45 protein-coding genes (1 of these 45 running past the window's edge) are annotated in these 57,671 nt (G+C 68.7%); 16 read left to right on the forward strand and 29 right to left on the reverse strand.

The window, feature by feature from the left end; translation table 11 throughout:
• Both FBZ87_RS00005 and FBZ87_RS00010 read right to left on the reverse strand, forming a co-directional pair.
• Positions 1 to 413, reverse strand: a 413-nt coding sequence (locus tag FBZ87_RS00005; protein ID WP_145608156.1) for an electron transfer flavoprotein subunit beta/FixA family protein, incomplete at its 3' end; no start/stop codon positions are given.
• Between the two features lie 12 nt (positions 414 to 425).
• On the reverse strand, positions 426 to 1,553 hold the full coding sequence (locus tag FBZ87_RS00010) for an acyl-CoA dehydrogenase (RefSeq protein WP_145608157.1): 1,128 nt from the start codon (positions 1,551 to 1,553) through the stop codon (positions 426 to 428).
• Between the two features lie 146 nt (positions 1,554 to 1,699).
• Between FBZ87_RS00010 and FBZ87_RS00015 the strand changes: the two genes are divergently transcribed.
• Entirely contained in the window at positions 1,700 to 2,776 is a 1,077-nt protein-coding gene (locus FBZ87_RS00015; protein ID WP_186454491.1) for an AraC family transcriptional regulator, read from the forward strand.
• Here the strand turns inward: FBZ87_RS00015 and FBZ87_RS00020 are convergent.
• The 9 genes from FBZ87_RS00020 to FBZ87_RS00060 form a co-directional block, all read right to left on the reverse strand.
• Positions 2,715 to 5,258 carry an EAL domain-containing response regulator gene (locus FBZ87_RS00020; RefSeq protein WP_145608160.1) on the reverse strand — a complete coding sequence of 848 codons (2,544 nt, stop codon included), beginning with the start codon at positions 5,256 to 5,258 and terminating at the stop codon, positions 2,715 to 2,717. The genes FBZ87_RS00015 and FBZ87_RS00020 overlap by 62 nt on opposite strands.
• A gap of 2 nt (positions 5,259 to 5,260) precedes the next feature.
• Positions 5,261 to 6,319 carry a chemotaxis-specific protein-glutamate methyltransferase CheB gene (cheB, locus tag FBZ87_RS00025; protein ID WP_145608162.1) on the reverse strand — a complete coding sequence of 353 codons (1,059 nt, stop codon included), beginning with the start codon at positions 6,317 to 6,319 and terminating at the stop codon, positions 5,261 to 5,263.
• 12 nt (positions 6,320 to 6,331) lie between these two features.
• Positions 6,332 to 8,575: a hybrid sensor histidine kinase/response regulator gene (locus tag FBZ87_RS00030; protein ID WP_145608164.1), complete on the reverse strand. Its 2,244-nt coding sequence runs from the start codon at positions 8,573 to 8,575 to the stop codon at positions 6,332 to 6,334.
• Positions 8,576 to 8,585: 10 nt separating this feature from the next.
• Entirely contained in the window at positions 8,586 to 10,202 is a 1,617-nt protein-coding gene (locus tag FBZ87_RS00035) for a methyl-accepting chemotaxis protein (RefSeq protein WP_186454492.1), read from the reverse strand.
• A 70-nt stretch (positions 10,203 to 10,272) separates the two neighbouring features.
• The gene (locus FBZ87_RS00040; protein ID WP_145608168.1) at positions 10,273 to 10,923 is read right to left on the reverse strand and encodes a chemotaxis protein CheW; all 651 of its coding nucleotides are present in this window, start codon (positions 10,921 to 10,923) and stop codon (positions 10,273 to 10,275) included.
• 3 nt (positions 10,924 to 10,926) lie between these two features.
• Complete coding sequence (locus FBZ87_RS00045; protein ID WP_145608170.1) at positions 10,927 to 12,420, reverse strand: CheR family methyltransferase; 1,494 nt, start codon at positions 12,418 to 12,420, stop codon at positions 10,927 to 10,929.
• Complete coding sequence (locus FBZ87_RS00050) at positions 12,417 to 12,986, reverse strand: chemotaxis protein CheW (RefSeq protein ID WP_145608172.1); 570 nt, start codon at positions 12,984 to 12,986, stop codon at positions 12,417 to 12,419. Before FBZ87_RS00050 ends, FBZ87_RS00045 begins: the two co-directional genes overlap by 4 nt.
• On the reverse strand, positions 12,979 to 15,051 hold the full coding sequence (locus tag FBZ87_RS00055; RefSeq protein WP_145608174.1) for a response regulator: 2,073 nt from the start codon (positions 15,049 to 15,051) through the stop codon (positions 12,979 to 12,981). Before FBZ87_RS00055 ends, FBZ87_RS00050 begins: the two co-directional genes overlap by 8 nt.
• A complete protein-coding gene (locus tag FBZ87_RS00060; protein WP_145608176.1) occupies positions 15,051 to 16,805 on the reverse strand; it encodes a response regulator in 1,755 nt (584 codons plus the stop codon). Before FBZ87_RS00060 ends, FBZ87_RS00055 begins: the two co-directional genes overlap by 1 nt.
• A 458-nt stretch (positions 16,806 to 17,263) precedes the next feature.
• Here FBZ87_RS00060 and FBZ87_RS00065 point away from each other — a divergent pair, with 458 nt between their 5' ends.
• Complete coding sequence (locus tag FBZ87_RS00065) at positions 17,264 to 19,327, forward strand: M3 family metallopeptidase (protein ID WP_145608177.1); 2,064 nt, start codon at positions 17,264 to 17,266, stop codon at positions 19,325 to 19,327.
• A gap of 152 nt (positions 19,328 to 19,479) precedes the next feature.
• On the opposite strand, the gene FBZ87_RS00070 is transcribed toward FBZ87_RS00065, so the two are convergent.
• The 6 genes from FBZ87_RS00070 to FBZ87_RS00095 form a co-directional block, all read right to left on the reverse strand.
• Complete coding sequence (locus FBZ87_RS00070; RefSeq protein ID WP_145608178.1) at positions 19,480 to 20,820, reverse strand: GntP family permease; 1,341 nt, start codon at positions 20,818 to 20,820, stop codon at positions 19,480 to 19,482.
• Between the two features lie 124 nt (positions 20,821 to 20,944).
• Positions 20,945 to 21,916, reverse strand: a complete 972-nt coding sequence (egtD, locus tag FBZ87_RS00075) for an L-histidine N(alpha)-methyltransferase (RefSeq protein ID WP_145608180.1) — start codon at positions 21,914 to 21,916, stop codon at positions 20,945 to 20,947.
• Positions 21,913 to 23,253, reverse strand: coding sequence for an ergothioneine biosynthesis protein EgtB (gene egtB / locus FBZ87_RS00080; protein WP_246134160.1), 1,341 nt, complete (start codon positions 23,251 to 23,253; stop codon positions 21,913 to 21,915). Before egtB ends, egtD begins: the two co-directional genes overlap by 4 nt.
• A 234-nt stretch (positions 23,254 to 23,487) precedes the next feature.
• On the reverse strand, positions 23,488 to 23,745 hold the full coding sequence (locus FBZ87_RS00085) for a hypothetical protein (RefSeq protein ID WP_138918527.1): 258 nt from the start codon (positions 23,743 to 23,745) through the stop codon (positions 23,488 to 23,490).
• A gap of 126 nt (positions 23,746 to 23,871) precedes the next feature.
• Positions 23,872 to 24,147 (reverse strand): hypothetical protein, encoded by a 276-nt coding sequence (locus FBZ87_RS00090; RefSeq protein ID WP_088873523.1) that lies wholly within the window; start codon positions 24,145 to 24,147, stop codon positions 23,872 to 23,874.
• A 47-nt stretch (positions 24,148 to 24,194) separates the two neighbouring features.
• Complete coding sequence (locus tag FBZ87_RS00095; RefSeq protein ID WP_004272020.1) at positions 24,195 to 24,350, reverse strand: DUF3309 family protein; 156 nt, start codon at positions 24,348 to 24,350, stop codon at positions 24,195 to 24,197.
• A gap of 320 nt (positions 24,351 to 24,670) precedes the next feature.
• On the opposite strand from FBZ87_RS00095, the gene FBZ87_RS00100 reads away from it, so the two are divergent.
• The 11 genes from FBZ87_RS00100 (at position 24,671) to FBZ87_RS00150 (ending at position 38,370) form a co-directional block, all read left to right on the forward strand.
• A complete protein-coding gene (locus tag FBZ87_RS00100) occupies positions 24,671 to 25,072 on the forward strand; it encodes a hypothetical protein (protein WP_145608182.1) in 402 nt (133 codons plus the stop codon).
• Between the two features lie 52 nt (positions 25,073 to 25,124).
• Entirely contained in the window at positions 25,125 to 25,310 is a 186-nt protein-coding gene (locus FBZ87_RS00105; RefSeq protein WP_040843936.1) for a DUF3008 family protein, read from the forward strand.
• Positions 25,311 to 25,480: 170 nt separating this feature from the next.
• Entirely contained in the window at positions 25,481 to 25,858 is a 378-nt protein-coding gene (locus FBZ87_RS00110) for a hypothetical protein (protein ID WP_145608183.1), read from the forward strand.
• Positions 25,859 to 26,165: 307 nt separating this feature from the next.
• On the forward strand, positions 26,166 to 27,569 hold the full coding sequence (locus FBZ87_RS00115) for a TolC family protein (protein WP_145608185.1): 1,404 nt from the start codon (positions 26,166 to 26,168) through the stop codon (positions 27,567 to 27,569).
• Positions 27,566 to 28,936: a multicopper oxidase family protein gene (locus tag FBZ87_RS00120; protein ID WP_211106793.1), complete on the forward strand. Its 1,371-nt coding sequence runs from the start codon at positions 27,566 to 27,568 to the stop codon at positions 28,934 to 28,936. Before FBZ87_RS00115 ends, FBZ87_RS00120 begins: the two co-directional genes overlap by 4 nt.
• Positions 28,937 to 29,013: 77 nt before the next feature.
• Positions 29,014 to 30,438, forward strand: coding sequence for an MFS transporter (locus FBZ87_RS00125; RefSeq protein ID WP_145608187.1), 1,425 nt, complete (start codon positions 29,014 to 29,016; stop codon positions 30,436 to 30,438).
• A gap of 98 nt (positions 30,439 to 30,536) precedes the next feature.
• Positions 30,537 to 32,246, forward strand: a complete 1,710-nt coding sequence (locus tag FBZ87_RS00130; protein WP_145608188.1) for a flavin monoamine oxidase family protein — start codon at positions 30,537 to 30,539, stop codon at positions 32,244 to 32,246.
• 76 nt (positions 32,247 to 32,322) lie between these two features.
• On the forward strand, positions 32,323 to 34,041 hold the full coding sequence (locus FBZ87_RS00135) for an alpha-keto acid decarboxylase family protein (RefSeq protein ID WP_186454493.1): 1,719 nt from the start codon (positions 32,323 to 32,325) through the stop codon (positions 34,039 to 34,041).
• A gap of 212 nt (positions 34,042 to 34,253) precedes the next feature.
• Positions 34,254 to 35,636 carry a glycoside hydrolase family 53 protein gene (locus FBZ87_RS00140; protein WP_211106794.1) on the forward strand — a complete coding sequence of 461 codons (1,383 nt, stop codon included), beginning with the start codon at positions 34,254 to 34,256 and terminating at the stop codon, positions 35,634 to 35,636.
• On the forward strand, positions 35,636 to 37,996 hold the full coding sequence (locus tag FBZ87_RS00145) for a glycoside hydrolase family 2 TIM barrel-domain containing protein (RefSeq protein ID WP_145608191.1): 2,361 nt from the start codon (positions 35,636 to 35,638) through the stop codon (positions 37,994 to 37,996). The genes FBZ87_RS00140 and FBZ87_RS00145 overlap by 1 nt, the downstream gene beginning before the upstream one ends.
• A gap of 68 nt (positions 37,997 to 38,064) precedes the next feature.
• Positions 38,065 to 38,370, forward strand: coding sequence for an NIPSNAP family protein (locus FBZ87_RS00150; protein WP_145608193.1), 306 nt, complete (start codon positions 38,065 to 38,067; stop codon positions 38,368 to 38,370).
• Positions 38,371 to 38,500: 130 nt separating this feature from the next.
• On the opposite strand, the gene FBZ87_RS00155 is transcribed toward FBZ87_RS00150, so the two are convergent.
• Together FBZ87_RS00155 and FBZ87_RS00160 are read right to left on the reverse strand one after the other, a co-directional pair.
• Positions 38,501 to 41,131: a TonB-dependent receptor gene (locus FBZ87_RS00155; RefSeq protein WP_145608194.1), complete on the reverse strand. Its 2,631-nt coding sequence runs from the start codon at positions 41,129 to 41,131 to the stop codon at positions 38,501 to 38,503.
• A 428-nt stretch (positions 41,132 to 41,559) separates the two neighbouring features.
• Positions 41,560 to 42,510, reverse strand: a complete 951-nt coding sequence (locus FBZ87_RS00160) for an NAD-dependent epimerase/dehydratase family protein (RefSeq protein ID WP_145608196.1) — start codon at positions 42,508 to 42,510, stop codon at positions 41,560 to 41,562.
• Positions 42,511 to 42,876: 366 nt separating this feature from the next.
• Between FBZ87_RS00160 and FBZ87_RS00165 the strand changes: the two genes are divergently transcribed.
• Positions 42,877 to 43,497 carry a TetR/AcrR family transcriptional regulator gene (locus tag FBZ87_RS00165; protein ID WP_145608197.1) on the forward strand — a complete coding sequence of 207 codons (621 nt, stop codon included), beginning with the start codon at positions 42,877 to 42,879 and terminating at the stop codon, positions 43,495 to 43,497.
• Positions 43,498 to 43,504: 7 nt separating this feature from the next.
• Here the strand turns inward: FBZ87_RS00165 and alkB are convergent, their stop codons facing one another.
• The 4 genes from alkB to FBZ87_RS00185 all read right to left on the reverse strand — a co-directional run bounded on the left by alkB (position 43,505) and on the right by FBZ87_RS00185 (position 47,067).
• Positions 43,505 to 44,158 carry a DNA oxidative demethylase AlkB gene (alkB, locus tag FBZ87_RS00170; RefSeq protein WP_425465720.1) on the reverse strand — a complete coding sequence of 218 codons (654 nt, stop codon included), beginning with the start codon at positions 44,156 to 44,158 and terminating at the stop codon, positions 43,505 to 43,507.
• Positions 44,155 to 44,904 carry a DUF72 domain-containing protein gene (locus tag FBZ87_RS00175; RefSeq protein WP_145608199.1) on the reverse strand — a complete coding sequence of 250 codons (750 nt, stop codon included), beginning with the start codon at positions 44,902 to 44,904 and terminating at the stop codon, positions 44,155 to 44,157. Before FBZ87_RS00175 ends, alkB begins: the two co-directional genes overlap by 4 nt.
• 144 nt (positions 44,905 to 45,048) lie before the next feature.
• A complete protein-coding gene (fghA, locus tag FBZ87_RS00180; protein WP_145608200.1) occupies positions 45,049 to 45,891 on the reverse strand; it encodes an S-formylglutathione hydrolase in 843 nt (280 codons plus the stop codon).
• A 66-nt stretch (positions 45,892 to 45,957) separates the two neighbouring features.
• The gene (locus tag FBZ87_RS00185; RefSeq protein ID WP_145608202.1) at positions 45,958 to 47,067 is read right to left on the reverse strand and encodes an S-(hydroxymethyl)glutathione dehydrogenase/class III alcohol dehydrogenase; all 1,110 of its coding nucleotides are present in this window, start codon (positions 47,065 to 47,067) and stop codon (positions 45,958 to 45,960) included.
• A 153-nt stretch (positions 47,068 to 47,220) separates the two neighbouring features.
• Here FBZ87_RS00185 and FBZ87_RS00190 point away from each other — a divergent pair, with 153 nt between their 5' ends.
• Positions 47,221 to 48,168: a LysR family transcriptional regulator gene (locus FBZ87_RS00190; RefSeq protein ID WP_088873539.1), complete on the forward strand. Its 948-nt coding sequence runs from the start codon at positions 47,221 to 47,223 to the stop codon at positions 48,166 to 48,168.
• Here the strand turns inward: FBZ87_RS00190 and FBZ87_RS00195 are convergent.
• The 6 genes from FBZ87_RS00195 to FBZ87_RS00220 all read right to left on the reverse strand — a co-directional run bounded on the left by FBZ87_RS00195 (position 48,158) and on the right by FBZ87_RS00220 (position 57,051).
• A complete protein-coding gene (locus FBZ87_RS00195; protein ID WP_145608203.1) occupies positions 48,158 to 49,234 on the reverse strand; it encodes an ATP-binding protein in 1,077 nt (358 codons plus the stop codon). The genes FBZ87_RS00190 and FBZ87_RS00195 overlap by 11 nt on opposite strands.
• A gap of 1 nt (position 49,235) precedes the next feature.
• Positions 49,236 to 49,925 carry a response regulator gene (locus FBZ87_RS00200; protein WP_145608205.1) on the reverse strand — a complete coding sequence of 230 codons (690 nt, stop codon included), beginning with the start codon at positions 49,923 to 49,925 and terminating at the stop codon, positions 49,236 to 49,238.
• Positions 49,926 to 49,940: 15 nt separating this feature from the next.
• Complete coding sequence (locus FBZ87_RS00205) at positions 49,941 to 51,347, reverse strand: efflux transporter outer membrane subunit (protein ID WP_145608206.1); 1,407 nt, start codon at positions 51,345 to 51,347, stop codon at positions 49,941 to 49,943.
• Entirely contained in the window at positions 51,347 to 54,508 is a 3,162-nt protein-coding gene (locus FBZ87_RS00210; protein ID WP_145608208.1) for an efflux RND transporter permease subunit, read from the reverse strand. Before FBZ87_RS00210 ends, FBZ87_RS00205 begins: the two co-directional genes overlap by 1 nt.
• A 6-nt stretch (positions 54,509 to 54,514) precedes the next feature.
• Positions 54,515 to 55,672: an efflux RND transporter periplasmic adaptor subunit gene (locus FBZ87_RS00215; protein ID WP_246134161.1), complete on the reverse strand. Its 1,158-nt coding sequence runs from the start codon at positions 55,670 to 55,672 to the stop codon at positions 54,515 to 54,517.
• Between the two features lie 200 nt (positions 55,673 to 55,872).
• Positions 55,873 to 57,051: an MFS transporter gene (locus FBZ87_RS00220; protein WP_145608211.1), complete on the reverse strand. Its 1,179-nt coding sequence runs from the start codon at positions 57,049 to 57,051 to the stop codon at positions 55,873 to 55,875.
• Positions 57,052 to 57,281: 230 nt separating this feature from the next.
• Here FBZ87_RS00220 and FBZ87_RS00225 point away from each other — a divergent pair, with 230 nt between their 5' ends.
• Positions 57,282 to 57,671: the 5' portion of an SDR family oxidoreductase gene (locus FBZ87_RS00225; protein ID WP_145608213.1), read on the forward strand. Its footprint extends 336 nt past the window's final position; the window shows 390 of its 726 coding nt (coding positions 1-390); it begins with the start codon at positions 57,282 to 57,284; its stop codon lies off the right edge, out of view.

Here is a 57,671-nt window from a genome sequence, read left to right on the forward strand (position 1 = left end):
GCCCAGCCCAGCAGGGCCGCCAGCATCTGGCCGGTCTGGTTGGCGTCGTCGTCGATGGCCTGCTTGCCCAGGATGACCAGGCCGGGCTGTTCCTTTTCCACCAACGCCTTCAGCGCCTTGGCCACGCCCAGCGGCTGCGTCTCCACATCCGTTTCCACCAGGATGGCGCGGTCGGCCCCCATGGCCAGCGCCGTGCGCAACGCATCTTGCGCCGCCCCCGGCCCGATGCTCACCACCACGATCTCGGTGGCTTTGCCCGCCTCTTTCAGGCGAACCGCCTCCTCAACCGCGATCTCGTCGAACGGGTTCATCGACATCTTGACGTTGGCCGTCTCCACACCCGTGCCGTCCGCCTTCACGCGAACCTTCACGTTGTAGTCAACGACCCGCTTGACCGCGACCAACACTTTCATCGCTCAAGTCCCTCAGAGGTTGCGGGAAATCACCAGCTTCTGGATGTCGCTGGTGCCCTCGTAAATCTGGCAGACGCGCACATCGCGATAGATGCGCTCCACCGGGAAATCATCGACATAGCCATAGCCGCCGAAGGTCTGGATGGCGTCGGAGCAGACACGCTCCGCCATCTCGGACGCGAACAGCTTGGCCATGGAGGCCTCCTTCAGGCAGGGCTGGCCCACCTGGCGCAGGCTGGCGGCATGCAGCACCAGCTGGCGCGCCGCCTCGATGCGGGTGGCCATGTCCGCCAGGCGAAAGGCCACGGCCTGGTGCTCGATGATGGCCACACCCATGCTGGTGCGCTCGCGCGCATAGTCACGGGCAGCATTGAACGCCGCCTGGGCCATGCCCACGGACTGGGCGGCAATGCCGATGCGCCCGCCCTCCAGGTTGGCGAGCGCGATGCGATAGCCCTGGCCGGGCTCACCCAGCATGGCCTCATGCGGCACCCGAACATTGTCGAACACGATCTGCGCGGTATCGCTGCAGCGCTGGCCCAGCTTGTGCTCCAGCCGGGCCACGGTATAGCCGGGGGTGTCGGTCGGCACCAGGAAGGCGGAGATGCCCTTCTTGCCGGCCGCCGGATCGGTGACGGCGAAGACCAGGGCCACGCCGGCGTTTTGGCCGTTGGTGATGAACTGCTTGGCGCCGTTGATGATCCAATGGTCGCCGTCCCGCACGGCGCGGGTCTTGAGCGCGGACGCGTCGGAGCCCGCCTGCGGCTCCGTCAGGCAGAAGGCGCCCAGCATTTGGCCCGACGCCATGGCACGCAGATAGCGTTCCTTCTGCGCCGGGGTGCCGAACTTCAGGATGGGCGCACAGCCGACGGAGTTATGCACACTCATGATGGTGGAGATGGCGCCATCGCCGGCCGCGATCTCCTCGATCGCCAGAACGTAGGACAGGATGTCGGTGCCGGCCCCGCCCCATTCCTCGGGCACCAGCATACCCATCAGGCCCAGCTCGCCCATGGCCTTCAGCTCCTCGGCCGGGAAGGCACTGGTGCGGTCGCGTTCCGCCGCCCCGGGCGCCAGCCGTTCACGGGCGAAGGCGCGCGCCATGTCGCGCACCATGGCCTGTTCCTCGGTGATCAGCATGGGGTGCGTTTCCTCCTCGCTTTTGGCCGGTGCTTTTGGGCCGGCTTGCCAGTTGCGGCCACACTAGACATGATCGATCCAATCCGAAATGACCAACCGGATCAAATCCGGTGATCGTTTTTGTCAATCCGTTAGGATGTCGTCGCGTGGACAGGATCCTCCAGGACAAGAACAGCGTCGCCCCCTATTTCGTGGAGGCGGCGCTGGCCTGCGCCACCGCGCGGGGCCTGGACGCCGCCCCCCTGCGGCGCAAGGCCGGGCTGCATACCGTGCCCGCCGGCGTCCGCGTGCCGGTGACCACCTATGGCACGCTGTTGCGCCTGCTGGCCCAGGTGATGGATGACGAATTCTTCGGCCTGGACGCGCGGCGCATGAAGATCGGCACCTTTTCCGTCATCTGCCTGCTGGCCCTGGGCGGCCGCGACCTGGGGCGGGCCCTCGACCTGGCTTGCCGTGGCTATAACAGCGTGTTCGACGGTATGCGGGTGGGCATCCGCCGCCAGGGCCGCCTGGCCTGCCTGGAAATCCGCGCAACGCCGCCAGGGCAACCACCGGCGCTGTTCGCGCAAGAGACGTTGATGACCTACCTGCACGGCCTAGCCTGCTGGCTGGTGCGGCGGCGCATCCCCATAGCCGCCGCCGACTTCGCCCACCCCGCCCCGCCGCATGCGGAGGAGTACAGGGTGCTCTACAGCTCCACCCTGCGCTTCGGCCAGGACGCCGCCCGCCTATGGTTCGACGCCGCCCTGCTGGCCCTGCCGGTGGCGCAGGACGCGCGCACGGCCGTCACCTTCCTGAACCGCGCGCCGGAGAATTTCCTGGTGCGCTACCGCAACCCGGACAGCTACGCCCGGCGCGTGGCCCAGATGCTGGACCACCAGCCGCCCGCCGCGTGGCCCGACTTCGACGCCGTGGCCCGCAGCCTGCGCTGTTCCCCTGCCACCCTGCGCCGCAGCCTGCGGCAGGAGGGGCGGCCCTTCCAAAGCATCAAGGACGAACTGCGCCGCCGCGCGGCCGAGGCGTCGCTGGCGGCGGGGACGGAACCCATCCCCGAGTTGGCCGCCCGGCTGGGCTTCGCCGAACCCAGCGCCTTCCACCGCGCCTTCCGCAAATGGACGGGCATGGCGCCCGGTACCTTCCGCACGGCGAGCGGCAAACACCTCAAATCAGCTTCGGGGCCGCCAGCATCGCCTCGATCTCCACGGCCGGAACCGGCCGGCTGATGAGATAGCCCTGCATCTCGTCACAGCGCAGCAGGCGCAGCAGCTTGGCCTGGTCCGCCGTCTCCACGCCCTCCGCCACCACCTTCAGGCCCAGGCTGTGGGCCAGCTGGATGATGGTGGAGACGATGGTGGTGTCTTCCGAGCTGGCGTCGATGCTGGAAACGAAGGCCCGGTCGATCTTCAGCGCCGTCAGCGGCAGGCGGGCGATATAGGCCAGCGAGGAATAGCCCGTGCCGAAATCGTCGATATAGACCTGCACGCCCATCTCACGCAGGGCCGCGATCTTGGGAATGCAGGCCTGGATGTCCCGCATCAGCACGCTTTCCGTGATCTCCAGATCCAGGCAGGCGCGCGCCGCCTCGTCCCGGTCCAGGCGGCCCCTCATCCCGTCCACGAAATCATCGCGCGCCAATTGCAGGGCGGAAACGTTGACGGCGATGCGCGGCGGCTTCAGCCCCTGGGCCCGCCAGCATTGGAAGTCCGTCACCGCCTGGCTCATGACCCAGTCGCCCATGTCGTGGATCAGGCCCAGTTCCTCCACCAGCGGGATGAACTCCGCCGGGCCCACGATGCCGCAGCCGGGCTCATTCCAGCGGATCAGCGCCTCGAGGCCGGTGACGCGGCCGTCGCGCAGGTCGATCTTGGGTTGGTAATGCAGCACATATTGACCATTCTCCAGCGCGGTGCGCAGCTGGGTTTCGCGGCGCAAAGCCTGGGCCAGGCGCTTGTTCATGCCCGTGGCGTAGAACAGCAGGCGCTCGCGCGTGTCCTTGGCCTTCTTGAGCGCGATCTCCGCATGGGCGAACAGCGATTCCCCATCCTCGGCATCGTCCGGGAACAGCGCCGCGCCCACCCGGGCGGACAGGCGCAGCTGCTCGCCGCCCGCCTGGATCAGGGTGTCGAAGCAGGGAAGGATCCTTTCCCGCACCAGGTGTGCCACGTCGCCCGCGCCCTTCACCTCCGGCACCAGCATGCCGAAGCAGTCGGCGCCGACGCGCCCCAGCGTATCGGTGAGGGGGGCCGCGGCGGACAGGCGGCGGGCCACCTCGCGCAGCACCTCATCCCCGATGTCCAGGCCCAGGCTGTCGTTGATGCTGCGGAATCGCTCGACATCGACCAGGATCAAAGCCATCAGCCGCCGCTTGGCCTGTGCCCGCGCCACATGCTGGGCCAGGCGGTCGGCGAACAGGCTGCGGTTCGCCAGGCCGGTCAGCCCGTCGTACAGCGCCAGGTAATCCAGGCGCAGGGCCTTGTGCAAATGGTCCAGCGCGAAGGAGATATTGCCCGCCATCTCGCGCAGCAGGGCCACCTCCTGCGCGTCGAAGCGATCGGTCTCCATGGCCGACAGGGCCATGATGCCCACGGCGGTCCGGTCCATCACCAGGGGCAGCACCAGGGTAGTCATCCCCTCGACACACTCCACCGCCGCCACCGGCACTTGGTCCCTCAGGGCGGAGGCAACAATGGTGTCCAGCGGGTGCTCCGCCCTTCCCGGCGCCGAATCCACCGGCATCGGCGACAGCGCCGCCAGGCTCACGCCATCGGCCGCCACGGGAACCACCCGTCCCTCCTCCACCAGGCCGATCCACGCCTGGTGGAACTGGCCCTGTCCGGTGGCGATGCGGCAGGCGTCGGCGAACAGCTGGTGCTGATCGTGCACGCGCACGATCAGGCCGTTGATACCGCTGAGCACCGCCTGGGCGCGGGTCAGGCGGGCGATACGCTCCTCCAGCCGCAGGCGGTCGGTCACGTCGCGGGCGATGCCCACCAGGCCGGTACCCTGGCCCTTTTCATCCACCACCGGCGCCACGGTGGCCGACACCCAGCGGTCGCCCAGCCGCCCCACCAGATCCACCACCGGCCTGCCGGTCTGCAGCACCATGCGCTCCTGCGCCTCGATAGTCTCCGCCAGGGCCGGATCCAGGAAATCACCCACCCGCTTGCCCAGGCAGGCCACCGGGCTTTCCAGGCCCAGGTCGCGGGCGGCGGCGCGGTTGACGCGCTGGAAGCGGTGGGATCGATCCTTAAAAAAGATGGAGTCCGGCACGCTGTCCATCAGGTGGTGCAGCAGCCGCTGCTCCTCCAACAGGGCGCGATGCAGCTGGCAATACGCAACGGCCTTGTTCACCACCCGGCGCAGTTCTTTCGGATCCCAGGGCTTGGTGATGTAGCCGAAGATCTGGCCCTTGTTCACCGCCGCCACCACGGCGTCCAGGTCGGAATATCCGGTGAACAGGATGCGCGGCGCATCCGACAGGCGGCTGGCGATGCCCAGGAATTCATGGCCGCTCAGGCCCGGCATACGCTGATCGGAAATGATGGCCGACAGGTCGGACTCATGTTCCAGCAGCTTCAGCGCCGCCTTGGGCGAGGTCTGCAGCAGGACGCGAAAGTCATCCTCGAGCAGGTCTTCCATGGCCGCCAGCACCTGGGGCTCATCATCGACCACTAGGATGGTCTTCGCGTCCTTGCCCTGGGGCATGGCTAATGTCCCTCCGCCTTCCGCACCAGCGTGAGCAGCCGGGCGGCGATCTCATCCGGCTTCAGCACGGCGGTGGCGCCCCCGAGGGCGATGGCCGCCCCGGGCATGCCATGGACGATGCTGCTTTCCTTGTCCTGCGCGAAGGTGACCGCGCCCGCGTCGCGCATCTCGCGCAGTTCCATGGCGCCGTCCACGCCCATGCCGGACAGCAGCACGCCCACGGCGCGGGCCCCGTGCACCCGCGTGACGGAGCGGAAAAAGTGCGACACCGCCGGCCGGGCGCTGTTCTCCGGCGCGCCATGGTCCAGCTTGATGGTCCCGTCGAGCCCCAAGCCCATATGGGCGTTGTCGGGCGCCAGGTAGAAATGCCCAGGGCGCGGCACGTCGCCCGCCTTGGCCACCTGCACCGGCAGGGCGGACCCGCTGGCCAGCCAGTCGGCGAAACCACCCACGAACCCGGGGGAGATGTGCTGCACCGCGAGCAGCGGGACGGGAAAATCCGCCGGCAGGCCGGCCAGGATGGCCTGCAGGGCCACGGGGCCGCCGGTGGATGCGCCGATGGCGACGACGGCCGGCCGCGTGCCGCTTGGCAGGGTGGCCTCCGGCATGGGGCGGGCCACGGGTTCGCGCGGCAGCTTGGACGGGTTGGCCCAGCGTCGCACCACCTTGACCTCGGCCATCAGGCGCACCGTCTGCGCCAGTTCCGCCGCCTCGATGGCCTGGCGGGGGTGGCCCACGCCCACCGGGCGGTGGACGAAGGCCACGGCGCCGGCGTCCAGGGCGCGGAAGGTCGCCGCCACATGGTCGCTCATGGTGCTGCTGACCACCACGATGGGGCAGGGCGTCTCTTCCATGATGCGGCGGGTGGCGGCCAGGCCGCCCAGGCGCGGCATGTGGATGTCCATCGTCACCACGTCGGGGCGATGGCGGGCCACCGCCTCCACCGCCTGCAGGCCGTCGACAGCGATGGCCACCACCTCGATGTCGGGTTCCCCCGACAGGATGGAGACCAGATATTCACGTAGCGTGGGTGAGTCTTCGGCGACAACGACCCGAATCATTAGAGGCTTTCCTTAGACCAAATGACTGACGATTTGCAGCAGATTGCCCTGGTCGAAACTGTCCTTGACCAGATAGGCGTTGGCACCGGCATCAATTCCCCGTTCCTTATCCTCGCGTGAGCCCAGCGAGGTGATCAGCACCACGGGCAGCTCGGCCAGCTTCGGCGCGCCGCGCACCTTGGTGGTCAGCTCGAAGCCGCCCATGCGCGGCATCTCCACATCCGACACCAGCAGATCGAACTCCTCCCCGCCAGTCAGGGCGGCCCAGGCGTCCACCCCGTCCACCGCGGTGCGCACCTGATAGCCCGCCGCCTCCAGCAGGTTCTTGAACAGCGTACGTGCAGTGATGCTGTCTTCTGCAATCAATATGGACTTTTTTCGCGAGACGACCACCGTCGGTCGCGCGGTCGCGGGCGCCTGCGCCGCCCCCGCCAGCAGATCGGGGATGTTCAGGATCAGCGCCACCTCGCCCGTGGCCAATACGCTGGCGCCGGTGACGTAGGGTGCCCGGGCCAGCTGCGGTCCCAGGCTTTTCATCAGCACTTCCTGTTCATCGCGCACGCGGTCGACGATGAACGCCGTGGCTTGGCCGCCCCGGCTCAGCACCGCCACGGTGTAGTGGCTGGGCGGCGGCTGGTTGCCGCGGGATGGCGCCAGGCCCAGTACGTCGGCCAGCCGGACCAGACCCAGGGTGCGGCCATCCAGCACCACGGTCTCCCGGTTCTCCACCGTGGCGATGGCGCCCAGGGCCACGCGTGCCACCCGTTCCACCCCACCGGTGGGCAGGATGAAGCAGGCGCCCTCGACCTCCACCAGCACCCCACGGAAGCTGGCCAGCGTCACCGGCAGGCGGATGCGGAAGACGGTGCCCAGGCCCACGGTGGATTCCACCGCCAGGCCGCCACCGAGCCTCTCCACCTTCTCCTGCACGATGGGCAGGCCCAGGCCCCGGCCGGACACGTCGGTCAGCAGGCCGCTGGTCGACAGGCCGGACCGGAAGGCCAGCGCCCGGGCCGCGTCGTCGTCCAGGGCCGCCGCGGCCGCCGCCGACATCAGGCCCTGTTCCGCGGCGGCATGGCGCAGGCGCGTCACGTCGAAGCCGCCGCCATCGTCGGCGATGGCGATTTCCGCCCGCCCCGCCTCGGTCTGGGCGACGGTGATGGCCAGCGTACCGCGCGGGGCCTTGCCCTTGGCCTCGCGCGCATCCGGCGGTTCGATGCCGTGGGCGATGGCGTTGCGCACCAGGTGCAGCAGCGCGTCCTTCATCTCTTCCTGGATGCGCCGGTCGATCTCCAGGTCCCCGCCCCGAATGATCAGCTCCACCTCCTTCCCCTCGGCCCGGGCGAGGTCGCGCACCAGGGGGGCCATGGGGTCCAGCAGGGCGGACACCGGCACCATCAACACCTGCTTGGCCTCGTCCAGCAGGCTGTCCAGCATCTTGCCCAGGATGCGCAGATCCTGGCGGCCGGCATTGGCCAGCTGGGCGATGCGGCCGGACAGCCAGCGCAGGGTGTCGCCCTGCTGCTTCAGCAGGCGGGCGGCGGGGCTGTCCTCAGCCTCCTCCAGCCGGCGGCGGGCGCGCTCGTGCGAGCGCACGCGCTCAGCCACCTCCGACGCCAGCCCGCCCAGGTCGGCCACCTGGCGGCCGGCCGCCAGGCGGGCGGACACCAGCTCCTCGGCATGGCGCAGCAGCGTGTCGACCTTGGAGGTGGCGATACGCAGGGTAGGCCGGCTGCCGACGCGCGGCGCGTCCGGCGCGGGGGTATCGGCCGGCGGCGCCTCTTCCGCCGGGGGCCGGGGCGGCGGCTCCGTCCGGGCGGCGGGCTCGGCCGGCGCGGCGGCCTTGGCCACCGGCTCCCGCCCCTCGGCATAGGCCTCCAGGGCCGAGACCAGGGCGTCCTGGTCGGGCCCGGCCACCACGCTGCCATCCAGCAGGCCGCGCACCCGGGCGTAGCCCTGGTGCAGTAGATCCATGCCGCCGGGGGTCAACGCCAGCCTGCCCCCCTTCAGGGCGGCGAAGACGCTTTCCATGGCATGGCACACGGCCACCACCGCGCCCAGGTTCACCGCACGGGCGGCACCCTTCAGGGTGTGCACCTCGCGGAAGGTGGTCTCCACCAGCTCCTGCGCGCGCTCACGCGGGGGCGACTGCTCCAGGGCCAACAGTCCGGCGGCGATGGCGGAGAGGTGCTCCTCCGCCTCCACCTCAAACATGGCCAGCAGCCTTTTCAGGAGCTGATCGTCCGACTGGCTCATGGGCCGGTCCTCAGGCCTGGTACTGGCCGGTGACGGTCTTCAGCTTGTGCCCCAGCTCGTTCAGGTTCTGGGCGGCGGTCTCGGCCTGCTTGGTGGCGTTCATGTTCTGCATGCTGGCCTGCTTGATGTTCTCCATGGCCAGCGCCACCTGGTCGATGCCCACCTGCTGCTGCTGGTTGGACGCGGCGATCTGGGTGGCTGCCTGGGTCGCCACGGCGATGCTCTGGGCCAGGCGGTCGATGGCCTCGCCCGCCGCCACCGACTGCTTCACACCGGCGTCCACCGCCTTGCTGCCCTGTTCGGCGGCCAGCACGGCCGTGGCCGTCGCCTTCTGGATGTCACCCAGGATGGAGCGCACCTGGGTGGTGGCCTGCTTGGACTGTTCGGCCAGGCTGCGCACCTCCTGCGCCACCACGACGAAGCCCTTGCCCTGCTCGCCGGCCCGCGCCGCCTCGATGGCGGCGTTGACGGCCAACAGATTGGACTGCTCGGCCAGGTCGTTCACCGTGGCCACGATCTCGCCGATGGCCTGGCTCTGCTCGCTCAGCTGCATGACCGCCTCGGCGATGGCCATGATCTGCTCGCGCACCCTGGTGATGCCCTCGATGGACTGTTCCACCGCCTGCTTTCCGTTCTGGGAGATCTGGGCCGTGTTCTGCGCAGTCTGCGAGACATACAGCGCCTTCTCGCTGGACACCTGGGAGGTCTTCTTCACCTCCTCCATCGTGGCGCTGGTCTGGGCCAGGGCTGTCGCCGTCTCGGCGGCGCTGGCCGCCACCTGGGCGGTGATGGTGACGATCTGGCTGGACGCCGTGCCCAGCACGTTGGTGCCGTCGCGCAGGTCGCGCATCAGCTGGCGCAGGGTGCCGGCCATCGCGTGGAAGGTCCGGCCCAGGCTGCCCACCTCGTCCGCCCGGTCGCTGACTTCGATCGCGCCCGCCACCGTCAGGTCGCCGGCGCCGATGCGCTCAGCCGTGGTGGTGATGGTGCGCAGGGGGGTCGCGATGTTGCGGCCCAGGAACAGGCCGGCCACCACGACGAAGACAGCCGCCACCAGGGTGCCGACGCCGATGACCAGCACCGTGCTTTCAGCGCTGGCCGCCGCCGCCGCCTCCCGCGCGCGCAGCAGCTCGCCCTCGCCCGCCTGCATGGTGGCGACGATGCGGCGGATGTCGTCCATCGACTGCTTGCCCCGGTCGCTCAGCACCACGGCCTTCGCCGGCTCAAATCCCTGCAGGCGGCGCAGGTCGATGGTTTCCTTCAGTTCCGCTGCTTTGTCCTTGAGGGGGACACGCAGGCGTTCCAGGTTCTGTTGCTGTACAGGGTTGTCCAGGGTCAGGGTCGCCACCGTCTGCAGCGCCTGCTCCATGGCGTTCAGGCCCTGCCGGTAGGGTTCCAGGTAGCGATCCTCACCCGTGATGAGATAGCCGCGCTGGCCCGTCTCCATATCCTGCACCGCGGTCAGCAGGCCCAGCAGCCGCGCCTGGACCTCATAGGAATGGGAGCGCAGCGTGGTGGTTTCCGTCAGCTGGCGGATGTTGCCGTACGAGGTGGCAGCCACCACGAGAAGAATGAACAGGACGCTGCACAAGCAGATCCAGATTTTCATTCCGACAGAGTACTTCATGACCGGCGCTCCCGAGGGGCTGTGCGTGGACGGTGGACTGTTTCGAGGATGGATGGACGATGGCGGCGGCTCAGCCCGACCAGGCGGCGGACCTGCCCTCGACGGTGAGCTCCGGATCGGCCAGCAGGCGCTGGGCATCCAGCAGGGCGAGATGGGGCGGCAGGACGCCGACGAGATAATGGCGCTGGCGCCCGGTGACGACACTGGGCGGCGCCTGCACCCTGGCGCGGGGGATGCGGGAGACACCGGCGATGGATGTCACCAGCAGGCCAAGAGCGCCCCCGCTTTGGCCGGGCGTCTGCGCCTGGCCCAGGACGACAACGCGGCGCAGTTCCGAAGACGGAACCGCGCCCAGATCCAGCAGGCGGCCCAGGTGGACCAACGGCAGCACCTGGCCGCGCACGGTGGTCACGCCGGCGATGAAGGACGGCGCCTTGGGCACGGTCGTCAGCCCGTTGAGGGCCAGCACCTCCGCCACCGCCGCCGTCTCGAAGCCATAACGCTCCTGCCCCACCGTGAATTCCATGTATTCCAGGACGTCGCCGTCATCCTCCAGCACGGGGGGCCTGGCCAGTTCCAGCCCGCGCCGATGCAGGATGCGGCGCGTCGTCTCCTCATCCGGGACCCAGCCGCGCTCCAGCGCCGCTGCCCAGCCGGCCAGACGGCGGTGAATGTCCTCCCAGTCGATGCCCCGCCCTTCGGCGGCCCGGTCCAGGACCATGCCTTAGAACTCCCCTCCCGTGGCCTGGCCCAGCGCCGCATGGGCGTGGGCGGCCACGTCCATCAGCCGCCCTACCGTCATGCCTTCCAGATCCGGCAGGATCTCCTCCGGCCGATGGCCTTCCAGCAGGCCCATGATGTTGCGGTAGTGCTTGCGCGCGTCCCGCACGCGGCCCTGGCTGCGGGCCAGGTTGGCCATGGCCAGGTGCGTGGCGATGGATTGCGGCGCCAGGAAGAGCGCGCGCTGCAGCGACGCGGCCGCGGCGGCGGCATCGCCCCGTTCCTGCTGGATCATGGCCAGCAGATGGTGCGCCTCGGCGCTGACTCGGTTGTGGTCCAGCACCCCCTGGCACCAGTGCGCCGCCTCCGCCAGATGGCCCTGGTTGGCGTAGCTGCGCGCCAGCAGCAGCATGGCGGCGTCATCCGCCGGCGCGAAGGCCAGCCGCGCCTCCAGCTGTTCCACCGCCTCGCCATAGCGCCCCTGGTCATAGAGGGAGCGGCAATGGTCGAGGCTGGGCACAGGGGGCTTGACGGCGGCGATGGGCGGGGCCGTCACCGGCAAGGCGGGCGGTTCCGGCACCGGGGATAGCGGCAGGATGGGGAAATGCTGGGTGACGGGCGCGAGGGGTGCCGCATGCGCCGGCAGCGGCAGCTTGCGGTATACGGTGGCGCCCTCGAAGGGCACGAAGGTCAGGGGGGCGAACATGGGCGGGGCGCCATCGACGGAACTGGGCAGCAGCCAGCCGTTATCGACCAGCGACCGCGCCAGCCGCCGCACCACCCGGTTCGCCTGCGCGCCGTTGAAGTACATCAGCACGTTTCGGCACAGGATGACGTCCATGGCGTTGGTGTTGCTTTCCAGCGCCGGATAGGGATCGTCCACCAGGTTATGATAGGAGAAGGTGACCATGCGGGCGATGTCGGGGCTGATGCGATAGCGCCCACCCGGCAGGGGGGTGAAATAGCGGGTCCGCATGGCCGGGTCCACGCCGCGGAAGGACCATTCGCCATAGACGCCCTCCGCCGCCCGCCGCAGGAAGCGGGGGTTCACGTCGGTGGCCAGCAGCGTGACGGTCCAGTCCGCCCGGTCGGGCAGCAGCGTGTCCAGCAGCATCGCCAGGCTGTACGCCTCCTCCCCCGTGCAGCAGGCCGCACTCCAGATGCGCAGGGACAGCAATCCCATCGCCCGCCGCTCGGCGATCAGGTCCGGCAGGATCTGGCGGCCCAGGGCCTCGAAACTTTTGGGTTCGCGGAAGAAATAGGTTTCACCCACGGTCAGCTGGCCGGCCAGGGCCTCCAACTGCACCCGGTCGGGGCCACCCGCCGTCAACCAGTGCTGCACGGCCGCCAGCGTGCTGGGATAGCCCAGCTCCACCGCCGCCCGCTCCAGGCCGCGTTCCATGTCGGTCCAACGGTCGGCCGGGAAGTACAGCCCGATGCTGGCGCTCAACCGGTCTGACATGGCGGCCAGCAGGTTCTCCGGCAAGGTCCGGTTCATTCACCGTCCCCTTGGGCGCCGTCCCCCCGGGCGCCGCCCCCTGGAGTGCGGTTCACGGTCATGCCGTTTTTGGCCGCCAGCGCCTGGGCCAGCTGCTCCTCCTCCGCCGCCGATAGGAAACGGTCCAGATCGTGGATCAGCAACAGGCCATCCGACAGCCGCACCACGCCGACAATGGCGTCGTCCGCCCCGGGGACCACGCCCTGGGCCGACACCCAGTCGATCGGCGCGCCCGCCACCGTGCCCACCACGCTGTCGACCAGCAGGACGACGGTGCGGCGCAGCCCGCGCGCCACGATCATGTGGTCGCTCAGCGACAGGGGGCGGCTGTCCAGGCCGAAGCGGCGGCGCACGTCCATGACCGGCACCACCTGGCCCTGCAGGTTGATGACGCCACGCACCAGGCCCGGCGCGCCCGGCAGGGGCGTCACCGCCACGGCGCGCACCGCCCGTTCCACCATGGCCAGCGGCAGGCCATAGGCCTGGCCGTCGAGGTCGAAGCGCAGAAGGAAGGCGCTGGCGCCTTCCGACGTGGCGGGGCCCGTGGTCAAGCCCCGCTCAACCATGGGCGTCCCCTTCCCCACCCGGCAACCCGACCGTGGCGGCGGTCAGCAGCAGCTTTTCCAGATCGACGGGCTTGCTCAGGAAGACCTCCAGCCCCACGGCGCGGCAGCGTTCCCGCTCTTCCGCCGTGACCCCGGCGGTCAGCACCACCAGGGGCGGCAGCGGCCGATCGGGCGTACGCTGCAGGGCGCGAATCCGCGTCGTGGCCTCCAGCCCGCCCATGACCGGCATGTGCATGTCCATGAACACCAGGTCGTAGGTGCCGGTGTCCACCGCCTGCACGGCGGCAGCGCCATTATCCACGATCTCCACCTCATGCCCAACGCCGCGCAGGATGGTGGATACCAGGATCTGCGTGGACCGGTCATCCTCCACCAGCAGGATGCGGCGACCGCCCCTGGCGCGGCCCGAGGGGACCTCGGCCTCGACCCCGGTGAGCGGCGGCAGCGCCGCCGCCTCTTCCGCCGGCACGGCCAGCGGCAGTTCGAACCAGAAGCGGCTGCCCTGACCCGGCACGCTCTCCACCCCGATGCGCCCGTCCATGTGCTCCACCAAGCGGCGGCAGATGGCAAGACCCAACCCCGTGCCGCCGAAACGGCGGGCCGTGGTCTCGTCCACCTGGCTGAATTCCTCGAACAGGCCGGACAGCCGCTCCGGCGGGATGCCGATGCCGGTATCGGTCACGGACACCCGCAGGCGTGACGGCGCGCCCCCCAGGCCGGCCGGCGGCGGCAGCACTTCCGCCGTGAGGCTGACGCTCCCGGCCGGGGTGAACTTCACGGCGTTGGTCAGCAGGTTCAGCACCACCTGGCGCAGCCGGGTGGGATCGCCCATGATCTTGGCGGGCAGGGCGCTGGTCACCGCGGAGTTGAACGCCAGGCCCTTGCCGCTGGCCGAAGGCCGCACCAGGGCGATGCAGTCATCCACCAGGGTGCGGAAGTCCAGGGGCAGGTTTTCCAGGGTCAGCCGCCCGGCCTCGATCTTGGACAGGTCCAGGATGTCGTCCAGCAGGCCCAGCAGGGTGCGGCCGGCTTCCGCCTGCAAGGTCAGCAGGCGGTGCCACTCGCCCGGGCTGACGCCGCCACGCAGCAGCAATTCGGAGAAGCCGATGACCCCGGTCAGCGGCGTGCGCAGCTCATGGGCCACGGTGGCCAGATAGCGTGACTTGGCCTCGTTGGCCATATCGGCCGCCTTGCGCGCGGCCAGCAGGTCGCGGGCCGTGGCCGCCAGATCCTCCGTCCGCTCCGCCACGCGGCGCTCCAGCGTCGCGTGCGCCTCGCTCAAGGCCTGTTCCGCCTCCTTCGCGGCGGTGATGTCGCGGGCGATGGTGACCAGGCCCTCGGCCGCCCCCTCGCCGTCCTTGAAGGTGGAACGCACGACCGAATACCAGCGACGGCGCGATGGCGCCTCCGCCGATGCCGGGGCGTCCTGCTGGATGTCGGTGACCGTGATTCCAGCTTCCAGGGCAGCCTGGTCCGCCGCCTCGCGCCGCACCGCTCCCTCGGCCCCGATCTCCTGGTCCGTGCGGCCGATCAGGTCGTCGGGGTTGTCCACGCCCAGGGCCTTGGCATGGGCCACGTTGCTGCGCAGGTAGCGCAGGTTCTTGTCCTTGAAGGCGATGGGATCCGGCACGCTGTTCATCAGGTGCGACAGCAGCAGCCGCTCCTCCGCCAGGGCGCGGCGGACGGCGCAATGCTCCGCTGCCTCACGAATCAGGCGGCGCAGCCGGTCGGGCGTCCATGGCTTGGGCAGATAGCCGAAAATCTGGCCGGCGTTGACGGCTGCGCCAAGGGCGTCGATGTCAGTGTAGCCGGTGATCAGCACACGGGTGGCATCCGACAGCTCACGCGCCCAGCGCAGGAACTCATGCCCGGCCATGCCCGGCATACGCTGGTCGGAAATGATGACTAGGGGGGCGATGTCGTCGCCCTCCAGCATGGCCCGGGCCTTCAGCGGCGACGTGCTGGTCAGGACATAGAACTCGTCCTCCAGCGCGTCGGCGACCGCCGTCAGCACCTCCGGCTCATCGTCCACCACCATGACGGTGGGCAGCACCTGGGCGATCATTATGCTTCCCCCGGCATCGCATGCGCCGCGTGCGCAGGACCAGGCGGGGTCGGCGCGTCGGTGGACGCCCCGTCCATGGGGATCTTGATCACCACCTCTGTACCCCGCCCCTCGTCACTATGGAATTCCAGCCGCCCCCGGTGGCGCTGGATGATGCTATAGGAAATGGAAAGGCCAAGGCCAGTCCCTGACCCCACTGGCTTGGTGGTGAAGAACGGCTCGCAGATGCGGTCGCGGATGGCAGCGGGAATGCCGTGGCCGGTATCCCGCACGGACAGGCGGAACATGGCCCCGTCCCGGCCCGTCGCCAGGGTGATGGTGCCCGTCCCCTCGATGGCGTCGATGGCGTTGCCCACCACGTTCATCAGTACCTGGTTCAGCGGCCCCGGCTGGCAGGTGATGCGCTTGGGTCCCTCATACCGCCGCTCAACCGTGATTCGATCCGACAGCTTGTGCTGCAGCAGGGTCAGCACCGACTCCAGGCTGTCCTCAATCTCCACCTCCTTCACCTCCGCCTCGTCCAGGCGGGAGAAGGTGCGCAGCTTCACCACCAGGTTTTCAACCCGGTCGATGCCCAGCCGCATGGCGTCCAGCCGCTGGCGCATCTTGTCCAGATCGCGGGCGCCCTTGTCCGACAGGTGCCCTTGCACCTCCGGCGTGATGGCCTCCAGGCAGCGCAGCACGGTACCCAGGTGGTTGCCGACGAAGGCCAGCGGATTGTTCAGTTCATGCGCGATGCCGGCCACCAGCGCGCCCAGCGAGGCCATCTTCGCCGCTTGCACCAGCTGCGCCTGGGTGCCCTGCAGCTCCTGGTAGGCCTCCGCCAGCTCGGCGTGCGACCGCTCCAGCGCCTCCGTCATGGCGGCGCGTTCCTGGGCGATGCGCCGTTCGTCGCGCGTGCGCTCCAGTTCCAGTTCCTTATCCCGGAATTCGCCGCTGATGCGCAGGTTCTCCTCATGCAGGAACTTGCGGCGCAGCAGGGCACGGATACGGGCCTTCAGGATTTCACTCTCGCCGGCCTTGCCCACGAAGTCGTCGGCCCCCGCCTCCAGACCGCGCATCATGTCCTCCTTGTTGTCGCGGGAGGTCAGGATGATGATCTGGAACAGGCGGTCATGCTGGCGGCGCATCCGGTCCAGATGCTGGCACAGCTCCGTGCCGCTCATCTCGGGCATGACCAGATCAACCACGACGCAGTCGAACTTCTCCTCCGCCATGCGGGCCAGCGCCTCGCGCCCGCTGGAAACGCCGATTACCTCGTGCCCGTCCTCCTGCAACTGGGCGGTGATGAAGAAGAGGTAGGTGGGGCTGTCGTCCACCACCAGAAGGCGGCTCTTGCGGATGTCCACCGGCGCCTGGACCGCCGCCGCCGTGGTCTTGCGCAGCAGGGCGCCCACCCGGCTCAGCAGGATGTCGGTATCGACCGACTTGGGCACATAGGCGTCGGCGCCGCTGTCATAGCCCTGCCGCTCCCGGTCGGCGGCGTGGCTGTCGGTCAGCATCAGGACCGACAGGCCGCGCGTGCGCATGTCCATGCGCACGCGGCGCACGAATTCGTCGCCGTTCATGCGCGGCAGGTGGTAGTCGACCATGGCCAGGTCGGGCATTTCCCGGCCCAATTGCTCTAGCGCGCTTTCGGCGTCGCCACAAACGGTGACGGACCATCCCTGGCGCTCCAGCATCATCTGCAATTGCAGGGCCTGCGTCGGCGAATCCTCGACCAGCAGGACGCGATGCGTGGACCCGCCCGTCATAGGCCGGCCCAGCCCGCGGCCATCCGCGCGGCGCGCCCTCGCTGATCCATCATTTCCGTCTCCAGGCCGGAACCCACCACGCACTGCCTTTTCCGGGACATCCCGCGTCCCATCTTGGTTAAGGGGAAAAGTGCCGGTTTCTCAAACCGTTTTCCACCATTCCCTGATGCAGGGGAAACCGTGGCGCGTGGCCGCCCCCCTGTCGACTGATGCGTCATGGGTACCCCGTGCGGGAGAACAGGGGGCCGGACATCAGGGCTCCCCTGGGATCACTGGGAATCATAGGCGGCGGCATCCGTCCGTGCGCGGGCTCATCCGCATAGATTTCCACCGTGGGCGCAGCACATCGCCCCTGGACCACAGCGCCAGCCCGCCCTCTCATAATTGCGCGGTGGGCATCCCATATGGGACGGTGGACCTGAAACCGGCACGCCCAGATCAAGGACTTGAGCGCACCCATGAGCAACACGCCCACCGACACCGACATCGCCGCCGGCGCCGGCACCGCTGAGAATCCCCTGCTGGCCACCACCGGCCTGCCCGCTTTCGACGCGGTGAAGCCGGAGCACGTGGCCCCCGCGCTGGAGGCCGCCATCGCCCGGCACGAGGCCGTGGTCCAGGCCGTCATCAAGGGAGGCGACCGGGGCTTCGACGCCGTCTGCCGCGCCATGGAACAGGCGGAGGCGGAGCTGTCCGACCTGTGGGCCACGGTCAGCCACCTGCACAGCGTCGCCGACACGCCGGAGCTGCGCACCGCCCACGCCGCGGCGCTGGAGCGGTTGATCGCCTATTCCTCCTCCGTCGCGCAGAATCCCGACCTTTACGCCGCCTACGCCGCCGTGGACCCGTCGGCCCTGGGCCCGACGGAACGGCGCCTGGTGGACCTCAGCCTGCGCAACTTCAAGCTGGGCGGCGTCGCCCTGCCCACGGCCGAGCGTGAGCGCTTCGCCGCCCTGCAGGTGGAGCTGGGCCGCCTGCAGACCGCCTACAGCAGCGCCGTGCTGGACGCGACCGAGGCCTGGGTGGAGCACATCACCGACGAGGCCCTGCTGGCAGGAGCGCCCGAGGCCGACAAGGCCATGCTGGCCAGCCTGGCGGCGGCGCGCAACCTCGACGGCTGGGCCGTCACCCTGCACCAGCCCTCGGTGCGCGCCATCCTGACCTATGCCGACAACCGCGACCTGCGCGCCCGCGTCTACCGCGCCTATGGCACCCGCGCCTCCGATCAGGGCCTGAAGCCGGAAACCTTGGACAACAGCGAGCGCATGGGCGCCATCCTGGCCCTGCGCCGCGAAGCGGCGACCCTCCTGGGCTTCATGGACCCGGTGGACCTGTCGCTGGCCACCAAGATGGCGCGGTCGGGTGCCGAGGTTGTGGATTTCCTGCGCGACCTGGCCCGCCGCGCCCGCCAGCCGGCGCTGGCCGACAAGGCGCAGCTGGAGGCCTTCGCCCGCGACACCCTGGGCATCGACGCGCTGGAGCCCTGGGACAACGGCTATGTGGCGGAGAAGCTGCGCCAGGCGCTGCACAGCATCGATGACCAGAAGATCAAGGCCTACTTCCCCCTGCCCCGCGTGCTGGACGGCCTGCTCGCCCTGCTGCGCGACGTCTTCGGCATCACCCTGACGGAGGAGGAAGGCATCCGCGTCTGGCACAAGGACGTGCGCTACTACACCCTGTCGCGCGACGGCGTGCCCTTCGCAGGGCTGTACATGGACCTGTTCGCCCGCACCGGCAAAAAGGGCGGCGCCTGGATGGCGGTATGCCGCGCCCGCCTGAAGCGCCAGGACGGGACCCAGCTGCCCGTCGCCTATCTCAACTGCAACTTCGCCCCGCCGGCGGGGGGCAAGCCCAGCCTGCTGAGCCACGGCGACGTGCTGACCCTGCTGCATGAGATGGGGCACTGTCTGCACCATGTGCTGAGCGAGGTCGATTACCCCTCCATCAGCGGCGTCACCGGGTTCGAGTGGGACGCGGTGGAGCTGCCCAGCCAGCTGCTGGAGAATTTCGCCTGGGACCGGCAGGTGCTGCGCTCCATGTCCGGCCATGTCGATACCGGCGAGCCCCTGCCCGACGCCCTGTTCGACGCCATGCTGGGGGCCCAGCGCTTCCAGGCGGCCCTGGCCCTGCTGCGCCAGGTGGAGTTCGCGCTGTTCGACCTGCGGATGCACCTGGATGCCGGCATCACCGACGCCCAGGGCATCCAGACCCTGCTGGAGCGGGTGCGGGCGGAGGTGGCGGTGCTGACCCCGCCGGAATGGCACCGCTTCGCCCACGCCTTCACCCACATCTTCGCCGGCGGATATGCCGCCGGCTATTACAGCTACCTGTGGGCGGAGCGGCTGTCCCTGGACGGCTTCGGCAAGTTCCTGGAAGGCGACAGGGCGGCGGCCGGCGAGGCCTTCCGCGCGCAGGTGCTGGCGGTCGGCTCGTCCCGCCCCGCGCTGGACAGCTACATCGCCTTCCGGGGGCGCGAGCCGGAAAACGACGCGCTGCTCAAGCGGTATGGTCTGGCGGCGTAAGCGGTGCCGTCAGACGGCGGGCGCGGCCATCCGGCCGCTTGCCTTCCTCACTTTCCAGTCCGCTACGCTCCCCGGAAAGCTCCGGCGCCCCGGTCGCGGGCCACCAATGGCGCGGGAATATTCCCGCGCCATCGGCTTTCTTGGAGCCAAGGTCAGAACAGGTGGCTGGCAGCCAGCACCAGGATCAGGCCGGTGACGGAGACGATGGTTTCCATCACCGACCAGGTCTTCAGCGTGTCGGCGGTGCTGAGGCCCAGGTAGTTCTTCACCAGCCAGAAGCCCGGGTCGTTGACGTGGGAGAAGAACAGCGAGCCGGCGCCCACGGCCAGCACCAGCCATTCCGGCGCCACGCCGGAGGTGGCCGCGACCGAGGTCAGCGCACCGGACGCGGTGATGGTGGCGACGGTGGCGGAGCCCGTGGCCAGGCGGATCATCACGGCGATGCCCCAGGCCAGCAGGATGGGCGACACCGCCCCCTGCTCAGCGAAGCGCGCCAGCGTGTCGGCCAGCCCGGCCTCCACCAGCACCTGCTTGAAGGCGCCGCCACCGGCGATGCTGAGCAGGATGCTGGCCGCCGGCGCCATGGCCTCATGCCACAGCGCGTCCCAATCGACCGGCTTTCCCCCACCCCACGTCCCAGGGCTGAAGAAGGCGGCCAGGGCCACCAGATTGGCCAGCAGCAGAGCCACCGGCGGGGCACCCAGCAGGGACAGCACGGGCCCATGGCTCAGGCCCGGCACCGCCTTGGCGGCGATCAGCACCACCGGCAGCAGGATGACGGCCAGCGCCGTCCAGGGTGAGGGCAGCGGCCTGTCCGGCATCTCGGCCCGGGCACCGTCCCCACCAGCGACATGGGGCGTGATCAAGCCGGCGAACACCGGCCCGGCCAGCACGGCGATGGGCAGACCCAGCAGCACGCCCAGCACCAGGGTCGGCCCCACGCCGGCGCCCAGCTGGTCCACCGCGATGATGGGCCCGGGATGTGGCGGCACCAGGGCGTGCAAAACCGACAGCCCGGCCAGCGCCGGCAGCATCAGCAGCAGGCGCTGCCGCCCGCCCCGGTCGCCCCCGCCCCGGTCGCCGGTAAGCGGCAGGGCCGCGATGATGGGCAACAGCAGGACGACGCCCGTTTCGAAGAACAGGGGCAAGCCCAGGACCAGGGAGGCCAGCAGGCAGCCCCAGGGCCGCCAGCGCGGCCCCACCGCCCCCACCGTGGCATTGGCCAGGGCGGCAGCGGCGCCGGAGACCTTGAGCATGGCGCCCAGGGTCAGGCCCAGGGCCACCACCAGCCCCGCCCCGCCCATGATGTCGCCGAAGCCCTTCTGAAGGGCGGCCAAGGCCCGATCCGCAGCCATGCCCCGCGCCACCGCCAGGGCCAGCGCCGCGCACAGCAGCGCCAGGAAGGGATGCAGCTTCAGCCGGATGATCAGGACCACGGCCAGGGCGATGCAACCGCCCGCCGCCAGGACCAGCCAAAGGTCGCCGCCTACCACGCGGCCGCCCCGCGAAATCGGGAACCGGTATCAGCCAATGCCATCGCCCATCCTTCCAGGCCATTCACTCCCGGATCGGAGCTTCCTTGGCGGGCGCGCTTTTGTCCACCGGTTCCCTTGGCACTTACAACGGCGCCAGCAGCCAGTGCAGGCTGAACAGGCCGTCCGGATCGACCCACACCTGCGCAGGCTCGAACCCCGCGGCGCGGGCCATGTTCTGGAAGGTGGCAGGCGCCAGCTTGTATGAGTCCTCGATGTGGATGCGTTCGCCGGCGCGGAAATGGAAGAAGCGGCCGGCCACGGCGGCGCGCTGCTCGCGCTGGCTGATGAGGAAGATCTCGATCTTCGACTGGTCCTCATTGAAGTAGGCGTAGTGGCGGAAGCCGGAGAGGTCGAAGGTGCCGCCCAGCTCGCGGTTGATGCGGGCCAGCAGATTGAGGGAGAAGGCGGCGGTGACGCCCGCGCTGTCGTTGTAGGCGGCTTCCACCACCGCGATGTCCTTGGGGATGTCCACGCCCACCAGCATGGCCCCACCCGGCAGCATGTTGGCGCACCGGGCCAGGAAGGCCGTGGCCGCCACCGGCGTCAGGTTGCCGATGGTCGACCCGGGGAAGAAGCCCACGCGGCGCCGGCCCACGGTGGGCAGCGACAGGGTCTGCTGGGTATAGTCGCCGCAGACGGCCATCACCTCGATCTGCGGCATGTCCAGGGCCAGGGCCGCCGCCTCGCGGATCAGCTGGTCGCGGGAGATGTCGATGGACACGTAGGAGGCGGGGCGGTCCAGCGCGTTCAGCAGCAGGCGGCTCTTGCGGCCGTCGCCGGTGCCGAACTCCACCACCTGCGCCTCCGGCCCCGCCAGCGCGGCGATCTCCGGCCCCAGGCGCTGCAGCATAGCCAGCTCCGTGCGTGTGGGATAATACTCCGGCAGTTCGCAGATGCGCTCGAACAGGGCGGCTCCCGCAGCGTCGTACAGATATTTGCAGGGGATGCGGCGGATGGGGTGGGAGAGGCCCGCCAGCACATCATCGCGGAAGCTGGCCGTGGCCGGCTCAAAATCCATGAAGCTCACACGATCGATCACGTCCGTCACGGTCATGGCGTCGTCCTCGCAAGTCGAATGCCGGAAAATTGCCAGCGCGCGGCCGGCGGGAAGAAGTTGCGGTAGGTCTTGCGCACATGGCCGGCCGGGGTGGCGCGCGACCCGCCGCGCAGCACCATTTGGCCGCTCATGAACTTGCCGTTGTATTCGCCGATGGCGCCATCGGGCGGGCGGTAGCCGGGGTAGCCGGTATAGGCGCTGGCCGTCCATTCCCAGACGTCACCATAGAAGCCGGTCGCGGTATGGGCGTGGAAGCTGCCGTCGTCCCCGGGCCGCTGGCCCGGTTCGCCCGCCGCGATCTCCCACTCCGCCTCCGTCGGCAGGCGGGCGCCGGGCCAGCGCGCCTCGGCCCACTTGGCGTAGGCGTCCGCCTCATACTGGCTGACATGGCAGACGGGTTCATTGGGATCGATGGCGCGAACGCCGGACAGGGTCTTCACCTGCCACTCGCCCTCATCCCCCCGCTGCCAGTACAGGGGCGCCTGCCAGCCCTGGGCCTGCACGGTGGCCCAGCCATCGGACAGCCACAGGTCCGGACGGCGATAGCCGCCATCGGCCATGAAGTCCAGATACTCGGCATTGGTGACCACGCGATCCGCGATCTCGAACGCCTCCAGCCAAACCTTATGGCGGGGGCCTTCGTTGTCGAAGATGAAGTCCTCCTGCCCCGTGGCGCCAATGGCGTAGAGGCCCGCGGGCACGCCGCGCCAGACCACATCCCCCGCCGTCAGCGCCGGCGTCGCCGGCGGCGGGAAGACGCCCGCCGGGAAAGGGTGCAGCAGCAGGGCGTGCTTGATGTCGGTGATGATCAGTTCCTGGTGCTGCTGCTCATGCTGCAGGCCCAGTTCCAGCAGGGCGGCGGCGCGGGCATCGACGCCCCCCGCCAGCCAGGCGTCCATGGCGCGGTCGACATGGGCGCGGTAGTCCAGCACCTGCGCCACCGTAGGACGGGATAGCAGCCCGCGCGCGGGGCGCGGCCAGCGCTCGCCCACGCCCTCATAATAGGAGTTGAAGAGGTAGCGGAAACTGGGATCGAAGGGCTGATAGCCCGGCACCAGCGCCGTCAGCAGGAAGGTTTCGAAAAACCAGGTGGTATGGGCCAGATGCCATTTGGTGGGGCTTGCGTCCGGCATGGACTGCAGCGTCTGGTCCTCGGCGGTCAGGCCCCGGGTTCGGGCCAGCGTCTCCTGGCGGACGGCGCGATAGCGCGCCTGGGCATCGGCCGGCCGGTGACGCCCCGCCAGCGACAAAGGGGGCTGCACCGGCGGTGCGGCGTCAGCCGGTACCGGATGGGGGGGTACCGGATGGGCGGGTACCGGAACGGCGAAAGGCACAGGCAATGTCCCCCTGGTAGGAAAGCCCCGATGGAAAGGCCGGCAATCAGCCCCGCGCCGTCGCCGTAGCGGATGACTGAACCATGCCGGCCATGCCCCGTATTGCACGGACTACGCGTAATCGTGTCGAAACGCGCAACGCCCCTTAAGGTTAGGACTCACCAGGGGGATTGCAAGGAAGGCAAGCATGGGGAACGACCCCGGAACACCGGGGCCGTTCCCGAAACACCTGGGTCAGCGGCTGCACAGCCGGGCCAGGATGAAGCCCGCGGCACCAGCCAGCGCGATGGCGGTCAGGGGTCGCGCCGCCACGCGGGTGCTCACTTCCTGCACCGCGACATCGCCCTTGGCCTTGGCCAAGTCGGCCGCGGCATAGGCGCCTTCGCGGAGGGCGTCATAGGCGGTGCGGCCAGCCCGGCTCGCCGCGGCGGCGGTATCCGCCGCGATGTCCGAGGCCTTACCGGTCACATCGTCGATGCTCATGCTAGCCATGGGACTGATCTCCTTATTGTCTCCGGGATGGGATGGCGGGATCGAAGTGATGGGTATGAAACCCGCGCCGGCGGTGATTTGTTCCCGCCGTTCTGCCCGAAGCGGGTTACCTCTACCTGGACGGGGCTACCCCACCTTCCCAGGGCCAGACGGACGCTCAAGCCCGCCCAGGGCCGACAGTGCGTCGCAAACCGCCTTCATCTGTTCGGCGGTTTGTCCGGGGGTGGCGCCGGTCATGCTTTCCTCCGACGCGACCATCAGCAGCTGAAGGTCATGTTCCCAATGCTGCAGCAACTGAATCTTCTGGTCGCGGGTGTATTGGTCGGACACGACGATATCGTGCGGCCGTTCGAAGTGGCTGGAAACGTCGCCTAGAAGGCGACCCAGGTCCTGGCTCGTCATCTTGTCCTCCGTCGTTTGGCGTGGGACAGCGGTGCGAAGGGCGGGCGTCAGGCTCTGCCTGTCAGCACCAGGACCAGCACGACGATCAGCACCAGGCCCAGCAGTCCGCTGGGGCCGTACCCCCAGCCGCTGCTGTAGGGCCAGCTGGGCAGGGCGCCGATCAACAACAGGACCAAAATAACCAATAAGACGGTTCCGATCATGAGGGGCCTCCTGAACAGGGTTCGGTTGTCAATTGCTGACGAACCCAACCACGCCGGCAGTCATTTGTTCCGGCGTAGGCCATCCGGTCCAGCCTAGGACTTTGGTCACGGCAGCGAAGCTTTGCCCGAAGCGTCTTCCTGCGAAAGAGGGTCGGACCATTGGCGGGGAACAAAGGCGGCGGGGCCTGATTTAGACTGCACGAATGCCGGCCCAACCCAAATGACGGCCCAGCCCAAAGGCCAGGCCCCCAGCCCCAAGGGCAGGCCCAGCACCCCGGGCGTCGACGACCCGGGCGTCGATGAGATGAAGGGACATCGTCATGCAGCTGTTATTCTGCGTCGGCTTGGGCGTCGTCTTGGGCCTGGTCTGCGGCAGGATCGTCAACGGCCGGCCGGGATTTTTCACGGTGGAGGCCCTGCTGGGTGCCATCGGCGCCGTCATGGGCGCCTTTTTCTTCGGTGGCCTGGGCGTGCCCGCCAGCGCCCCGGTCTTTCTGCACACGATGCTGTTCGCCACCTTCGGCGCCGTGGCCGCCATGATCACCCTCTACGCCATTCTCATGGCCGTTTATTGGGGCAGCACCTTGTTGCGCGAGTATGAGGACAAGGAGGCGGACGACACCGGCCCGCCCCCGGCGGAGGCCCTGCCCATCGAAACACCCCTGGCCGCGACACCCCTAGCGGCCGGTGCCCGGCAGATGGAAACCACCATCGGCCTTTAACCCCCCTGATAACCCACCTGGCGAATGCCAACCCAGCATATGGAGGACATCCATGCCCGCCAAATCCCAGTCCCAGCAAAAGGCCGCCGGCGCGGCGCTCGCCGCCAAGCGCGGCGACATCAAGAAAAGCGAGCTGAAGGGCGCCTCCCGCTCCATGGAGAAATCCATGAGCGAGAAGGAGCTGCACGACATGGCGTCGACCAAGCGCAAGGGTAAGGCCGAACACGTCCATCACTGAGTGTCGGTCACGACGCGCCGACAAGAATTGGCCAACCACGAACTTGGTAGGCCCACGAACGAGGGGGGGCGGGCGGCGACGCCCAGCCCCCCTCCTCATATCTGTGCGCCGGCCCCGCCACATTGGCTTTGCCCCTTGCTGGCGCCGGCCAGGGCGCTATAGTCGGCGCCATGATCCGGCTGTCCCCGCTTCCCCTGCTGGCGTTGCTCGCCCTCGTGATCCTGGTCACGGGCTGGTCTGCCCCCGCACGGGCGCATGATTGCGGGCAGGCCGTCACGGTGGCCGCATCCTCTGCCCTTGCCGCCGCCCCCGCCGACCACCCCATCGCGACCGCCGCCCACGACTGCCATGAAACGGCTGACTGCTGCTGCGCCGGCGGAATGGCGGGCTGCGCCACGGGGTGCGCCGGCCTGCTGGTGCCGTCCGGCCTGCCGGGTGCGGAGCGGACCGCCGCGCCGCTGGTGCTGGTGCCCGCCGGCGACAGCCGGGGCGCCGGCCTGGCCCTGGCGCCCGCCCTGGGACCGCCCAGACCCAGCCGCATCGCCTGAGGCCGGGCGCCCTTTTGAGGCCCCCGCGCATCCCCGCGACCGGTTCGCCCCCTATTCCGAGCTTTCCCATGCCCCCATTCCTTGCGCGCGTCGCCCTGCTGGCGACCGTGGCGGGCTGCGCCCCCGTGGCACCCCCCGCCTTTCCGCCGCAAACTGGCGCCGCCGACGCCGGCGCCCCCGTGACACCCTGGACCCGACCCGTGCCACCCGCCGCGGCGGCGCCCGTCCCGGATGCGGCCCCCCCGGATGCCGCCCCCATGCCGGCCATGCCTGGCATGGACCATGGTTCCCGCCACGGGAGCACGCCATGACCGTATCGACATGGTTGATGCCACTGATGATGGCCGGCGCGCTGGCCGGCTGCGCCACCGTCCCGCCCGAGGCCGGCTTCCCCGACGTGCAGAAGCAGCTGGAGACCCGCGTGCCCCAGCGCGTCGCCTGGAACCGTGACGCCGCCGCCGACGCGCAGGCCGGCCAGGCAGTGGCCGCCCTGCTGGCCCGGCCGCTGACCGCCGACGGCGCCGTGCAGGTGGCGCTGCTGAACAACCCGGGCCTGCAGGCGACCTATGAGGACCTGGGCGTGGCCCAGGCCGACCTGGTGCAGGCCGGCCTGTTGCGCAACCCCATCCTGTCGCTGGCCACCGAGTTTCCCACCAAGGGGGCGGAGCCGCCGAAACTGGAATTCAGCGTCGTCGCCAACTTCCTGGACCTGCTGTGGCTGCCCGCCCGGCGACAGGTGGCGGCGGACCGGTTCGAGCAGGTGAAGCTGACTGTCAGCGCCGAGGTGGTGGAGTTGGCCGCCGAGACCCGGGCCGCCTATCTGCGCCACCGCGCGGCGCTGGAGGAGGCGCAGACCCTGGCCCAGGCGCTGGACACGGCGCAGGCGGCCTATGACCTGATGGTCCGCCTGAACCAGGCCGGCAACGTCAGTGAGCGTCGCCTGGCCACCGAACAGGCCGCCCTGGAGGAAACCCGGGTGGACAGCATAGAGGCCGCCGCAGATGTCACCGCCACGCGGGAGACGCTGACCCGCCTGATGGGCCTGTGGGGCCCGCAGGCGCAGTGGAGCGTGGCCGGCGACCTGCCGCCCCTGCCCCCTGAGGAACCGGGGCTGGCCACCGTGGAAAGCGCCGTCATCGCCGGCAACCTGAAGCTGGACGCCGCCCGTCGCACCACCGCCGCCAAGGCCTCCGCCCTGGGCTTGGCCGACGCCAGCCGCCTCTGGACCGACGGCGAGCTGGGCGTGGCCGGGGAGCGGGAAACCGACCGATCCCTGGTCATCGGCCCGTCCCTGACCCTGGCCCTGCCCCTGTTCGACCAGGGCCAGCCGGCCGTGGCCAAGGCGGAGGCCGAGTATCGGCAGGAGGCGCGGCGCACCCTGCAACTGGCCGTGGACCTGCGCTCGGAAGCGCGAGAGGCGCGCGACCGCCTGGTGCGCGCCCGCGACCTGGCGGACCATTATTTACACACCGTCCTGCCGCTGCAGGACCGCCTGGTCCGCCTGGGCATGGCCGAATACAACTACATGCTGACCAGCCCGTTCGAGGTCATGGCCGCGCGACAGGCCCGCCTGACGGCCTATCGCCGCTACATCACCGCCGTCCGCGACTATTGGCTGGCCGATGGCGATCTGATTCGCCTGGCGGGCGGACGCCAGACCATTTCCCAACCCACCCCCAACGAAGCGCCCCAGCCGGGAGGCCCGTCATGACCACCTATCTTCCCTGGGGCCGCCGCCAGTTGCTGAAGTCCGCCGCCCTGCTGGGCGGGGCCGGCGCCCTGCTGCGGGGCACGCCGGCTGCGGCGCAAGACCACGCGAACCACATGGCTCCGTCGAAGCCAGCAGCCAACCCCCGCACTATGCCCCGAGCCATGTCCATGGACCGCAAGACGGTGGCGGCGGCGGTCACCCCGCCGCGCCCGCCCAAGCTGGTGCCGGGCACGGAGCGGCCGGCCACCATCACCCTGAACGGCGGCACCCTGCCCTTCGTCCTGAAGGACGGGGTCAAGGAATTCCACCTGACGGCGCATGAATTCGAACAGGAGTTCGCCCCCGGCTTCAAGGTCAAGGTCTGGGGCTACAACGGCAGCAGCCCCGGCCCCACCATCGAGGCGGTGGAGGGCGACCGGGTGCGCATCCTGGTCACCAACAAGCTGCCGGAGCCCACCAGCATCCACTGGCATGGCGTGCTGCTGCCCTCCGGCATGGATGGGGTCAGCGGCCTGTCCGCCCCGCCCATCCCGCCGGGGGAGACCTGGGCCTACGAGTTCACGCTGCGCCAGCACGGGACCCAGATGTACCACCCGCATTTCGATGAGATGGTGCAGATGGCGGTGGGCATGATGGGCATGTTCATCATCCACCCCAGGGACGGCGCCGTGGGTCAGGTGGACCGCGACTACACCATGATGCTGCACGCCTGGGCCATCCACCCCGGCACCTCGCGCCCCGACCCGGCCGTGATGCTGGAACATGATACCTGGACCATCAATGGCCGGGTCTTCCCCGCCGTGGAACACCTGGTGGTGAAGACGGGACAGCGGGTGCGCCTGCGCATCGGCAACGTGTCCATGCACGAGCATCCCATGCACATCCACGGCCACCACATGTGGGTGACGGGTACGGACGGCGGCATGATCCCGGAAGGCGCCCGCTGGCCGGAAACCACCATCCAGGTGCCGGTGGGCAGCACCCGCACGGTGGAGTTCGTGGCCGACAACCCGGGCGACTGGGCCTTCCACTGCCACAAGACCCACCACGCCATGAATACCATGGGCCACGACATCCCCAACTTCCTGGGCGTCAGCCAGGGCGAGGTGGCCCAGCGCCTGGGCGCGCAGCTGCCGGGCTACATGCCCATGGGTGAAGGCGGCATGGGCGACATGGGGCATATGGCCGGCATGATGCCCGGCCCGGCCAACACCCCGCCCATGATGACCGGCACGGGGCCCTATGGCGGCCTGGACATGGGCGGCATGGTGACGGTGATCAAGGTGCGCGACGAGGTGGCCGCCGACTACCGCGACCCAGGCTGGTACAAGGCGCCCAAGGGCACCATGGCCTGGAAGGTGGGCTGACCTAAAAGCGTGGGACGGAAGCGGGACGGCACGCCATAGTCGCCCTGCTTCCCCGTTCCCATGTCCCGCCCGTCCCCATGCCTGACCCCGCCGTCCCTGCCCGCCACAGCCGCGCTGTCACCTACCTGGTGGCCGGCGCCTTTTTCATGGAGTTGCTGGACGGCACGGTCATCGCCACCGCCATGCCGGAGATGGCGCGGTCCTTCGGCGTGGCGCCGGTGGACATGAACATCGGCATGACGGCCTATCTGCTGGCGCTGGCCGTGTTCATCCCCATCAGCGGCTGGGTGGCCGACCGGCTGGGGCCGCGCACGGTGTTCGGCGGCGCCATCGCCCTGTTCACTCTGTCGTCCCTGCTGTGCGGCCTCAGCCCCAGCCTCTGGACCTTCACCGCCGCCCGCGTGCTGCAGGGACTGGGCGGGGCGGCCATGGTGCCGGTGGGGCGGCTGATCATCCTGCGCATCACCGAGAAAAAGGACCTGATGCGCGCGATCGGCACCACCGTATGGCCCGGCCTGGTAGCGCCGGTCCTGGGGCCGCCGCTGGGCGGCTTCATCGTCACCTATGCCGATTGGCCCTGGATCTTCTTCCTGAACCTGCCCCTGGGCCTGGCGGCGCTGGCCATGACCATCGCCTGGGTCCCCAACGAGCGCCCGACCGACACCCGGCCCCTGGATGTGAAAGGCTTTCTGCTGTCGGGCGCGGCCCTGGTGGCCCTGGTCTTCGGCCTGGACACCCTGGGCCAGGGCGCGCGGGCGCCTGCGCAAGCCGTCGGCGGCATCGCCCTGGGCTTGGCGCTGTCGGTCCTGACCGTCCGCCATTGCCGCCGCCACCCCGCGCCGCTGTTCAAGCTGGACGCCTTGCGCCTGCCGACCTACGCCATCGCCGTCTGGGGCGGGTCGGTGCAGCGGGTGGCCATCGGCACCGTGCCCTTCCTGACCCCGCTGCTGTTCCAGACCGTGCTGGGCCTGGACGCCTTTCAGTCCGGCACGCTGGTGCTGTGCATCTTCGCCGGCAACCTGTCGATGAAGATGGTGACCAACCAGGTGCTGCGCCGCTTCGGCTTCCGCCGGGTGCTGCTGGTCAACGGGGTGCTGATGTCCCTGTCGCTGGCGGCCTGCGGCCTATTCACGCCGGAGACGCCCAAGCCGGTGGTGGGGCTGGTGCTGTTCCTGGGCGGCCTGTTCCGCTCCATGCAGTTCACCGGCCTGGGCACCATCCAGTTCGCCGACGTGCCCAAGGAAGAGGTCTCGGCCGCCAACACCCTGGCCGCCATGCTGGGGCAGCTGACCTCCGGCCTGGGCGTGGTGGCGGGGGCGCTGGCCCTGAACCTGGGCGCCTTCCTGCGCGGCCATCCCCAGGGACAGTCGGATCTGACCGATTTCCGCAACGCTTTCTTCGTCATGGGGGCCGCCGTGCTGCTGAGCCTCTACGACGCCTGGAAACTGGCGCCCGACGCCGCCCGGAACGTCAGCGGGCACGAGCCAGCGAATACCCGTTAACGAAGCATTGATTTTCGGATTGCGCGCATAACGAGTATTGTGCCCTGACGGTTCGCCGGCGCCACGATGCGGCCGGCATCCACGGGGGAGGATATCGGATGAGCAAGATCCTGGACGTGGCGGTGATCGGCGGCGGCGTCGCCGGCACCTATTGCGCCTGGCGTCTGACGGGCCCGCAGGGCCTGAAGGAGGGCAAGCGGCGCGTGGCCCTGTTCGAATACAGCGACCGCATCGGCGGCCGGCTGTACACCAAGACCTTTCCCGGCATGCCCAACGTGGCGGCGGAGCTGGGCGGCATGCGCTACATCGTGCCGGAAAAGGACGATCCCACGTCCAACCAACCCATGGTCAGCAATCTGATCGAGGCGCTGGACCTGCCCAGCCACGTCTTCCTCATGGGCAATCCCGAGAAGGGGCCCGATGGCCAGCCCATCGGCGAAAAGGAGAACATCCTCTACCTGCGCGGCAAGCACCTGCTGGTGAAGCAGCAGGCCGATCCCGCCCAGGTGCCCTACAATCTCAGCTGGAACGAGCGCGGCAAGACGGTGAATGACCTGCAGGTCTTCGCCATGAACCTGCTGGTGCCCAACAACCAGAACCTGACCCTGGAACAATGGATGGACACCCGGGTGTACGGTCACCCGCTGTACACCTACGGCTTCTGGAACCTGATGTCGCAGACGCTGAGTTCCGAGGCTTATCAGTTCATGAAGGACGCCGGCGGCTATGACGCCAACGTCGCCAACGCCAACGCGGTGGCGCAACTGCCGGCCACGGAATACGCCAACACCGACGGCTTCCGCGCCATCACCGGCGGCTATCAGCGCCTGCCCCTGACCCTGGCCCAACAGGCGACCGAGCAGGGCGCCGAGATCCATATGAACCGGCGCCTGGCCAAGATCGAGAAGGACGCCGACGGCCATTACAAGCTGACCTTCATCGTCACCGAGACCCGCGTGATCGACACCGACTTCGGCGGCGTGCATGAGGAGACCAAGGACAAGGAGGGGGTACCGCCCGAAATCGTGCACGCCCGCGACATCATCCTGGGCCTGCCCCGCCGCTCGCTGGAACTGATCGACTGGGAAGGCTGGGACCAGAAAGGCGTGAAGGAGATGCTGTCCAGCGTCCTGATCCAGGACGCTTTCAAGCTGCTGCTGGCCTACGATTATCCCTGGTGGCGGGCCATGAATCTGGTGGCCGGCCGGTCCATCACCGACCTGCCGGTGCGCCAGATCTATTATTTCGGCACGGAAGAAGACCAGCCGGGCGGTGAGAAGGGCAACATGCGGTCCCTGCTGATGGCCTCATACAACGACATCACCACCGTGCCCTTCTGGAAGGGCCTGGAGCATGGGCCCCCCTTCGTCGGCCGCCGGCCCCAGAACGTGAAACCCCTGGCCAAGGAGCAGGCCGCCGCCACCGGCGACGACCAGCGTGTGGTGCCGCTGGCCGAATGCGTCGCCACCGACGCCATGGTGTCCAGCGCCCACCGCCAGATCCTGGAGGTCCATGGCCTGGTGGACGTGGATCAGCCCTATTCCGCCATCTACCACGACTGGTCGGGCGACCCCTACGGCGGCGGCTGGCACGAATGGAAGGCCGGCTTCCGCTACAACCTGCTGATGCCCCGCATCCGCCAGCCCCTGTCGGCGGAGAAGGTCTACATCTGCGGCGAGGCCTATTCCAACAACCAGGGCTGGGTCGAGGGTTGCCTGCAGACGGCCGAGCACGTCCTGCAGGACAAATTCGACCTGGCCTGGCCGGCATACCTGACGGGGCTGCCGGAAACAATCCTGGGGCCGTGATCCTGTCCCATTCCGTTCCAGCGGCCATGGGCGCGCGCCCATGGCGCCCCGTTCCATACCCGGAGGGTGTCGTCCCATGAACCCTTTGCCCGATCATTTTACCGTCAGCGACTACCTGATCCAGCGCCTGTACGAGGCGGGCCTCCGCGATGTGTTCACCGTGCCCGGCGACTATGTCGCCCGCTGGTTCGACTATATCGACGACCCGGCCCGCAACCCGGACACCCCCTTGACCCGACTGGGCTGCCGGTCGGAGTTGGAGGCGGGCTACGCCGCCGACGCCTATGCCCGCCTGCGCGGCATAGGTTGCGCCGCCGTCACCTATGGCGTGGGCGCCTTCTCGCTGGTCAACCCGGTGGCGGGATCGTATGTGGAGCGGCTGCCCGTGGTGGCCATCTCCGGCAGCCCCGGCACGGCCGCGACCGACCGCCCCTTCGCCCGCACCTACAAAATCCTGCTGCACCACGCCACCGGCACCTACCGCGCCGACCGCGACGCCTATCAGCACATCACGGTGGCGGCGGAGATCATCCGCGACGCGGCCCACGCCCCGGCGGAGATCGACCGCGCGCTGGGCCTGGCGCTGGCCTACAAGCGGCCGGTCTACCTGGAACTGTGGCGCAACCTGTGGGACGCCGAGTGCACCCGGCCCCAGGGGGCCCTGGCCGTGCCCAAGCCGCCCTGCAGCCAGACCGCCGTCACCCAGGCGGCGGCCGACGCGGCAGCCCGCATTACCGCAGCCGCCAAGCCCCTGTTCTGGGCCGGCGTGGAACTGCAGCGCTATGGCCTGCAGGACGCCTTCCGAACCTTGCGCGCCCAGACCGGTCTGCCTTACATCACCAGCCTGCTGGCCAAGAGCGTGCTGGCCGAGACGACAGAGGGCTTCGTCGGTACCTATACCGGGCCGTCGTCGGACTACACCACCTACCAGACGGTGGCGGACTCCGACCTGCTGGTGGTGACGGGTGACCTGATCACCGATGATTACGAGGGTATCGTCCAGGCCGATTTCACCACCATGATCGTGGCCTATGACAACGCCGTGCGCATTGGCGCCGCCACCTACAGCGACGTGCCGCTGGCCGACTTCCTGGCGGCGCTGGCCGCCGCCCTGAAGGACCAGCCGGCGCGCCAGCCCTGGGCGACCAAGGGCCCCGCCACCATCGACCCGGACTATAGGCCTTTCCCGCCCGACCTGGTCACCTATGCCCGTTTCTTCAAACGCATGGAGACGTGGGTGGAGGCTGACATGACCCTGGTTCCGGATGAAAGCAGCAGCATGTATGTCAGCTGCAACATCCCGGTGAACCGCGCCAACGGCTTCGTCAGCCAGGCGGCCTGGGGGGCCATCGGCTATGCCTCGGCGGCCGGCTTTGGCCTGTCGGTGGCCGATCCCGCCGCCCGACCCGTGGTGTTCGCCGGCGACGGCGGCTTCCAGATGGTGGCTCAGACCATTTCCAGCATGGCGCACTACGGCCGCAACCCGGTCGTCTTCATCATGGAAAACGCCGTCTATGGCATCGAGCAGGCCCTGACCAATTCCGCGACATACACGGAGGACCAGCCCTTCAACGCCTACAACAAGATCCCGAAGTGGGAGTATGCGGAATTCGCCCGCGCCCTGGGCGCCAAGGCCGCCCGCGTCGCCACGCTGGAGCATCTTGAAACGGTGCTGGCGGAGGTGAAGGAGGACCGGGACCATGTCTGGCTGGTGCAGGTGGTGCTGCCGGAACGCGACATCCCCTCGGAAATCCTGCGCCTGGCCACCAACACCCCGCCCAGCCCGGGACAGTGACAGGTCTTGCGATGGGACGAGAAGCGGGGCGGGCAGCGATGTCCGCCCCGTTTTCACGTCCGCTCCTGGGTGGTTGACATCGCGATCTTATTTATATGATAAAAAAGCGTCTCGGTGGATGAGATGCCCGACGTCGCGCCGGGCCATAAAAGAACGAACGCCCCTGGGAGGGGGTTCCAGGGCGCCCGCCCTGGCCCGGAAGTGAGGTCGCCTTGTCCCTGCATCTGTCCTGCCCGATGGTGCCGGCCGCCCTGGCCGTCCTCCTGTCGTCATCGTCCGCCTTGGCCGGGGCGCCCTATCTGGGTGCCGACCTGTCCTTCGCCAATGAGATGGCCGATTGCGGCGCCGTCTACACCGACAACGGGCAGGCCGCCAATCCCTTCCAGATTTTGCGCCGGCACGGCGGCAACCTGATCCGCGTCCGCCTCTGGAACAACCCGGACTGGACCCGGTACAGCACCCTGGACGATGTGAAAAAAAGCATCCGCCTGGCGCATGAGGCCGGGTTGCAGGTGCTGCTGGACTTCCACTATTCCGACGACTGGGCCGACGGCGACAACCAGCCCATCCCCAAGGCGTGGGAGCGGCTGGACCAGGCCGCCCTGGTGCAGGCCGTGCACGATTTCACCCGCGACACGCTGGCAACCCTGGCGGCTGAGGGCCTGACGCCCGACATGGTGCAGGTGGGCAACGAGACCAACGGCGACATCCTGCGGGCGCCAAAGACGGAGGGGAAGCCCATCCGCTGGGCCCGCAACGCCGCCCTGCTGAACGCCGGCATCCGGGCGGTGCGGGAGGCGGCGGCCGCCACCGGCCACCCCATCCAGATCATGCTGCACGTGGCCCAGCCGGAAAACCTGGAGGCCTGGTTCGCCGATGCCGAGGCCGCCGGCGTCACCGACTTCGACATCATCGGCCTCAGCTATTACCGCAAATGGTCGCGCCAGCCGATCACGGTCATGGGCCGCACCGTCAACCGCATGGCCACCCGCTTCGACAAACACGTGCTGCTCGTGGAAACCGCCTATCCCTGGACGCTGGAGCCCAGCAGCGCCTCGCCCAGTGTGCTGGGGGACGACAGCCTGGATCCCGCCTATCCCGCCACGCCGGCGGGACAGCGGGCCTATCTGCTGGACGTCACCCGGACCGTCATCGCCAACGGCGGCATCGGCATGGTCTATTGGGCACCGGATTGGGTCGCCACCCAGTGCCGCACCCGCTGGGGCGAGGGCACCACCTGGGGCAACGCCGCCCTGTTCGGCTACGGCGCCCAGCACGCAGCATTGCCCGGCTGGGACTATGTCGGGGCCCATTACCCGACACCCATGCCGGTCACCTTCCGCCTGACCGTACCGGCCGGCGCCACGCCCTATTTCTGGGCGGATTTCCTGGACAACGGCGCCGGCGGCTTCCCGGTCAAGGCCAAGGACGGCCGCGTTGAGATCCACGCCACCGTGATGCCGGGCACGACCATCCATTACCAACTGTTCGACGGGCCGGGGTTTGAGCACCCCTTGCTGCCCGCCGGCAAGGATGGCGTCGCCACCCGCACCGTCACCACCGCCACGACCATCACCGCGAAAGCCGGTCATTGATGCTGAAGCCGCTTCTGAAGACGACCGCCGCCGCCCTGGCCCTGCTACTGGGCGCCTCCGCCGCCTTCGCCACCGACATGCCTTTCAACGATGGCTGGCAATTCCATCGGGTGGAGGATGGCCCGGCCCTGGGTCATGAGGCCCTGCCCCCGGCGGACTGGACGTGGGAAACCGTGCGCCTGCCCCACACCGCGCACCTGGAGGCGCGGATTATCCAGTCGGCGGGACAGCCGCAATGGCAGGGCGACGCCTTCTATGTGAAGCGCTTCCGCAGCGATCCGTCCTGGAAGGGCCAGCGGGTGACCTTGCGCTTCGAAGCCGCCATGAACGTGGCCGACGTCTGGCTGAACGGCCGCCACCTGGCCACCCACCTGGGCGGCTTCCTGCCTTTCACCCTGGATCTGACGGACGGGTTGAAGGCGGAAGGGGAGAATGAGGTGGTCGTGCACCTGGACAACCGCGACAACGCGGTGACGGGGCCGAAACCGCTGAAAGACCTGGACTTTAACACCTATGGCGGCCTGTACCGGGGCGTCACGCTCAGCGTCCGCGCCCCCTTGCACATCACGGATGAGATGCTGGCCGATCATGTCGCCGGCGGCGGCATCGTCGTGCGGCAGCCCCATGTCGACAGCACCCGCGCCGACCTGACGGTGACGACGGAGGTGCGCAACGACGGCGCCCAGGCGCGGCACTTCACGGTCATGCAGCGCCTGACCCGCAACGGCAAGACAGCGGCGCGGACAGCCAGCGGGGCTGTGACCCTGGCCCCTGGCACCGCCCTGGCCCTGCCGCAGGATTTATCGGTGCCCCACCCCCACCTATGGTCGCTGGATGACCCGGCGCTGTATGAGTTGGAAACGACGGTGGTGGCGGACGGCGAGGTGGTGGACAGCCGTCGTACCCGCGTCGGCCTGCGCGGCATCGTCATGACCAAGGACGGGCTGTGGCTGAATGGGCGCAAGACCTTCCTGCGCGGCGTCAACCGCCACCAGGAATACCCCTATGTCGGCTACGCCCTGTCGCCGGAGGCCAGCCGGCGGGAGGCGCGCCTGATCAAGGCCGCCGGGTTCGATTATGTCCGCCTGTCACACTATCCCCAGGACCCGGCCTTCATGGACGCGGCGGACGAGGTGGGACTGCTGGTGCTGGACGGCATCCCCGGCTGGCAGTACGCGCCGCAGGACCCCGCCTTCGCCGCCCAGGTGGTGCAGACCTGCCGCGACATGATCCGCCGCGACCGCAACCATGCCAGCGTGCTGGCGTGGGAATGCTCCCTGAACGAATCCCCCATGGCGGATGCGCTGGTGGACGCGCTGCATGCCACGGTGCATGAGGAACTGCCCGGCCCCGGCGTCTATTCTGCCGGCTGGATGCCGCGCGCCTATGACGTCTACCTCCAGGCCCGCCAGCATCGCCTGCCGGAGGCCGGCAAGAAAGAGGCGCCGGCCGCCGCCCCCGACAAGCCCCTGATCGTCTCCGAATACGGCGATTGGGAGTATTACGCCATGAACGCCGGCTTCCAGCAGGGCCAGTGGGGCGACCTGCTGCCCCAGGAACGCAGCAGCCGGCAAGAGCTGGGCGGCGCGGAAAAGGGCTTGCTGCAACAGGCGACCAACGTGCAGGAGGCGCACAACGACAATCTTGGCATGACCGCCGTGGGTGACGGCTATTGGGGCATGTTCGACTACAACCGCGGCTACGCCCCGGACCTGGAAACCTCCGGCGTCTACAGCATCGACCGCCTGCCCAAGCCGGCCGCCTATTTCTTCATGAGCCAGCGCGACGCCAAGGCCGACGGGATCGGCGCCATGGTCTACATCGCCACCCGCTGGACCTCGGAGAGTAGCACGGCGGTACGGGTGTTCAGCAATGCCGATACCGTCGAGCTACGCCTGAACGGCCGGCTGGTCGCCCGCCAGGCCCCGGACCGGGACCGTCTGTCCACCCATCTGCGCCATCCGCCCTTTACCTTCCATCTCGATCATTTCGAATCCGGAACGCTGGAGGCCGTGGCCTACATCGGCGACCGCGCGGTGGTCCACCAGCGGGTGCGCACCCCCGGCGCCGCCCATCATCTGGAACTGTCGCTGGACACCCAGGGCGTCGCCCCCGCCGCCGGCCATAACGACGTGCTGTTCGTCCGTGCCCGCCTGGTCGACGCCGACGGCACCCCCATCCCCACCACCGGCACCGACATTCACCTGGGCCTTGCTGGCGATCTGACGCTGATGAGCCCCGACCACGTGCCCACGGAAGCCGGTACCGCCAGCTTCCTCATCCGCGTGGGCGACAGCCTCAACGGCGCCGTCACGGCGGATAGCGCCGGCCTGGCAGCGGTCAGCTTGCCGGTGCGCTGAGGTGGACGGCCGGCGAGGGAGTGGTCCAAGGTACGTTCCCTTGGACCACAGCCCCGGAGCCTGCCATCGTGATCACCTGCCACGTCCGCTATGTCCTTGATCCGTACAAGGTGGCGGAATTCGAGGAATATGCCCGCCTGTGGATCCCCTTGGTGACCCGCATGGGCGGCACCCACCACGGTTATTTCCTGCCGGCGGAAGGCGCGAACAACATCGCCTTAGCCCTGTTCAGCTTCCCCAGCCTGGCAGCCTATGAGGATTACCGCCGCCGCGCGGCCGCTGATCCCGACTGCCAGGCCGCCTTCGCCCTGGAGGCACGCAACCGCAGCATCCTCAGCTATGAACGCAGTTTCATGCGGCCGGTGCTTGAGTAGGTTATCTTTAAGATTTACGCGAAAAAAAGGCCGGGGCGATGGTGCGCCCCGGCCGGGAGGGAGTAGAGAGAAGTAAAAACTAGGGAAACATACTCATCAGGAAATAACAGATACGCGAAACAACAGATGCTCAGTACTTGAACGTCACGTCGAAGGAGTAGCGCTGGCCGTACTTCTCATACCGGGCCAGACGGTCCGGCATGTTGTCGAAGTAGAGGCGCAGCGGCTCGTTCGTCAGGTTGTTGACCTGGAAGCGGAAGCCGATGTTGTCGTTCAGCTGGTAGGCGGCGCTGAAGTCCAGCGTGCTCTCCGCCTCCAGCGTCGTCAGCTGCGTCGCGTCCCAGCCGTAAATGGTAGTGAAGCGGCTGTGATACTTGTAGCCCAGGCGGGCTTCCACCCCGGCGTGGTTGTACCACAGGTCCACCGTCGCCGTGTGCCGGGCCAGGCCGTTGGCCGCCAGCGGATTGTTCACCGGTGCATATTCGTGAACGTTGCTGTTCACGTAGGCGTAGTTGGAATAGATGCCGAAGTTCTGCAGCGGCTCCGGCAGAAAGAAGAACGGCGTCTGGAAGGTGAACTCAGCACCGCGGATGAAGCCGCCGCTGCCGTTGAACGGGCTGATCATCTGATAGGGAACGCCGTTGATGTCCTGGACGGCGGTCTTGTAGCCGACGTTGCTGTCCAGGTACTTGTAGTAACCGGCGACGGCGACCAAAGCCTCCGGCCGGAAATACCACTCATAGGACAGGTCGATCTGCTTGGCCTTGTAGGGCTGCAGCTTGGGATTGCCGCCGCTGCCCGTGGGGGTGTTGCCGGTGGTGTCCAGGCTGCGGCTGGCGCGCAGCTCATCCAGCGGCGGACGGCTGATGGCCTGCGACAAGCCCAGGCGCAGGGTCTGGTCCGGCGCCACCTGGAAGTTCATGTTCAGGCTGGGCAGCGGCTCGGTATAGCTGTTGCCGACGCTGACCGGGGTATAGGGGCCGCCGTTGACGGACTGGAAGGCGCTGCTGTCGGTGTCTACGTGGATGACGCGCACGCCGACGTTGCCGCTGACCGGCACGCCGAACAGGTCGGTGTCATAGCGCAGCTTGGCGTAGCCCTCCTGCGTCTTCTCGTTCACATGCCACTTCTGCGACAGGTCTTCCGTTGCCAGGTTGGGGTTCAGCCCGCCCAGGGTCTTGTTGACCAGGCTGTCGAAGTCGCCGTCCAGCAGGGCTGGCATGGTGTAGCCCGGCACGGTGAAGTTGCTGAGCATGCTGGAGGGGATGGTGGTGCTGGTCGGGGTCTGCGTCCAGTTGTAGGCGCTGTACCACTTGGTGCGGTCGGCGATGCGAAGGCCGAAGTCGAAGGCCTTCAGCACGCTGCTGTCCAGGTCCCGCGTCACGTCCAGGCGGCCGGCGCCCAGGCTGTCACGCAGATGGTCGGGGCCGGTGTTGTTGCCCTGGGCCACCGACAGGTTGCTGTTGGCCAGCGGGTTGCCGACGACGGACAGGGTGGGCGTCACGCCGTCGCGGAAGTCGAACGTGCTGTCCACCGGGTTGGTGCTGTCGATGTACAGCGCGTTCCAGACGTTGTCGCGGTTGGCGTAGCTGTAGGAGACGTCGCCCGTGACGGTCCACTTGTCGGCCGTCCACTTGACGTTGGTGCCGGTGTTGAAGACCGAGTTCTTCTGGTCGTAGCGGGCGATGACGTTGCGCAGGTAGTTGTAGCCGACGGTACCGGCGGCCACGTCGCCGTTCTGCAGCGTGTAACTCTTGTACCAGGTGCCGGTGCCATCCCAGTTGCCCCAGTTCTGGAACCATTGCTGGTTCTGGTTCTCCACGATGTGAAACTGGGAGTAGAAGGCGTCGACCTTGATTTCCAGATTGTCGGTGGGCCGCATCTGGATGACGCCCAGCGCCCCTTTGCGCAGCTCGTCAATACGCGTCACCTCGGTCTGGGCACCCCAGGGGGTGGGGTCCTTGATGCCGTCGCCGTTCAGGTCGCCGGCATCGGCACCGGCGTTGTAGCCCCAGCCCTGGATGGAGGCGTAGCCGTTCTTCTGCTGCTGCACCGTGCCGCCCAGCGCGAAGGCGACCTTGTCGTTGATCTTGCCGACATAGGTGGCGCTGCCGCGATAGCCCACGGGGCTGTAGCTGGGCAGGTCGGCGGCGGCACCATAATAGACGGCGCCGAAGCGGCCGACGAATTGCGGCCCGGTATAGTCCAGCGGCTGGATGGTCTGCAGGTTGACGGTGCCGGCGATGCCGCCGGCGATCAGGTCGGCGGACTGCGCCTTATAGACCTGCACGCCGGTCAGCAGCTCCGATGGATACTGTTCATATCGGATGTTGCGGTCAGGCTCGCTGGATGCCACCTCGCGGCCGTCCACGGTCCCGAAGGCCAGGCGCGGCCCCAGGCCACGGATGACCGCCTGACTTTCATTGCCCCGGTCGCGGGTGCCGTTCAGGCCGGGCAGGCGCACCAGCGCCTCGGCGATGGTCACGTCGGGCAGCTGGCCGATGTCCTTGGCGGAGATGGCTTCCGACACCACGTCGGTGCTGCGCTTCTGGTCCAGGGCGTCGCGCAGGCTGGCGCGCAGGCCGGTGACGACGATCTCCTGCAAATCGTCGGTGCCACCATTGGGTGCCGAGGCGGCGCTTTGCGCGTGGGCGGAGCCGGCGAAGGCGGCGGCCACGGCGCATAAGGCCACCGCGCTGACGCCCCCGCGGACGCGGGCGGTAACCGGACGGAAATAGACTTTCTGGGCGTGCTTACGCATGTCCCTCCCCTTCGTGTTTCTTGTGGCGGAACCGCTTGGGCGGCCCGCTTTTATGGACGGTGATTCTCCACCGTCCGTCATCCACGGCATCGTCCCAGGGCCACCGCGTCCGCCATGCGGGAGGCGGATGCAGCTGATGGAACGATCCCGCCGCCTGATATTTTTATCATATTAATCGTCTTATTCGCCGTCAAGCACTCCGTTACAGAAAAAACGTCCTACGGCGCTGTACGCTTGTACGGTCAGCGCCAAGGCACGGGGGCGCCCGCGCTGGCCTCTTCAGGGCAACGCGTCAGTCCCACCGGCGAAACGGATGATTTCGGATAAAGGGCGTCGCCGCCACGGCCCCTGCACGACGGGGCCACGGGAAGCCGGAGCGTATAATCAATGCGACGATCGCCGGCCGCCCGGAACTTAGCTCCGTGGCTTCACAGGGTGGCCAGCGCGGACTCCACCAGGGCGTCCAGGGTGCCGTCATGGTGGAAGCCCGCAGCCTCGGCAGCCGGCGTCAGCAATGGCGGGTGGGCGCCGAACGCCGCCTCCAGGGTCCCATCGGGAACGTGGGTGACCAGGCCGGCGTCAGCCCCCAAACGGCGGGCGATCGCCGCGATGAGTTCCCCCATGGAGACGCACAGGGCCGGTAGGGTAACGGCGCCCCCGGCGGGCATGAGCGCGCAGTCGACACGGGCGGCGTGCAGCAGGTTATCGACGCAGCGGTCCAGCGACATGGCCCAGATGGTGGCGGCCGGCGACACCGGGCAGATGTAGGGCCGCCCGGCCGCCAGGGCATGGAACACGTCGCTCATGAAGGCGGACTTCAGGCCGGTGGCGCCGCCCGGGCGGGCCAAGATGCCGGACAGGCGGATGGCCACGGGATCGACCAGGCCCCGGCGGCGATAGTCGGCCAGCGCCACCTCCACCATCAGCTTGTGCGCGCCATAGGTCATGGCCGGCCGCAAGGGGGTGGCGTCATCCACAAGCGCCGGCATGGGATGGCCCAGCACGGCGATGGTGCTGGTGTAGACCACGCGCGGCGGCAGTGTCCGGCCCCCATGCGCGGCGGCCATCGCCTCGATCAGGTCCAGCGTGCCGTCCAGGTTCACCTTGCGCGACAGGGCGGGATCGCGGGTCGCCGCCCCGCCGGGCAGGGCGGCCAGGTGGAACAGCATATCGGCGCCGTCCGCCACCAGCCGGGCGCGCACCGCCGCGTCCGACAGGTCGCCCACCACCCGCCTGACACGGATGTCGTCAAACGCCGGCGGTTCCAGGTCGGCCAGCACCAACCGCTCCACCCTTCCCCCATTCGGGCCCCGGGCCAGCAGGCGCCGGGCCAGATGCCGGCCGACGAAGCCGCCGGCACCGGTCAGAATGATCCTCATGACGTTCCCGCTGTTGCCTGGCTCTCTCGCCGGCCACGATAGCCCCGCGCCGCCCCCTTCCCATAAACGATAGGGTGGAGGCGTGGTATCGACCGCACCGAAGGGTCGCCCGAACACCCCCTCGCCACCCGCCGGCCAATGCGACCGGAGGTAACGGGATGCCGCGCCGGAGGAGGCGCCTTTAACGGCGGCCGGCATGGTGTCGCGGCCGAACTAAGCGGCACACGAAAGTGCCGCGCGACAAAATATAAAGGTGAGCCCCCTGCACTACAAAAAGTGTTAATGCCTCTGCCCGGGTGCGTTACGCTGCGCGCACCTCTAGTAATGGGCCCCCTTCCGGGATGAGACGCGGACTTAGCTGACCAGATGGCCGAAAAAACACTAAAACCCGGCAACGACCTGATGAAACGGGTGCAACAGGCCTTCCTCACCTATGGTTACAGCGACCTCACCATGGTGGACCTGGCGGAGGCCTGCGGCTTCACCCGCCGGGCCCTATACCACTATTTCAGCAACAAGGAGGACGCGTTCAAAGCCACCATGCGGCATGAGAACGCGGCCCTGATCCAGGCGGGGATGGAGGCTGGCGCCCGCGTGCGGCAGGCCGGCGGCAGCGCGCTGGACATCATCACCGAGATCATGGACGTGCGTTACGGCTACACCCGCCGCGTCCTGTCCAAGTCTCCCCACATCATCGACCTGAACGCGGAGGCGTTCAAACGCGGCCGCGAGCAGATGATCGAAGCCGCGATCAATTTCCAGGCGCAGCTGGAAAAGCTGCTGCGGGAATTGGAGCAGGACGGCCTGCTGCGCCTGTCGCCGGAATTTACCCACGCCATGGCGGCCCAGGCCTTGGCCGATGGCGGCCGCGCCGTGAACCAGAGCTTGCCGCCCTTCCCCGCGGAGCACCTGACGGCCCGTTACCGCGCCATGTGCCGCGCCGTGCTGTTCGGCTGCGCCACCCTCCCCGAGCCCAAGGCGGAGTGAACGCCCGCTAGAGGGCGCGGCGCAGCGTCAAATTGATGCGCCGCGCGCCCAGCAGCGGGTGTGTGCCCGCCTTCAGCGGCAGGATGCCGTGATGGAACAGGCGCGACGGCCCGCCCCAGACCACCACATCGCCATGGGTCAGCGCCACCCGGCGCACGGGATCGTTCCGCTTCAGCCCGCCGAACTGGAAGGTGGCCGGCAGGCCCAGGGATAGCGACACGATGGGGTGGCCCTTGTCCCGCTCATCCCGGTCCTGGTGCAGGGTCAGGCGCGCGCCGGGTTCATACTGGTTGATCAGGCAGGCGTCGGGATCGAACCCAGCGTAGCCGGCCTCCGCCGCCGCTGCGCGCGCCAGGACGCGCACCGCCCCGGGCAGGGGCGGCCACGGCAGGCCGGTCAGCGGATCCTGAGGCGCGTAGCGATAGCCGGACCGGTCGGTGACCCAGCCGGCGGGCCCGCAGTTGGTCATGGCCACGGACATCTCGAACCCGCCGGGCGTCACCATGCGGCGGAAGGGGGCGGCGGCCGTGACGTGCGCCAGGGCCGCCAGCAGATCCTCGACACGGGGCAGCGCCCAGCCGCGCAGCAGCACGGCCCCGGGCCCGATCTCCTCCCGTGCCGGCGGGGGCGGCTCCAGCCCGGCCAGCAGATCGGTCATCATCCCAGGCGTTCGATGAGGGCCATGGCGGCGGCAGGGTTGCGCACCTTGTGGCCGCTGATGACGTAGAGATAGACATCCTTGCCGCCCGATGCCCAGTCCTTGGCCTTCTTGGCCCAGGCGTCCAGGGCGGCCTCGCTGTAGCCTTTCTCCTCCCCCTCCGTCGTGCCCATGATGCGGGCATAGGTAAAGGGGGCGGTGTCGACCTCGATCTCCGGATAGTCGCTATCGGCGGCGTGGATCACGGCGACGCCGTGCTTTTTCGCCAACTCAGTGAACGCGGGATCGCGGAAGCTGTCGTGCCGCACTTCCACCGCGTGACGCAGCGCCCGCCCGCCCGCCTCGGCCGGCAAGGCCGCCAGGAAGGCGCCGAAATCCTCCGAATCGAACTTCTTGGTCGGCATGAACTGCCAATTGATGGGGCCTAGCTTGTCCTTCAGCTCCAGCACGCCGCTGTCGATGAAGCGCTGCACCGACTCCGCGGCCTCCGCCAGCACGCGGCGGTTGGTGGTGAAACGCGGCCCCTTGAGGGAGAAGACGAAATCGTCCGGCGTCTCGTCATGCCACTTGGCGAAGCTCTCGGGCTTCTGGGAGCCGTAATAGGTGCCGTTGATCTCGATGGAGCTGAGCTTGCGGCTGGCGTATTCCAGCTCCCGTTTCTGGGTCAGGCCGTCGGGGTAGAAGGTGCCCCGCCAGGGCTCGTACGTCCAACCGCCGATGCCCACCCGGATACGGCCCTGCTTCGCCATCGCTTCCTCCCCTCGCCAATCGCCGACGTCGCATAGCGCGCCGCGCATCGTCCGTCCCCCCGTTTCCTCACACGGAAACGGGCGGCCCCGCCATAGGTGGGACACGCCCGGGAAACGTCAACGGTGTCGGAGGCAAGAACGCCTTCAGGCCTTCAGCCGTTCCGCGTGCCATTCCAGATGGTCGCGCATGAAGGTGGAAATGAAGAAGTAGGAATGGTCGTAGCCCTCCTGCAGCCGCAGGGTCAGGGGGATGCCGGCATCAGCGCAGGCCTGACGCAGCAGCTCCGGCCGCAGCTGGTTTTCCAGGAAGCTGTCGGCCGTACCCTGGTCCACCAGCAGGTCGGGCAGCCGCGCGCCATCCTGGATCAGCGCCACGGTGTCGTGGCGGCGCCAGGCGGCCGGGTCGTCGCCCAGGTAGCCGGGCAGCGCCTTCTGCCCCCAGGGCACCTGGGTGGGGGCCACGATGGGCGCGAAGGCGGAGACGGACTTGAAACGGCCCGGGTGGCGCAGGGCCACGGTCAGGGCACCGTGCCCGCCCATGGAATGGCCGGTGATGCCCTGGCGGTCCATGTCGACGGGGAAGTTGGCGGCCACCACCTCCGGCAACTCCTTGGTGACGTAGGACCACATGCGGAAATGCGGCGCCCACGGCGCTTGCGTGGCGTCGACATAGAAGCCCGCACCCTGGCCCATGTCCCAGGCGGCATCATCGGCCACGCCCTCGCCCCGCGGGCTGGTGTCGGGGCAGACGATGACCAGCCCCAGCTCGGCCGCCGCCTGCCGGAACTCGCCCTTGTCGGTCACGTTGGCATGGGTGCAGGTCAGGCCCGACAGATACCAAAGTACGGGCAGCTTGGCGCCATTCGTGGCTTGAGGCGGCAGGAAGACGCTGAACACCATGGGCGTGCCGGTCTCGGCCGAGGCATGGCGGTAGACGCCCTGGATCCCGCCATGGCTGCGGCTGGTGGATACGGTCTCAAGGGTCATGAGGGGGCCTCCAGACATAGGAAGACCGGGCGCGGCGGCCGCGCCCGGTCCTGACGGCGGATCAAATCAATACACCACCACCGAGCGGATGCTTTCGCCGGCGTGCATGAGATCAAAACCCTTGTTGATCTCGTCCAGGCTCAGGGTATGGGTGATCATGGGGTCGATCTGGATCTTCCCGTTCATGTACCAGTCGACGATCTTGGGCACGTCGGTGCGGCCCTTGGCGCCGCCGAAGGCGGAGCCCTTCCACACGCGGCCGGTAACCAGCTGGAAGGGACGGGTGGAGATCTCCTTGCCGGCCTCGGCCACGCCGATGACCACGGACACGCCCCAGCCGCGATGGCATGCTTCCAGCGCCTGGCGCATCACCAGGGTGTTGCCCGTGCAGTCGAAGGTGTAGTCGGCGCCGCCATCGGTCAGGGCCACCAGGTGCTGGACGATGTCGCCCTCAACCTTCTTCGGGTTGACGAAATGGGTCATGCCGAAGCGGCGGCCCCATTCCTCCTTGCTGTCGTTGATGTCGACGCCGACGATCTTGTCGGCGCCCACCATCCTGGCGCCCTGGATGACGTTCAGGCCGATGCCGCCCAGGCCGAAGACGACGACGTTGGCGCCGGGTTCCACCTTCGCCGTCTTCACCACGGCGCCCACGCCGGTAGTGACGCCGCAGCCGATGTAGCAGGAGGTGTTGAAGGGCGCGTCCTCCCGGATCTTGGCCAGAGCGATCTCCGGCAGCACCGTGAAGTTGGAGAAGGTGGAGCAGCCCATGTAGTGGAAAATGGGCTGGCCCTTGTAGCTGAAGCGGCTGGTGCCATCGGGCATCAGGCCCTTGCCCTGGGTCGCGCGGATGGCGGTGCACAGGTTGGTCTTGCCGGACAGGCAGGATTTGCACTGGCGGCATTCCGGCGTGTACAGCGGGATGACGTGGTCGCCCGGCTTCACGCTGGTGACGCCCGGTCCCACCTCGCGCACGATGCCGGCGCCCTCATGGCCCAGGATGGACGGGAACAGGCCTTCGCTGTCCAGGCCGTCCAGCGTGTAGGCGTCGGTGTGGCAGATGCCTGTGGCCATGATCTCGACCAGGACTTCGCCCGTCTTGGGGCCCTCCAGGTCCACTTCCACGATCTCCAGGGGCTTCTTCGCCTCGAACGCCACGGCGGCACGGGTCTTCATGGGTGCGTTTCCTATCTGGTGCAGGATTGATGCCGGCGCCTTCCCCCTCCAGAGTAAGGGGAAACCGGCCCGTGAGCCGCCACCTTACGCCAAGGCGGGCGCCCCCGTCCGCGCGACTATAGTATCGATTTCCCCGGCAACGATATCCTGACCATGCTGATCGAGAACCTGACCGACATCACCATCTTCATCCGCGTCGTCGCCACCGGCAGCCTGTCGGCGGCGGCGCGGGAGCTGGACCTGTCGCTGGCGGTGGTGTCCAAGCGCCTGGCGCGGCTGGAGGAACGGCTGGGCGTGCGCCTGGCCAACCGCACCACCCGGCGATTCAGCCTGACGGATGAGGGGTTGGAGTTCCATGAGCGCTGCGTGCGCATCGTCGCCGACCTGGAGGAGGCGCAGGATCTGGTGGCCAGCCGCCGGCGCGCCGCCACCGGCCTGCTGCGGGTGACGGCCACGGCCGCCTTCGCCCGCCGCCACATAGCCCCCCGCCTGCCCCGCTTCCACGCCCAGTATCCCGACGTGCGGGTGCAGGTGCTGGTGACCGACACGGTGGTGGATCTGGTGGAGGCCGGCATCGACGTCGCCATCCGCCAGGCGGCCCTGCCCGACAGCACCCTGATGGTGCGCTGGCTGGCACCCAACTATCGCATCCCCTGCGCCGCCCCCGGCTACATCGCCCAACATGGCGAGCCGGCGACGCCGCAGGACCTGCTGCACCACCACTGCATCGTCATGGGCGACCCGCCCATGTCCACCTGGCGCTTCGACTGCCGCGAGGCGCTGGGCGAACCGGTGGCGGTGGAAATCCGCCCCCTGATCCAGACCAATGACGGCGAGGTCGGCCACGCCGCCGCCCTGGCTGGCTCGGGCATCGTGCTGAAATCCATCTGGGACATCTGCGACGACCTGGCGACCGGCCGCCTCAAGGGCCTGCTGCCGCAGTACCACTCCCCCGCCCCGGCCATCCAGGCCGTCTACCCCGCCGGCCGCCACGCCGCCGCCAAGCTGCGCGCCTTCCTGGATTTCCTGTCGGCGGAACTGAAGGCCGACCCGTGCTGGGGGGTGGCCAACCGGCCAGCGCGCGACACCGTCACGGCCTGAGCGGCAGCCTGATCTCGAACGCCACGCCCTGCGGCGTCACCGGCTCCGCCCGCACGTCGCCGCCATGGGCGCGGGCGATGGCCTGGACGACGGCCAGGCCCAGGCCGGTGCCGCCGCTGATGCGGGCACGGGAATCGTCGGCGCGCCAGAAGGGGTCAAAGGCGTGGGCCTCCATGCCTGGCGGCAGGCCGGGCCCCTCGTCCGCCACACGCAGGACGACGCTGCCCGCCTCGGCTTTCGTCTCCACCCGCACCCGGCCGGGGGCGGCGTAGCGGCGGGCGTTCTCCAGCAAGGCCAGCAGGGCCTGGCGGACGCGGGCACCATCGGCCGACACCTCCAGCGGCGCCAGGTCGGTTTCGATCGCCAGGCCGGCGGCGGCGCAGGTGGGGCCCACCAGGGCGACCACGGCCGCCGCCTCCGCCGCCACGTCCACCTGGTCGCGCCGCAGCTCCAGCCGGCCGCTCTGCGCCAGGGTCAGCAGCTTGAGGTCGTCGACAATGCGGGTCAGCAGGTCCACCTGCCCCACCAGCCCGCGGAAGGCTTCCATGTCCGGGGTGAACACGCCGTCGGCATAACCCTGCAGGCGGCCGCGCAGGATGGTCAGGGGCGTGCGCAGCTCATGCGCGATGGCCACGTTCCAGGTGCGCATCTCGATGGCGGCGCGCTCCAGCTGAGCCGCCATGGCGTTGAAGTCCTGCACCAGTTGCTTGGTCTCGCGGAATCCGCTCTCGTCCACCGGGGCGCGGGCCGTCAGGTCGCCGCCGGCGATGCGCTTGGCGGCCCCGGCCACCGCGTCCAGCGGGGCGATCAGCCGGCGGGCGAAGCGCACCGCGGCCCGCGCCGCCATGGCGACGCCCACCATGCCCAGCAACGCCGTGACCGACCAGTCCATGACATGCTGCCAGATGCCGGGCGGATGGTGGAACAGGTCCGGCCACAGCCGGAACATGAGGGTGAAGAAGATGGTGAGGCCCACGGTCATGAGCACCAGGGCCAGGCCGGTGACCGCGGCCATGGACAGCACCAGCTGCCGGTTCAGGCCGGTGATGCGCCGGAAGTGCCACATCCTAGACGGCCGGTCCCAGGCGATAGCCCACGCCCCGCACCCCTTCCATGAAGCCGCCGGCGCCGGCGGCCTGCAGCTTGCGCCGGATGTTGCTGGCGTGGCTGTCGATGGTGCGTTCCAGCGTGTCGCCCTCGGGCAGGCAGGCGTCGATCAGTTCCCCTCGCGTGAAAGCGCGGGTGGGAGCCCGCATCATGTGGGCCAGGATGCGGAATTCCGTCAGCGTCAGGTCCAGCCGGTTGCGCTTCCCCTCCGTGGTCACCACCGCCATGTGGGCGGTCAGGTCCAATTCCAGCCCGCCCAGCCGCAGCAGGGTCTGCCCCTCGGTGGAGCGGGTGCGGCGCAGGACGGCCTTGACCCGCGCCACCACCTCCAGCGGGTTGAAGGGCTTCACGATGTAGTCGTCGGCGCCGATGCGCAGGGCCTGCAGCTTGTCCAGATCCTCGCTCAGCGCCGTCACCATGATGACCGGGGTGTCGCCGCGCCGGCGCAGCTCGGCCAGCACCTCGTACCCGTCCACCCTGGGCATCTTCACGTCCAGGATGACCAGGTCGGGCGGCAGGGCGCGGTGCAGGTCCAGCGCCACCTGGCCGTTGATGGCGGTGACGGTGCGCAGGCCTTCCCGCTCCAGATAGCCCTGCAGGATGCTGGCGATCTCCGGCTCGTCCTCGGCAATCAGCACCAGGAAGCTCATGATCCCGGTCCCTTCCTATTTCACCCCGCCGCCCAGCACCTGGTACAGCGTGACCAGGTTGCCGGCATCGGTCAGTTGCACCGACACCAGGGTCTGCTGCGCGGAATAGAGGGTGCGCTGGGCGTCCAGGGCGTTCAGATAGCTGTCCGCCCCCTGCTTGTAACGGGCCTGCGACAAGTCGTAGCTGGTCTGGGCGCTGCGCACCGTGGCCTGCTGGGCGTCCAGCTGCTCGGCGATGGTCCCACGGCGGGCCAGGGCGTTCGCCACCTCCTTGAACGCGGTCTGGATGGTCTTCTCATAGGTCGCCACCGCCGCCTGCTGCGTGGCCTTGGCATAGTCCAGGTTGGCCTGGTTGGCGCCATTGTCGAAGATGGGCACCGAGACCGAGGGCGTGAAGCTCAGCGATTGCGACTGGGCCTGGAACAGGTTGCCGAAGGCCGAACTGGCGAAGCCCGCCGCCGTCGTCAGGCTGACGGTGGGGAAGAAGGCGGCGCGGGCGGCGCCGATGTTGGCGTTGGCCGACTTCAGGCTATGCTCCGCCGACAGCACGTCCGGCCGGTTCAGCAGCACGTCGGTGCTGATCCCCGCCGGCAGGGCCGCCAGGGTGAAGGTGCGGCCCTCGATGCCATCCGGCAGATGGGCGGGGTCCACCGGCCCGCCCGTCAGCGTCTCCAGCGCGTTCAGGTCCTGCGCCACCAGGGTGGTGTAATTGGCGACGTCCGCCCGCGCCGTCTGATAGACGGTGTCGGCCTCCGCCGCGTCCAGCCGGGTGGCGACGCCGTTGCTGAGGCGCTTGCGCGTCACGTCGGCGGAATGCTGGGCGCTTTCCATGGTCGCTTGCGCAATGCGCAGCAGGCTCTTGTCGGCGGCGTAGGTGATGTAGGCGCTGGCCACCTCGGAAATCAGGCTGATGCGGGTGGCCCGCGCCGTCTCCTCCTCCGCCAGATAGGTCTCAAGGTCCGCCCGCGTCAGGCTGGCGACGCGGCCGAACAGGTCGGCCTCGAAGGCGCTGACACCGACGGCGGCGGACAGGGACTTGGTCTCCTGCCGGTTGGACCCGGCCCCGGTGCGGCTGTAGCTGCCGCTGGCCGAGGCGTTCACCGTCGGCAGCTGCGCCGCCTCCTGCACCCGGTACTTGGCCCGGGCGGCCAGCACGTTCTGCACCGCCACCCGCAGGTCGCGGTTGTTGTCCAGCGCCTGGCCGACGACGGCGCGCAGGTCGGCGTCGACGAAGAAGTCCTGCCAGCCCGTCTCCGCCACCGGCGTGGCGGCAGAGGCCGGTGGGGCATAGGCGGCCCCCTGCGGCCAGGCGGTCGGCACCGGCGCCGCGGGACGCTGATAGTCCGGATCCAGCGAGATGCAGCCGGCCAGCAGGCTAAGCGCCAGAAGGGAGGTGGTGGTGCGCAAGAACGGCCGCGTCATCACACACCCTCCGAATGCAGGTCATCGGTCTGGTCTTTCCTGGGAGCGGCGCCGTGCTTTTCGGCCAGGTCGCCGCCGAACAGCTTGCGCACCAGCACGTAGAACAGGGGCACGAAGAAGATGGCCAGGACGGTCGCCGAAATGACGCCGCCGACCACGCCGGTGCCGATGTCGTTCTGGCTGCCCGCCCCCGCCCCCGTGGCCAGGGCCAGCGGCAGCACACCGGCCACGAAGGCCAGGGAGGTCATCAGGATGGGACGCAGGCGCAAGCGCGCGCCCTCGATGGCGGCCTGCACCGTGGGTATGCCGCGCTTCTCCGCCGCCTCCGCGAACTCAACGATCAGGATGGCGTTCTTGGCGGACAGGCCGATGGTGGTCAGCAGGCCCACTTGGAAATAGATGTCGTTGCTGAGGCCGCGCAGCGTGGCCGCCGTGACGGCGCCCAGGACGCCCAGCGGGATGACCAGCAGCACCGACACCGGGATGGACCAGCTTTCATACAGGGCGGCCAGGCAGAGGAAGACCACCAGGATGGACAGGGCGTACAGCATGGGCGCCTGGCCGCTGGACAGCCGTTCCTGGTAGGACAGGCCGGTCCACGACAGGCTGGTGCCAGGCGGCAGCTGGGCCGCCAGCTTTTCCATGGTGTTCATGGCATCGCCGGAGCTGGTCTCACCGGCGGCTGCTCCCTGGATTTCCAGGGCGGCCAAGCCGTTGAATCGCTGCAGCTGCGGCGGGCCCATTTCCCAGCGCGCCTGGGCGAAGGCGGTGAAGGGCGCCATGGTGCCGTTGGATCCCGTGACGTACCAGGCCCCCAGATCCTCGGGCGCCGAGCGGTAGGGCGCATCACCCTGGACATAGACGCGCTTCACACGGCCACGGTCAATGAAGTCGTTGACGTAGTTCGCCCCCCAGGCACCGCTGAGCGTGCTGGTGATGTCGCCGATGGACAGGCCCAACGCGGTCGCCTTGGCGTGGTCGATGTCGATCTTCAGCTGCGGCGTGTCGTCCAGGCCGTTGGGGCGGACGGCCTGCAGGGTCTTTTCCTGCGCCGCCAGGCCCAGCAGCTGGTTGCGGGCGCCCATCAGGCCGGCATGGCCCAGGGTGCCGTTGTCCTGCAGCCACATGTCGAAGCCGTTGGACTGGCCCAGGCCCTGGATGGACGGCGGGATGAGGGAGAAGATCTGGGCGTCACGGATGCTGGACAGGCTTTTCGTGGCGCGGGCGGCGATGGCCTGGGCCCGGTGTTCCGCCCCCGGCCGGTCGCTCCAGTCCTTCAGCGCCAGGAAGGCCATGCCGGCGTTCTGGCCGGAACCCGCGAAGCTGAAGCCCGCCACGGTGAACAGGGCGCGCACCGTGCCGCTCTCATTCTCCAGGAAGTACTTCTCGATGGCGCGGGACACCTGGTCGGTGCGGGCGTATGTCGCCCCCACCGGCAGGGTGTACTGTACCATGACGCTGCCCTGGTCCTCATCGGGCAGGAAACTGGTGGGCAGGCGCACGAACAGCAGGGCCATGGCGCCGACGATGACGCCATAGGTCAGCATGAACAGAACGGGCCGGCCGACGATGCCGCCCAGGCGGCGGGCGTAGCCTTCCTGCCCCCGGTCGAAATTGCGGTTGAACCAGCCGGCCAGGCCCTTGGTATGGGCATGGCCGTTGGCCTTCAGCAGCGTGGCGCAGAGGGCCGGCGACAGCACCAGGGCCACCACCACCGACAGGGCCATGGCCGACACGATGGTGATGGAGAACTGGCGGTAGATCACGCCGACGGACCCACCGAAGAAGGCCATGGGCAGGAACACGGCCGACAGCACCATGGCGATGCCCACCAGGGCGCCGGTGATCTCGGTCATGGATTTCGCCGTGGCCTCGTAGGCGGACAGCTTGTCCTCGCGCATGATGCGCTCGACGTTCTCCACCACGACGATGGCGTCGTCCACCAGCAGGCCGATGGCCAGCACCATGGCGAACAGGGTCAGGGTATTGATGGAATAGCCCGCCGCCGACAGCACGCCGAAGGTACCCAGCAGCACCACGGGCACGGCGATGGCCGGGACCAGCACGGCGCGCCAGCTCTGCAGGAAGACGAACATCACGATGACCACCAGGATGATGGCCTCGATCAGGGTCTTGATCACCTCATGGATGGACAGCTTCACGAAGGCGGTGCTGTCGCGGGGATAGGCGATCTTGTAGCCGGCGGGGAAGTTGTGGGCCATGGCCTCCACCTTGGCCTTCACGGCGGCGGCGGTCTTCATGGCGTTGGCGCCGGAGGCCAGCTGCAGCGCCATGCCCGAGGCCGGGTGGCCGTTCAGCCGGGTGCTGACGCTGTAATCCTCGTTGCCCAGTTCCACCCGCGCCACGTCGCTGAGGTGCACGGTGGCGCCGTTGGTCAGCGTCTTGACGATGATCTTGCGGAACTGGTCCGGCGTCTGCAGCCGCGACATGGCGGTGACGGTGGCGTTCAGCTGCTGGGTGTCGGCGGAAGGGCGGGCACCGATCTCACCCGCCGTCACCTGGGTGTTCTGCGCCTGGATGGCGCTTTCGATGTCCGACGGCATCAGGCCGTAGCTGTGCAGCTTGTGCGGGTCCAGCCAGATGCGCATGGCGTACTGCGACCCGAAGACACGGGTGGTGCCCACGCCGTTCACGCGGCTCAGCGGGTCCTGCAGGTTGCTGACCAGGAAGTCGGCCACGTCGGCGCTGGTCGCCTTGTCCGTCTCGTCATAGACGGAGACCACCATCAGGAAGTCGGTCTGCGCCTTGGCGACGGTGATGCCCTGCTGCTGCACCTGGGTCGGCAGGCGGCTGGTGGCCTGGGACACCTTGTTCTGCACCTGCACCTGGGCCACGTCGGGGTTGGTGCCCTGCTCGAACGTGACGCTGATGCTGGCGCTGCCGTTGGAGCTGCTGCTGGAGCTGAAGTACAGCAGGTGGTCGATGCCGGTCAGCTGCTGTTCCAGCACCTGCACCACGCTGCTCTCCACCGCCTCGGCCGATGCGCCGGGGTAGGAGGCGCTGATGGAGACCGACGGCGGCGCGATGTCGGGATATTGCGAGATCGGCAGGGTGAAGATGGCCAGCACGCCGAACAGCATGATGACGATGGCGATGACCCAGGCGAAGATGGGCCGGTCGATGAAGTAGCGTGCGAACATGGCGGCTTACTTCCCGCCGGCAGGAGTCGGCGCGGGCTTGGCCGACAGGTCGACCTCCACCGGCGTCACCGTCTGGCCGGCCTTGACCTTCAGCGAGCCCTCGACGATCAACCGGTCGCCGTCCTTCAGGCCGCTGGTCAACAGCCACTTGTCGCCCACCGTGCGGTCCACGGTCAGCGGCCGCTGCTCCACCTTGTTGTCGGCCGTCACCACCAGGGCGATGGGCTCGCTCTTGGGGTTGCGCGATACGCCCTGCTGCGGCGCCAGGATGGCGTCGGGCATCACGCCCTGTTCCACCATCGTGCGGACATACATGCCGGGCAGCAGCATTTCCTGCGGGTTGGGGAACATGGCGCGCAGGGTCACGGCACCGGATTCCTGGTCCACCGACACCTCGGCGAACTTCAGTGTGCCGGGGGTGGCGTAGGCGGTGCCGTCCTCCAGCTTCAGGGTCACCTGCGCGTCGGCCTTGCCCAGCCCGCCGGAGACCAGGCGCCGCTTCAGCGACGTCATCTCCGTGCTGGACTGGGTGATGTCGACGTAGATGGGGTCCAGCTGGGTGATGGTGGCCAACGCCGTCGTCTGGTCGGCCGTCACCAAGGCCCCCTCGGTGATGCTGGACCGGCCGATGCGCCCGCTGATGGGGGCGGTGATGCGGGTGTAGTCCAGGTTGACCTTGGCGGCCTTCACCGCCGCCTTGTCGGCGATGATGGTGGCCTGGCCCTGCTGGTAGGCGGCGCGGGCGTCGTCGTAATCCTGCTTGCTGACACCCTCGACCTTCACCAGCTCGCCATAGCGCTCGGCCTTGGATTTCAGGCTGATCAGGTTGGCCTCGGCGTTGGCCAGGGTGCCCTGGGCCTGCTCGTATGCGGCCTCATAGGGCGCCGGGTCGATCTGGTACAGCAGCTGGCCCGCCTGGACCATGGCACCTTCCTCGAACAGGCGCTTCTGGATGATGCCGGCCACCTGCGGCCTCACGTCGGAGATGCGATAGGCACTGGTGCGGCCGGCCAGCTCCGCGCGCAGCGGCACCGCCTGGGTGTGCAGGACGACGAAGCCGACCTGTTGCGGCGGCGGGGCCGCCTGCTCCTGCTTCTTCTCGCAAGCCGTCAAGGCCAGCAGGGCGGCGCCCACGAGGGCCGGAAAACTCAATCGCTTCAACATCTCGGGCGTCATCCTGACGGTTACGGCGGCCACTGCAGCTCACTACCCGCGGTTGCTACACGACCCCTAGAGGCAGAAGCAAGATAGCAAAGTGGCCGATAATTCCGGGATGGATTATCCGAGTTTTGTGGAGAATGCGTGGACGGGTGATCCAGGCCGCGTTGGACCAGCCCTCTTCAGGTCAGGGGATCAGCGACACGTCAGCAAGATACCTCTGCCACCTTCAGGCTGGTCGCCGCCCGCCGGTCCTGCACCCAGCCCAGCAGGGCCAGCAGCAGGCCGCCGGCCGCCACGGCGGCCCCGGCATAGGCCACCGCCTCATAGCCCAGGCCGCCGTCGATCACCAGGCCACCCAGGAAGGCGCCGCCGGCGTTGCCCAGGTTGAAGGCGCCGATGTTGAGGGAGGCCGCCAGGTTGGGCGCGTCGCTGGCCTTTTCCAGCACCCGCATCTGCAGGGGCGGCACCGTGGCGAAGGCGGCCATGCCCCAGACGAACAGGGTGGCGATGGCGGCGATGGAGTTGTGCATGGTGAGGGAGAAACCGGCCAGGACCAGGCCCAGCAGGGCCAGCACCCCCACCAGGGCGGGCATCAGCGCCCGGTCCGCCAACTTGCCGCCCAGCACGTTGCCCAGGGTCAGGCCCAGGCCGAAGACCAGCAGGGCGCTGGTGACGCCGGTGGGCGACAGGCCCGCCGCGTGTTTCAGGATGGGGGTGATGTAGGTGAAGACGACGAACACGCCGCCGAAGCCCAGCACCGTGGTGGCCAGGGCCACCAGCACGGCCGGCCGCTTCAGCACCGCGACCTCCCGCCCCAGGCTGCCCTGTTCCGAGGCGGCAACCGGCGGCACCAGCGCCGCCACCGCCAACGCCGCCGCCAGGCCCAGCCCGGCCACGGCCCAGAAGGTAGCACGCCAGCCGAAATGCTGGCCGATCAGGGTGCCCAGGGGCACGCCCAGGATGTTGGCCAGGGTCAGGCCCGTGAACATCAGGGCGATCGCGCTGGCCCGCCGGTCCGCCGGCACCAGGCTGGCCGCGACGACGGAGCCGATGCCGAAGAAGGACCCGTGGGTGAAGCTGGCGACGATGCGGGCCACCATCAGCATGGTGTAGTTGGCGGACACCGCCGCCATCGCGTTGCCCGCGATGAACAGGACCATGAGGCCGATCAGCAGCGTCTTTCGCGGCAGCCGGCCGGTGGTCAGGGTCAGGATGGGGGCGCCCACCACCACGCCCAGGGCGTAGCCGGAGATGAGCAGGCCCGCCATGGGGATGGAGACGCCCAGGTCCACCGCCACATCGGGCAGCAAACCCATGATGACGAATTCCGTGGTGCCGATGGCGAAGGCCGCGGCGGCCAGGGCAAAGAGGGGAAGCGGCATGGAAAACACTCCGGCCTTATGAAAGGCCGCAGGGGAAAAATCCCGTCGGCGGCCTATCTGTTTCGTGTCGTACCCACCCTCGCCTTTCTCGCGCCTGCGAAAAACGGGACAGTCGCGGAAGCACTCTTCACGTTTTGGAAAGAGTGATTTGGCAACGGCGCCCATTCTTGCCACCCCGGGCCGGTGCTACATCAAAGGCCATGCAAACATTGGCAAAAGGACGCCTACAAATGTTCGACCTGACGAATAAGGATGTGCTGGTCATTGGCGGTTCCTCGGGCATAGGCCTGGCCACGGCGGTCGCCGCCGCCAAGCTGGGCGCCCGGGTCACCATCGCCTCCCGCAATGCCGAAAGGGTGGCGGCGGCGGTGGAGATCATCGGCCATCAGGCCCAGGGCCGCGCGCTGGACACGCTGGATGACGCCGCCGTCGCCGGCTTCTTCCAGAGGGGCAAGACTTACGACCATGTCGTCATCACCGCCTCCAGCACCAGCCGGGGCACGGTGGCGGAGATGCCGCTGGCCGACGCCTACGCCTCGCTGAATTCCAAGTTCTGGGGCGCGTACCGCGTGGCGCGCGCCGCCACGGTGGCCGACGCCATCAACCCCGGCGGTTCGCTG

It is taken from the genome of Nitrospirillum amazonense (assembly GCF_007828035.1).
In the GTDB taxonomy this organism is placed as follows: Bacteria; Pseudomonadota; Alphaproteobacteria; order Azospirillales; family Azospirillaceae; genus Nitrospirillum; species Nitrospirillum amazonense.

Bases quoted from the DNA above. Each gene is read 5' to 3' on its own strand.
- FBZ87_RS00010 (WP_145608157.1), bottom strand. From the start codon at position 1,553: ATGCTGATCACCGAGGAACAGGCCATGGTGCGCGACATGGCGCGCGCC.
- FBZ87_RS00065 (WP_145608177.1), top strand. From the start codon at position 17,264: ATGAGCAACACGCCCACCGACACCGACATCGCCGCCGGCGCCGGCACC.
- FBZ87_RS00165 (WP_145608197.1), top strand. From the start codon at position 42,877: ATGGCCGAAAAAACACTAAAACCCGGCAACGACCTGATGAAACGGGTG.
- FBZ87_RS00110 (WP_145608183.1), top strand. From the start codon at position 25,481: ATGATCCGGCTGTCCCCGCTTCCCCTGCTGGCGTTGCTCGCCCTCGTG.
- FBZ87_RS00055 (WP_145608174.1), bottom strand. From the start codon at position 15,051: ATGATCGCCCAGGTGCTGCCCACCGTCATGGTGGTGGACGATGAGCCG.
- cheB (WP_145608162.1), bottom strand. From the start codon at position 6,319: ATGATTCGGGTCGTTGTCGCCGAAGACTCACCCACGCTACGTGAATAT.
- fghA (WP_145608200.1), bottom strand. From the start codon at position 45,891: ATGACCCTTGAGACCGTATCCACCAGCCGCAGCCATGGCGGGATCCAG.
- FBZ87_RS00205 (WP_145608206.1), bottom strand. From the start codon at position 51,347: ATGACGCGGCCGTTCTTGCGCACCACCACCTCCCTTCTGGCGCTTAGC.
- FBZ87_RS00060 (WP_145608176.1), bottom strand. From the start codon at position 16,805: ATGACGGGCGGGTCCACGCATCGCGTCCTGCTGGTCGAGGATTCGCCG.
- FBZ87_RS00215 (WP_246134161.1), bottom strand. From the start codon at position 55,672: ATGTTGAAGCGATTGAGTTTTCCGGCCCTCGTGGGCGCCGCCCTGCTG.
- FBZ87_RS00090 (WP_088873523.1), bottom strand. From the start codon at position 24,147: ATGACGAGCCAGGACCTGGGTCGCCTTCTAGGCGACGTTTCCAGCCAC.
- FBZ87_RS00135 (WP_186454493.1), top strand. From the start codon at position 32,323: ATGAACCCTTTGCCCGATCATTTTACCGTCAGCGACTACCTGATCCAG.
- FBZ87_RS00115 (WP_145608185.1), top strand. From the start codon at position 26,166: ATGACCGTATCGACATGGTTGATGCCACTGATGATGGCCGGCGCGCTG.
- FBZ87_RS00175 (WP_145608199.1), bottom strand. From the start codon at position 44,904: ATGGCGAAGCAGGGCCGTATCCGGGTGGGCATCGGCGGTTGGACGTAC.
- FBZ87_RS00125 (WP_145608187.1), top strand. From the start codon at position 29,014: ATGCCTGACCCCGCCGTCCCTGCCCGCCACAGCCGCGCTGTCACCTAC.
- FBZ87_RS00160 (WP_145608196.1), bottom strand. From the start codon at position 42,510: ATGAGGATCATTCTGACCGGTGCCGGCGGCTTCGTCGGCCGGCATCTG.
- FBZ87_RS00030 (WP_145608164.1), bottom strand. From the start codon at position 8,575: ATGAGCCAGTCGGACGATCAGCTCCTGAAAAGGCTGCTGGCCATGTTT.
- FBZ87_RS00020 (WP_145608160.1), bottom strand. From the start codon at position 5,258: ATGCCCCAGGGCAAGGACGCGAAGACCATCCTAGTGGTCGATGATGAG.
- FBZ87_RS00035 (WP_186454492.1), bottom strand. From the start codon at position 10,202: ATGAAGTACTCTGTCGGAATGAAAATCTGGATCTGCTTGTGCAGCGTC.
- FBZ87_RS00220 (WP_145608211.1), bottom strand. From the start codon at position 57,051: ATGCCGCTTCCCCTCTTTGCCCTGGCCGCCGCGGCCTTCGCCATCGGC.
- FBZ87_RS00185 (WP_145608202.1), bottom strand. From the start codon at position 47,067: ATGAAGACCCGTGCCGCCGTGGCGTTCGAGGCGAAGAAGCCCCTGGAG.
- FBZ87_RS00050 (WP_145608172.1), bottom strand. From the start codon at position 12,986: ATGGTTGAGCGGGGCTTGACCACGGGCCCCGCCACGTCGGAAGGCGCC.
- FBZ87_RS00130 (WP_145608188.1), top strand. From the start codon at position 30,537: ATGAGCAAGATCCTGGACGTGGCGGTGATCGGCGGCGGCGTCGCCGGC.
- alkB (WP_425465720.1), bottom strand. From the start codon at position 44,158: ATGATGACCGATCTGCTGGCCGGGCTGGAGCCGCCCCCGCCGGCACGG.
- FBZ87_RS00085 (WP_138918527.1), bottom strand. From the start codon at position 23,745: ATGGCTAGCATGAGCATCGACGATGTGACCGGTAAGGCCTCGGACATC.
- FBZ87_RS00145 (WP_145608191.1), top strand. From the start codon at position 35,636: ATGCTGAAGCCGCTTCTGAAGACGACCGCCGCCGCCCTGGCCCTGCTA.
- FBZ87_RS00105 (WP_040843936.1), top strand. From the start codon at position 25,125: ATGCCCGCCAAATCCCAGTCCCAGCAAAAGGCCGCCGGCGCGGCGCTC.
- FBZ87_RS00200 (WP_145608205.1), bottom strand. From the start codon at position 49,925: ATGAGCTTCCTGGTGCTGATTGCCGAGGACGAGCCGGAGATCGCCAGC.
- FBZ87_RS00120 (WP_211106793.1), top strand. From the start codon at position 27,566: ATGACCACCTATCTTCCCTGGGGCCGCCGCCAGTTGCTGAAGTCCGCC.
- FBZ87_RS00100 (WP_145608182.1), top strand. From the start codon at position 24,671: ATGCAGCTGTTATTCTGCGTCGGCTTGGGCGTCGTCTTGGGCCTGGTC.
- FBZ87_RS00155 (WP_145608194.1), bottom strand. From the start codon at position 41,131: ATGCGTAAGCACGCCCAGAAAGTCTATTTCCGTCCGGTTACCGCCCGC.
- FBZ87_RS00210 (WP_145608208.1), bottom strand. From the start codon at position 54,508: ATGTTCGCACGCTACTTCATCGACCGGCCCATCTTCGCCTGGGTCATC.
- FBZ87_RS00195 (WP_145608203.1), bottom strand. From the start codon at position 49,234: ATGTGGCACTTCCGGCGCATCACCGGCCTGAACCGGCAGCTGGTGCTG.
- egtD (WP_145608180.1), bottom strand. From the start codon at position 21,916: ATGACCGTGACGGACGTGATCGATCGTGTGAGCTTCATGGATTTTGAG.
- FBZ87_RS00045 (WP_145608170.1), bottom strand. From the start codon at position 12,420: ATGAACCGGACCTTGCCGGAGAACCTGCTGGCCGCCATGTCAGACCGG.
- FBZ87_RS00095 (WP_004272020.1), bottom strand. From the start codon at position 24,350: ATGATCGGAACCGTCTTATTGGTTATTTTGGTCCTGTTGTTGATCGGC.
- FBZ87_RS00190 (WP_088873539.1), top strand. From the start codon at position 47,221: ATGCTGATCGAGAACCTGACCGACATCACCATCTTCATCCGCGTCGTC.
- FBZ87_RS00040 (WP_145608168.1), bottom strand. From the start codon at position 10,923: ATGGTCCTGGACCGGGCCGCCGAAGGGCGGGGCATCGACTGGGAGGAC.